Genomic DNA, 57,254 nt, shown 5'->3' with positions numbered 1-57,254 from the left:
CTCCTCCGGCGAGAGGCTCTCCCACGCCGGCAGGCCTTCGGGACGCTCGGTCAGCACGGTGTCCGCAGGCGCCACCCCCGCCGCGATCTGGCCCGCCAGCAGCTTCTGCCGGATCGCGTCCCAGCCCTCGTCGAAGACGCCGCGATACTTCTCGATCCAGGCGTCCTCCACATGCAGTGGGGCGTGTGCCGCCCCCGGCGCGAGGTAGGCGAAGAAGGGTTGGTCGGGCTTCATGGCGGTCTGCAGCCGGATCCAATCGGACGCCTGGGTGACCATGTCCTCGGTGAAGTGGTACGGCCCGTCCGGCAGTGGGATCGGGGTCGTCCCGCGATAAAGGTTCGGCTCGTAGTGATCCGATTCCCCGCCGAGGAACCCGTAGAAGGTGTCGAAGCCCCGGCCGATGGGCCAGCGGTCGAAGGGCCCCAGCTCCGATGTTTCCCAGGCCGGTGTCAGGTGCCATTTGCCGAAGGCCCCGGTGGCGTAGCCCGCGTCCTTGAGGATGCGAGCGATGGTGGCGGTTTCGTCCCGCAGTACCCCGTCATAGCCCGGCTCGTTGCTCGCCACGTTCAGTACCGTCCCGACGCCGGTGGCATGGGCGTCGCAGCCGGTCAGCAGGCTCGCTCGAGTCGGTGAGCAGATGGCGGTGGTGTGGAAGCGGTTGTAGAGCAGCCCCGCCTCGGCGAGACGTTCCGCGGTTGGCATCCGGATCGGGCCGCCGACCACCGAGCTCGCCCCGAACCCCACATCGTCCAGCAGGACGAGCACCACGTTGGGCCGATCCTGGTGCGAACTGGTGATGTCTGGTCCCGCTGACGTGGGTCCCCCTGGCTGATGTCGGTGTCTGGGTCCGGTGGGTGACGAACACTCAAGTAACTAGCAAAATGTCTAGTAAGGGATTGCTCACATTGTCCAGCAACCATCCTGGACCGTGAGACTACTGGGTTGACATAGTGTTAGTCAGAATGAACCATTCCGTCGGGGACCAAGTTCTAGGAGGACCATGACACCCACGGTCGCAATCATCGGAGCCGGTTGCTCCGGATTCAGCACGGCGAAGAAACTGCAGGACGCCGGGATCTCGTTCGACTGCTTCGAGATGTCGGACAACGTCGGCGGCAACTGGTACTTCAAGAATCCGAACGGCATGTCGGCGTGCTACGAGAGCCTGCACATCGACACGTCCACCACCCGGATGGAGTTCGCCGACTACCCGGCGCCGGCCGACTGGCCGCATTTCCCGCACCACTCGCTGATCTTCGACTACTTCAACGACTACGTCGATCACTTCGGGTTGCGCGACAAGATCACCTTCAACACCGCGGTCACCAAGGCCCGCCGGGTTGCCGAAGGCTGGGAGCTCACCCTCAGCGACGGCACCACCCGCACCTACGAGAATCTGGTGGTGGCCAACGGGCACCACTGGAAGCCGCGCCTGCCCGAGTACCCCGGTGAGTTCAACGGGCAGATCATTCACTCCCACGAGTACATCAGCCCCTTCGAGCCGATCGACATGCGCGGCAAGACCGTGATGGTGGTCGGGATGGGCAACTCCGGCATGGACCTGGGTTCGGAACTGTCGCACCGCTCGATCACCAAGAAGCTCTACCAGTCGGCCCGTCGCGGGGTCTGGGTGCTGCCGAAGTACCGCAACGGGGTGCCGGCCGACAAGCTGATGCGTCCGCCGTGGATGCCGAAGAAGCTCGGCCTGGCCCTGTCGCGTCGGGTGATCAAGAAGACCGTCGGCAAGATGTCGAACTACGGCCTGCCCGATCCCGATCACGAGCCCTTGGCGGCACACCCGTCGGTGAGCGTCGACTTCCTGGAGCGGGCCGGTTCGGGCGACATCACCGTCGTGCCCGCGATCGAGAGGCTCGACGGTGACGCGGTGATTCTGACCGACGGCCGCCGGATCGAAGTGGATGTGATCGTCTGCGCCACCGGCTACGACCTGGACTTCCCGTTCTTCGACGATCCCGAACTGCTGCCCCGGGAGGACAACTCCTTCCCGCTGTTCAAGCGCATGATCAAGCCGGGCATCGACAACCTGTTCTTCATCGGCTGCGCCCAGGCGTCCCCGTCGATCATTCCGCTGGCCGAGCAGCAGTCGAAGCTGCTCATCGGGGTGCTCACCGGGGAATACGAACTGCCCGAGGTGGCCGAGATGGAACGGATCATCGTCGAGGACGAGAAGGACCACACCGGCCAGTACTACTCCGCCCGTCGCCACACCATTCAGGTGGATTACGGTCGTTACGTGGTGGATCTGAACAAGGAACTCGAAGCCGGTCGGAAGCGGGCCCAGGAGAAGGTGCCGGCATGAGCGAGGTACAGGGCACCGCGGCCGACGGGTTCGGCGCGGTCACCGACCTATTGGCGGCCAACCTCGCCGACGGCACCGATGTGGGCGCCTCGCTGTGTGTGATCCGCGACGGTGAGATCGTCGTCGACCTGTGGGGCGGGGTGGCCGACGTCGAATCCGGACGGGCCTGGGAGCGCGACACCATCGTGCACACCTGGTCGGTCACCAAGACGATGGCCACCCTGGTGGTGATGCATCTGGTCGACCAGGGTGTGCTCGACCTGCGCGCCCCGGTCGCCACCTACTGGCCGGAGTTCGCCGCCAACGGCAAGGAACTGATCACCGTCGAACAAATCCTGGCACACACCGCCGGAGTGCCGGGCTGGGACGAACCGATGGACGTCGACGCCGTATGCGACGTGCCCGCGGCCTCGGCCAAGCTGGCCGAACAAGCACCCTGGTGGACCCCGGGGGAGGGCTCCGGGTACGCCGCGCTCGCCTTCGGGCACCTGCTCAGTGAACTGGTGCTGCGGGCGTCCGGGCGCACCCTCTCCGAGGTCTTCCGCACCGAGGTGGCCGGGCCGATCGGGGCCGATTACCACATCGGCACCACCGCGGAGGTGGAACCGCGGATCGCCACCCTGATCGCCCCGGAGGGCCGGGTCGCCGACATGTCGAAGCTCGGCGCCGACCATCCGGCGGTGCGAGTGCTCGGCAACCCGGTGATGCGGGTGCCGGCCACCGCCACCGAACAGTGGCGGCGCGCCGAACTGGCCGGGGTGAACGGGCACGGTAATGCCCGCTCGATGGCCCAGTTGCAATCGGCGCTGTCGCATCAGGGAATCGCCCACGGCGGCCACCGGCTGCTCAGCGAGGAGGCGGTGCGCGAGATCCACACCGAGCGCGCGCACGGCCCCGACCGGGTGCTGTTCCTGCCGATCCGCTTCGGTCTGGGCGTGGGGCTGTCGGCCCCGGACGCGCCCGGTTGGCTGCCCGAGAACGCCAGTTGGTGGCCGGGCTGGGGTGGCGCGATCGTGGTCAACGACATCGATCGTCGGGTCACCATGGCCTACGCGATGAACAAAATGACGGTCGATCTGGTCGGGGCCCAGCGCACCACCGACTACGTCCGCACGGTCTGGGAAGCGCTCGGCTGAGGCCCATCGGGGCATGCACCTCGACGTTCAACTCGACGCCCCGCCGTGGGAAACCGCCGGCCGCGCCCGGGAACTGGTGGCGGCCGGCGTCGGCGGGCTGTTCACCTTCGAGGGCCCGCACGATGTGTTCCTGCCGCTGGCGATCGCCTCGCAGGTGGTCGAAACCGACCTGATGACCAACGTGGCGATCGCCATGCCGCGGTCACCGATGCACCTGGCCCATGCGGCCTGGGACCTGCACCGCCTCAGTGGCGGCCGGTTCCGGCTCGGCCTGGGCTCGCAGATCAAGGTGCACATCGAGAAGCGCTACGGCGCGACCTGGTCGGCACCGGCGGCCCGGATGAAGGAGATCGTCCGGGCCGTGATCGCGATTCTGGAGTCCTGGCAGCACGGCGCACCGCTGCGCTTCGAGGGGGAGCACACCAGGCACACCCTGATGCCACCGATGTTCAACCCCGGCCCGAATCCCTTCGGACGCCCGCCGGTGTGGCTCGGGGCACTCGGCCCGGTGATGACCCGCACCGCCGCCGAGGTCGCCGACGGGCTACTGGTGATGCCCTTCCACAGCCACCGCCACCTGGCCCGGGTGACCCTGCCCGCGGTGGCCGAGGGTCTGCGCCGCAGCGGGCGGGAGCAGATACCGATCGAACCGCAGGCGATCGTGGCGATGGCCAATACCCCGGCCGAACGCGAGGCCGCCGACCGGGGCGTGAAAGCCCTGCTCGCCTTCTACGCCTCCACACCGGCCTACCGTTCGGTGCTCGAGGTCGAAGGCTGGGCCGAGCTGCAACCGGAACTGAACCGACTGTCGAAGATCGGCGAGGTGGCCACGATGACCTCGCTGATCACCGACGAGATGCTGGCAACGCTGGCCGTGCGAGGCACCCCGGCCGAATGTGCCGCCGAGATCCGGCACCGTTTCGGGGCCTTCGCCGAGCGGGTGTGCTGCTACTTCCCCGGCTACGACCCCGGTATCGACAGCATCAGTGAGCTGGCCAGTGCATTGCGTGACTGATTCTGTTGCGTGGATGGCTGCGTGGATGAAAACGCATCCGAATCCGGGTGTCACGGCACTTTTCGGGGCTATCGGCCGGTCTAGGGTGCGTTTATATCCATCAGGCCCACCGGTGGGTGCCATCGAGCAGCTTGCGCAACAGCTTGTGATGCAACACCAGTTCATCGAGGTTCTCGACCGGTTCGCGGTCACCGAGCAGGATCGATCGGCGCGCGATCCGGCTCATGATCACGCCGTGGCGCACCGCCGCGTAGGTCAGGTGGAAGTCCATGTGCGCCGGGGTGTGCCCCGAAGCCGCGGCATAGTCCTCCTCGATCCGGGCCCGTTGCAGGAACCCCGGCATCCCGGGGTGGCCGTGGGTTTCGGCGAGGTCCTGGAACATCGCATGGAAACAGATCAGCCAGGCCAGGTCGGCCTCCCGCGGCCCGTACCGGGCGTACTCCCAGTCCAGCACCCCGGTGGGGGTGAAGTCGGTGTAGAGGATGTTGCCGATCCGGGAGTCTCCCCACAGGAAGACCGGTTCCCGGTCGTCGTCGGGGAAGTTCTCCTCCAACCAGGTGAAGCCGTCCTCCAGCACCGGTATCGGTTCTCCGCCGTCGAGCATCCACCGGTAGTAGTCGATCGACTCGTCCAGATGGGCCCGCAGGGCGCTGCGGGTGTCACCGAATGCGGGGCGCAGCACCTCGGGTGCCGGCGCGGCGTGCACCCGGGCCAGCACATCGACCGTGCTGGTCTCCAGGCGGCGTTGCTCCTCGGCGGTGGCCGAGGCCAGCCAACCCCCGAACAGGTAGGGCGGATTGTCGGGTGGTGCCGAGCCCGGTACCGCTTCCACGATCATGAAGGGCATGCCGATCACCTGCCCGGATGGCTCGGTCCAGAACACCTCCGGTACCGGCAGCCCGGTACCGACCCGGGCGGCGGTCATCACCGCCGCCTCACGTTCCACATCGGAGATCGGGAACACGGGCAGGTCGTCGGGGTGTGGCATCACCCGGGCCACCAGGCGGCGCGACGTCCGCTCGCCGGTCTCCGGCTGATCGGGGTCAGCCCAAGTGGCGGTGAACAGCAGGGAGATGCCCGACATGCCCGATCCGCTCGGGCTGGACACCTCGGTCAGTTCCACCGGTCCACCGACCTGTTCGGCGATGAACGCGGCCAGGGGTTCGGGCCAACTGGTGACGTCGGAACGGGTGGTGCTGGTGACCAACCGAGGGCCGGTGTTGCTCATCCCCACTCCTCGATCAGTGCCGAACCGGGCACGTGCCGTAGCTCACCTCGAAGGATTTGAGGCTGTTCAACCAGCCCGATCGCACCCGTACCGGATCACCCAGCAAGGTGATGTCGGGCATCACATCGGCGATCGCGTTGAACATCAGCTCGACCTGCAGCCGGGCCAGGTTGGCGCCGATGCAGTAGTGCGGGCCGGTGCCGCCGAAGGCCACGTGCGGGTTGGGGCTGCGCATGATGTCGAAGGTGGCGGGGTTGTCGAAGACGTCCTCGTCGAAATTGGCCGAGGCGTACAGCATCACCACCCGCTGACCCTTCTTGATCTCCTGGCCGCCGAGCACGGTGTCCTCGGTGGCGGTGCGCTGGAAGGACATCACCGGGGAAGCCCAGCGGATGATCTCGTCGGCGGCGGTTTCGGGTCGTTCGGCCTTGAACTTCTCCCACTGGTCGGGGTTCTCCAACATCGCGATCATGCCCAGGCCGATCGAGTTGCGGGTGGTCTCCGAGCCGGCGACCACCAAAAGGATCATGAAGTAGCCGAACTCCTCGGGGGTGAGCCGGCCGTCGGTGTTCGCCTCCACCAGCTTGGTGATGATGTCGTCCTGGGGCTCCTGTTGCCGCTCGGCGGCCAGCCCGTAGGAGTAGCCGACCAACTCGGTCATCGCCTCCACCGGATCGTGGCCCTCATCGGCACCGGTCATCCGGTCCGACCAGTCGAGCAACTTCATCCGGTCTTCCTGCGGCACCCCGAGCAGGTCGGCGATCGCCTGTACCGGCAGTTCGTTGGCCACCTCGGCGACGAAGTTGCCCTGTTCCCCGGCTTGGGCACGGTCAGCGATATCGCGGGCCCGCTCCCGCAGCGCATCGCGCAACCCCTCCACCGCACGCGGGGTGAAACCACGGGAAATGATCCGGCGGATCTCGGCATGTTCGGGGCCGTCCATGTTCAGCAACAGCGCACGCTGCATCGGCACCTGCACCTCGGCGGAGTGGTCCTGCAGCCGCGACATCGCGGTGTTCTCCCAACTCGACCAGAGCTTGCCGTTGCGCGAGACCTCCCGCACCAGTTCGTGGGTGGTCACCAGCCAGTAGCCGTCGTCGGGGTAGCCGCCGATGCCGGGTTCCTGGGGCACCCACACCACCGGCGAGTTGCGGCGCAACTCGGCCAGTTCCTCGTGGGGTATGCCGTTGACGAAGGTGTCGGGATGGGTGAAGTCGATGTCGCTGACGATGGTCACGGGATCCTCCTCGAACCAGTGGGTGTGGGCCACTGTAAGGAGCAGGAAAGGTTTTCGACAGAGCCGGTCCCGTCATGGGTGGATGGCTGAAAACGCACCCGAAACGCCCTCAGTCGACGCTTTCGGGCGCTATCGGGTCAGATCGGGTGCGTTTGTATCCACGGGGCCCGCAGTACGACTAGCGGAGCTGGTCGAAGGTGGCGTTGGGGCCGACCAGGGTCAGCACCAGGATCACGACCCCGGCCAGGAACACCGCCGCGGCCAGAAAGGCCGGTAACAGGCCATCGGCGAGCTTCACCCGACCCATGGAGAGGCTGCGATGGGTGTACCCGTAGCGTTTGCGCGATTCCACGGCCACGACGACCGCGACGGCCAGGCCGGCTCCGGCCAGCGCCCAGGCCCACAGCCCGATGGTCACCACCGCGATCCGGGCGTAGACCAGCGATCCGACCGCGAGCGCCAGCACGGTGCGCGACCAGGCGAGCATCGTCCGCTCGGGCTGCAGGCCCGGATCGAAGGGTGTGTTCATCATCGGAAGATGAACCCCAGCAGGACGATCACCCCGGTGATGCCGACCACGATGCCCACCGGCAGTGCGAGCGGGGAATGGGGCAGGGGAGTGTTCTGCCGCAGGGCCCGTTCGAAGCGCGCCCAGTTGAACCAGGCCATCGGTGCGGCCGCCGAACCGGTCAGCAACAGAATCACCGAGGCAAGAATCCGGAAGCCCTCGTGCAGCCCCAGGCCCAACACCTCCAGGGCGATCCCGGCGGCCAGCAGCGCCAGGGAGGTGCGGATCCAGGCCAGATAGGTGCGCTCATTGGCCAGGGTGAACCTGGGGTCGGGTTCGGTACCGGTGTCATACACCGACTTCGGAAAGCGCCGACGTGCCATGTCGGGCAGCCTAATGCGATCCCGGTGGGGCTTTCGAACTGTGCCGCCGAGTGGTTCCGTTGGGCGGCAGGCATCGTTGACACCGGCCGGGTGGCTTCTTAGGTTCGGCCGGGATGCCGACCGAGGAGCCCGGATGGATTTCGACCTGAACCCCGATCAACGTGAATGGTTGGCCGAGGTTCGAACATTTCTGGCCGAGAACGTCACCGATGCCTTGCGCGCCGAGTTGGCCGAACACGATCTGGAGTACCCCGACGGTGAACTCGCCGCCTTCCGCCGCAAGGTCGGCGAACTGGGCTGGTTCGGACTGAACTGGCCGGTCGAATACGGCGGCCTCGGGCTGAGTCCGATCCATCAGCACCTGCTGGTCAGCGAGTTCGAGTACTGGGGTGTGCCCGGCCCCGACCTGACCGTCACCTCGGTGGCGCCGATGATCATGCGCCACGGCACCGAACAGAACAAGGCCGAGTTCCTGCCGCCGATCGCCCGCGGCGAGATGATCTGTGCGGTCGGCTACTCCGAACCCGATGCCGGCACCGACCTGGCCTCACTGCGCACCAAGGCGGTGCGCGACGGGGACGAGTGGGTGATCACCGGGCAGAAGATCTGGAACAGCGGAGCGCAGCGTTCCACCCATGAATGGTTGTGCGTCCGCACCGATCCCGAGGCCCCGAAACACAAGGGCATCTCGGTGATCATCGTGCCGATCGACGCGCCGGGGGTGGAGATCCGTCCGATCTGGGCCTGGTCGGATTACCGCACCAACGCCGCCTTCTTCGATCAGGTGCGGGTGCCGGTGACCAACCTGATCGGTGAGGAGAACAAGGGCTGGCAGTACATCACCGGAGCCCTCGATCTCGAGCGCGGCGCCCTCACCAATGCCGGTGACCTGCGCCGGGCGGTGGACGACCTGCTCGCCCTGGCCCGGCAGCCCCGCACCGACGGACGGGTGCCGACCGACGACCCGGTACTGCGCCGCAAGCTGATGGAACTCGAGGCCGACGTCGAAGTCGCCCGGGTGATGGGTTACGAGGCCGCCTCCCTGCTGGATGACGGCATCATCCCCAGCGTCGAGGTGAGCGCGGAGAAGATCTTCACCTCCGAACTGCGCCAACGCATCGCCGATGTGGCGATGCAGGTACTCGGCTCCGACGGGCTGCTGTCCGGTCGCGGCGAGCAGGCCCCACCCCAGGCCCGGTTCGAGCGGCTCTACCGCATCTCCCCACTGCTGCGCTTCGGCGCCGGCACCAACGAAGTACTGCGTGATGTGATCGCCCAACGCGGCCACGGACTGGCCAGGAGCGGACGATGAAACTGGTCGAAAGCACCGAGGAACGTGACCTGCGCGGTGTGCTGCGCAGCCTCTTCACCACCCACTGCCCACCGGAGTTGGTGCGCGAGCAACGCAGCGCCGACGCCCCCAGGCCCGAAGCGCTGTGGCGCGAACTGCACAAGGTCGGAGTCTTCGAACTGGCCGCCGACGACCAACCCCTGGACGGCATCGGCAGCTCCCTGGATGCCCTCGGCCTGCTCGCCGAGGAAGCCGGCCGTGCCCTGTGCCCCGACATCGTGCTCAGCACGGTCGTGTTCGGGCTCGCCGCCCAACACCTGGTCGGCCCCGACGACCTCCTGGACGCCCTGGCCGAGGGAGAACTGGCCGCCACCTACGCGCTGTGGCAACCCGGCGACGCCCACCGTCCGGCCCACCTGAGGGCCGAACCGACCCCGGACGGCGGCTGGGTGCTCAGCGGGGAACTGCACCATGTGCCGGCCGCGACCCAGGCCGAACTGGTGCTGGTGGCCGGTCACACCGACACCGACACCGACCCGGCCCGCACCCTGATCACCGCCCTGCCGCTGTCGGAAGCTCAGATCACCTCCCACGAGGCGATGGGTGGGTCGACCAGCACGGTGCGGTTCGACCGGATTCCGGTGAGCGAGGCCCAGGTGTGGGCCCATGCCGACATCGAGCGGGTGCGCTGGGTGGCTCATGCCGCCCTGGCCCTGCAGGCCCGCGAGATCGCCGGCGGTTGCCAAGCGGTGATCGAACGCACCGTCGCCTATGTGGGCGAACGCGAGCAATTCGGACGGGCGATCGGCACCTTCCAGGCGGTACAGCACCACATCGCCGATATGCACATCGCCACCGCCGCCGCCCGGCTGGCCGCGGCCCGGGCCACCTTCTGGGTGGGACGCGGGGAACAGGCCGGCCACGAGGTCGCCACCGCCACGATGAAGAGCTCCGACGCCTACCCCTTCGTCACCCTCACCGCCCACCAACTGCACGGTGGCATGGGCTACGTCCGCGAATCCGATCTGCACCTGTGGTCGGAACGGGCGGTGGTGCTGCGGGCCCGCGGCGGGGACGCCGATGTGGCCGCCACCTGGCTCGCCGAGGAGGTCGGTCTGTGAACCGGGCAACCGACCAGGTGCTCAGTGGCCTGCGGATCATCGACCTGAGCCGCTGGGCCGCGGGCGAGTACGCCACCAAGCTTTTCGCCGATCTGGGCGCCGAGGTGATCAAGGTCGAAAAGCCCGGGGAAGGATCACTGACCCGGCACTGGGGCCCCTTCCCCGAAGACCGTCCGCATCCGGAACGCAGCGCACTGTTCCTGCACCTGAACACCAACAAGCAGTCGATCGCCCTGGACCTGACCGACGAGGCCGACCGGCAGGTACTGCTCGACCTGGTGCGCGGAGCCGATGCCCTGGTCGAATCCTTCCGCCCCGGGCATCTGGAGGCTCTCGGCCTCGGCCCCGAGGTGTTGCGCGAGATCAACCCGTCCCTGGTGATCACCCGGATCAGCCCCTTCGGCCAGACCGGCCCGCATCGCGACCGGGTCGCGTCCGGCATCACCCTGCAGGCGGCCGGCGGCCCGATGAACGCCACCGGTGCGGCCGACCGTCCACCGCTTCGCAAGCCCGGGTTGTTGGAGCACTACACGATCGGACGCTCCGCCGGCGCGGCCACCCTCGCCGCGGTGCTGCGTACCGAACGTGCCGGCACCGGCGCGGTGATCGACATCTCCGGGCAGGAGGTTCTGCTCGCCGGGGCCGACCGGCGCGCGTCCTATCTGGTCTCGGCGGCCTACTCGGGCATGGTGGCCCCGCGCGGTGTGCGCAGCCCGCATCGCCATGGCGCCACCTTCACCGGGCCGTTCCGCACCACCGACGGTTTCGTGATGGTGTACGTCACCAACCAGGCCTTCTGGAACCGCTTCGTCGAGGTGATGACCGCCGACAACACCGGCGAGGACATTGCCTTCCGGGAGCGCTACCTGAACATGCGCACCGTCGCCGGGCAGGACCGCGAGGACTTCATGGCCAAGGTCGTCGCATGGATCGGCGCCCGGCCCAAGATCGAGGTGATGGAGATCTGCGAGGGCGCCCGGATTCCGGTCACCGCCTACCTGACCGTCTCCGAAGTACTCGCCCACCCGCATTTCCGCGACCGCGGCGCCTTCACCGAACTCGACCATCCCGAGGTCGGTGTCCTCGAATACGCCGCCACCCCCTGGCAGATGGAGGGCGGCTTCACCCTGCGCCGACCCGCCCCACTGCTGGATCAGGACGGCGCCCGGATCCGCTCCGAGGGCTGGAAGCCCCGCGACGAGACGAACGCAGCCTCCGATACCCCGAGCCAGGACCTGCCTTCGGAGGTCGGGCCGCTGGACGGCGTCCGGGTCGTCGACCTCACCGTGGTCTGGTCGGGGCCCGGCGGCACCACCCTGCTCGGCGACCTGGGCGCGGAGGTGATTCGCGCCGAGGGCAACAACCGCACCCCGCGGCAGGTGTCGGCGGCCACCTCGAAGGAATCGATCGCGGCCACCGGTTATCACGGCGGCACCTACCCCGACAAGGATCCCGGCGACCGGGCCTACGACCGCACCGCCCTGTTCAACTGGCACGCCCGCAACAAACTCTCGGCCTGCATGAACCTGGAAACCCCCGAGGGCCGGGAGGCTTTCCTGAAGCTGATCGAGATCAGCGATGTGCTGGTGGAGAACAACTCCAACGGGGTGCTGGAGAAACTCGGCATCGGCAATGACGAACTGTTGCGGGTCAATCCGCGGCTGATCATCGCCCGAATGCCACCGATGGGCGCCTCGGGGTCGATGAGCACCTACCTGGGCTACGGCCCGAACTTCAACTCCCTGGTCGGCATCGCGGCGATGGACGGCTATGCCGGCGACGACGCCGGCTCGGCCGGTGAGAACTACCACATGGACGAGGCCGCCCCGGCCGGTGTCACCTTCGCGGTGCTCGCCGCGCTGCGGCACCGGCGGCGCACCGGGCGCGGGCAGGTGATCGAGTTCGCCCAGGCCGAGAATGTGATGGCCGAGTTGGGCGAGTTCTTCCTCGACAGCCAGCTCAACCACCGCGATCCCGAGATTCTGGGCAACCGCGACCCGCACAGCTTCCAGGACGTCCTGCCCACCGCCGAGGACGATGTCTGGGTTGCCTGCACCGTGGTCGGTGACCAAGCCTGGCACCGGCTGGCCGACCTGCTCGGCGACGACGAACTGCGGGTGCTCGGGCCGGAGGTCCAGCAGCACCGGATCGGCCACGAGAGTTTGGTCGAACGGCTGGCCGGGTGGTCACGGGGCCACACCGCCGCCGAGGTGGTCGAGGCCCTGCAGAGCATCGGGGTGGCCGCCGGGGAAGTGATGAGCGAGACCCGCCTGTTGGACGACGAGCATCTGGCGGCCCGCGGTTTCTTCGTCGAGAAGCACCATCCCCATGTCGGCACGCATCGTTATCCGGGCCACCAGTGGCGGGTGGACGGCTTCGACCTGGCCTTCGGCCGGGTGACCTGCGGGTTCGGTGAGGACAACGACTACGTGTACCGCACCCTGCTGGGCTATTCGGCCGACGAGTTGGCCGAGTTGGCCGAGCGCAACCTGGTCACCGACCGGCAGTTGGCCTGACGCCTCAACCGGCGCTCACCACAGGAAGACGAAGATCGGCAACTGCTCGGGGTAACGCGCCCCGACGATCGACAGGAACACGATCACGTCGAACAGCAGGTGCACGCACAGCACGAACAGCAACGAGCGGGTCTTGACGAACAGATAGGCCTGCAGCAGTGCGAAGGGGGTGGTCAGCAGCGGCCCCCAGGACTGGTAGCCCAACTCCCACAGGAACGACACGAAGATGATCGCCTGCAGGACGTTGGCGAACTTGAACGAGAAGTGCCGGCTCAACAGCACGAAGATCGTGCAGATGAAGAAGAACTCGTCCCAACTGCCGACGAAGTTCACCCCGACGAAGAACCGGGCCACCTCCGTCCAGTCGGCCAGGGCCGGCCAGTTCAGATAGGTACCCGAGCGGACGAAGTAGGTCGGCAGGATCAGCCAGCCGATCACCGGCACCGCGATCAGGTAGGCGATCATCGGCTTGTTCCAGCGCTCCCCGGACAGCCATTGGAATCGCACCGCATGGTCGCCGTAGCCGAACCGCGACAGCAGATAGGGCACCGCCACCGCCATCGTCAGCACGGTGCCCATCAACACCACATTCAGCCAGCTCACGTCCGCGCGCACCGAGATCGTCGACACGATGATCAGCCCGACACAGATCAGCAGCAGATCGCGCAACAACACCCGGTCCAGCCAGGTGCACAGGGCGATGCCGGCGGCCATCACCAGATAACCGACCGGACGCCATTCCAGGGCGAACAGGAAGAAGGCCGACAACGAGACCAACAGGGCCGGAATCAACGACACCGACCAGCCCGGCAGTCGGGCCTCGATGCTGTGGATGTAGTCCACGCGCTCGGCGCGGGCTGTGGTGTTCACCTGGGTCCTCCGTGGTCTGCGGCTCGCCCTCACCCTATCGGCGCGCCACCGTGCGATGGCGGCAACGGACCCTGGCCGGTTCGGCCGGAAACCGATTCGACACAATGGTGCCCATGACCGAGACCGCTGCTGCCCCTGTAGACCTCGACTTCATCCGCTCGCTGCCCAAGGCCGAGCTGCACCTGCACCTCGAAGGCACCCTCGAACCCGACCTGAAGCTGCGGTTGGCCGAACGCAATGGCATCGACATCGGCCAGCGGACGGTCGAAGAGGTGGAGGCGACCTACCAGTTCGACTCCCTGGCCAGCTTCCTCGCGGTGTACTACCCGGCGATGAATGTGCTGCAGACCGCCGACGACTTCTACGAACTGGCCTGGGCCTACCTGCGCCGGGCGGCCGACGACGGAGTGCGCCGGGCCGAGATGTTCTTCGACCCGCAGGCCCACACCTCCCGCGGGGTGCCCTTCGAAGCGGTGATCGAGGGGTATTACCGCGCGGTCGAGCAGGCCAACACCGAAGGGGTGGACGGCCGGCCGATGTCTGCCGCGTTGATCATGTGCTTCCTGCGCGACATGTCGGCCGAGAGCGCCGCCGAGACCCTGCAGCAGTCGCTGCCCCACCGCGACAAGATCATCGGCGTCGGCCTGGACTCCGATGAGCGCGGTAATCCGCCCAGCAAGTTCGCCGAGGTTTTCGCCGCCGCCCGGGAGGCCGGCTACCTGCTGACCATGCACTGCGATATCGACCAGGAGGGCAGCATCGACCACATCGGTCAGGTACTGCACGACATCAAGGTCGACCGCATCGACCACGGCACGAACATCGTCGAGAATCCCGAGCTGGTCGAGTTGGCCAAACAACGTGAGATGGCGCTGACCTGCTGCCCGGTCTCGAACTCTTTCGTCACCGACGACATGAAGGCCCGCGAGATCGTCGACCTGCTGCGCGACGGGGTGCGGGTGACGATCAACTCCGACGACCCGGCCTACTTCGGCGCCTATGTGGCCGAGTGCTACCAGCGGTTGGCCGAACAGATCGACCTGACCGCCGACGATCTGCGCCGGCTCGCGGCGAACTCGATCGAGGCCTCCTGGATGTCGCGCGAGGAGAAGGACGCCCTGCTGGCCGAGATGCCCTGAGCCGCACCGACCACCGGGACTGCCAAGCACCCCTGCCCACCACCTGGGCACTGCTGACCAGCGGACACCACCAACCAGCGGGTAACTACCGATCACCGGGTTCGACGCTGGGGCGGAAATGGCTTGCTCGCTACTGTCGAGGTCAGTGACGAGGTGAAAGGCAACGATGGAGTCGTTGATTCCCGAAGAAGCGCTGGCCACGGTCGGCGAAGTGGTCTCCCGCACCACCGGTGAGGTGCGTCGACGCGACTGGCAACGCTGGGCGGTGTCGGTGGGGGAGACCAACCCGATCTACTTCGATGCCGAGGCCGCCCGTGCGGCCGGCCTGCGCGAGGACTGCGCCCCACCGCTGTACCTGCAGTACGCGATCTTGGGCGTGACCAGGTTGGAAGACCTGCGCGCCGACGGCTCGTCGGGGGCGGCGTCGGGCAACCTGCAGTTCCCGGACGCCCCGAAGCGGATGGCCGGCGGCGAGTCCTGGGAGTTCCATCGTCCCGCGTACCACGGCGACGAAATCACCAGCGAACGCACCGTGCAATCGATCGTGCAGAAGCAGGGCCGCTCCGGCCCCTTCGTGCTGGTCACCTGGCGGGCCACCTACGTCAACCAGGACGGGGAACTGCTGGCCACCGCCGACACGTCGATGATCGCCCGGCCCTGAGGAGTGGAGATGACCCAGTTGTACTTCGAGGACGTCTCGGTCGGCGACGAGATCACCCCGCTCGTGGTGACCTGCGACCAGACCCAACTGTTCCTGTTCAGTGCGGCCACCTACAACGCCCACCGCATCCACTACGACAAGAGCTGGGCCGCCGACGAGGGCTACCCCGAGGTGCTGGTGCAGGGGCCCCTGCAGGCCGGGCTGCTCAGCCGGGCGGTCACCGACTGGATCGGACCCGAGGGTCGGCTGGTGAAGTTCGGCACCCAGAACCGGGCGGTCGCCCACCCGGGTGAGGAACTCACCTTCGGCGGCACCGTCACCGAGATCGACGACAGCACCGGCGAGGTACGCCTCGATTTGGCCGGACGCCGCGGCGAGGCCCTGCTGATGCCGGGCAGTGCCACCGTCCGGTTGCCGAGGCGGGACGCCTGATGGCCGGCCTGCGCGGACGGGCCGCGATCCTGGGCATCGCGGAGCTCCCCGCCGAACGCAAGCAGACCCGTCCGCCGCAGTTCACCCTCGACCAGTGGGCGCACCTGTCCAAGATGGTGCTCGACGATGCCGGCGTGCCGGCCTCGGCGGTCAACGGTCTGGTCACCCACGGGGTCGCCGAATCGGACATGTTCGCCCCGGCCACTCTGGCCGAATACCTCGGTATCGCCGTGGACTACGGCGAACGGGTCGACCTGGGTGGGGCCACCGCCGCCGGGATGGTCTGGCGGGCCGCGGCCGCGGTCGAACTGGGGCTGTGCGATCTGGTGCTGGTGGTGGTACCCGGTTCGATGATCCTGCCCACCTCACAACGCACCCCACCGAAGCCACCGAGCTGGGTCGGGGCGTCCAGTGACAAGTTCGGCTCCCCGCAGGCCGAGTTCGAGATCCCTTACGGCAACCTCGGTCAGAACGGGCCCTACGCCCAGATCGCGCAACGCTACGCCCACGAGTACGGCTACGACCCGCGGGCCACGGCGAAGATCGCGGTCGACCAGCGCACCAACGCCTGCGCCCACCCCGGCGCGATCTTCCACGGCAAGCCGATCACCGTCGACGACGTGCTGGCCTCGCCGATGATCGCCGACCCGATCCGGATGCTGGACGTGGTGATGCGGGTACAGGGCGGGGCCGCGGTGTTGGTCGGCGGGGTCGAATGGACCCGTAGGTCGAAACATCGCCCGGTGTGGGTCACCGGTCTGGGTGAGCACATCGCCTTCAAGACCCCGACCTATGCCGAGCACCTGTTGCAGACCCCGATCAAGCGTGCCGCCGACAAGGCCTTCGAGATGAGCGGGGTGACCCGCGACGACATCGACATCGCCTCGATCTACGACTGCTACACGATCACGGTGCTGATGACCCTGGAGGACGCCGGCTTCGCCCCCAAGGGCGAGGGCATGCAGTGGGTGCTGGAACACGACCTGACCCACCGCGGCGACTTCCCGCTGAACACCGCCGGGGGGCAACTGTCCTTCGGGCAGGCGGGGATGGCCGGCGGCATGCACCACGTCGTGGACGCCGCCCGTCAGATCATGCGCCGGGCCGATCAGGCCCAGGTGCCCAAGTGCGACACCGGTTTCGTCACCGGCAACGGCGGCATCATGAGCGAACAGGTCGCCCTGATCCTGAGGGGGGACTGAGATGTCCGAAACACCGGCCAAGCCGCTGCCCGAACCGACCCCGGTCTCGCAACCGTTCTGGGACGGGCTGGCCGAACACAAGATCCGGATCCAGTACTCCCCGTCGTCCGAGCAATGGGTGTTCTACCCGCGCACCCTGGCGCCGGGCACCCTGGCCGACGACCTGGAATGGCGTGAGATCAGCGGCGCCGGAACCCTCTACACCTTCACCGTGGCCGAACGTCCGGTCGCCCCACCCTGGGCCGAGTCGGTGCCGCAACTGTTGGCGGTCGTCGAATGGGACGAGGGTCCGCGCTTCAGCACCGAACTGGTCGACGTCGACCCGGCCGATATCCGGATCGGGATGCGCGTGGAACCCGTGTTCTGCCCCGAGGGGGACGTCACCCTGCTGCGCTATCGCCCGGCGAGCTGAGCTGAACCAATCGAACTGAGGTAATCCCGATGAGCGAATATGACCTGATCATCCGCGCCGGCACCGTGGTGGACGGCAGCGGCGGTGCACCGTTCACCGCCGACGTCGCGATCCGCGACGGGCTGATCGCTGAAGTGGGTGCGGTCTCCGGTACCGCCGCCCGCGAGATCGACGCCGACGGGGCGATCGTGGCCCCCGGGTTCGTCGATATCCACACCCACTACGACGGTCAGGTGACCTGGGACGAACGACTCCAGCCCTCGTCCTGGCACGGCGTGACCACCGTGGTGATGGGCAACTGCGGGGTCGGGTTCGCGCCCGCCCTGCCGCACGACCGGGATCGGCTGATCGAGCTGATGGAGGGGGTCGAGGACATCCCCGGGATCGCGCTCAGCGAGGGCCTGCCGTGGAACTGGGAGACCTTCGGCGAGTACCTCGATTCGCTGGACGGGAAGGCCCGCGATCTCGACTTCGCCACCCAGGTGCCGCATGCCGCGGTACGGGTGCGGGCGATGGGCGACCGGGCCCTGGCCCACGAACAGGCCACCGCCGCCGAAATCGCCGAGATGGCCGAGATCACCGCCGAGGCGATCCGGGCCGGGGCTTTGGGTTTCACCACCTCACGCACCCTGAACCACAAGTCGATCAACGGTGAACTGATCACCTCCTACGGCGCCGGACGTGACGAACTGGTCGCGATCGCGGAGGCGATCGGCGAGACCGGCACCGGCGTCCTGCAGATGGTCACCGACTTCGACGATGTCGACGTCGACATGGACCTGATGGCGGCGATGACCGGGGCCTCGCGGCGTCCGATGTCGGTGTCGGTGGTGCACTCGGTGAACCGGCCCGATCGGCACCACGAGATCATGGCCGGCTTCGACCGGCTGCGGGCCGCCGGCCACGACGTGCAGGGACAGGTGTCGGCACGCGGGATCGGCCTGATCCTGGGCCACGAACTCACCCTGAATCCGTTCCGGCACAACCCGAGCTACCTCAAGATCGCCGACCTGCCGTTGCCCGAACGGGTCGCGGCGATGCGCACCCGTGAGGTGCGCGAGGCGATCCTGGCCGACGGTGTGGTCACCGACGTGCCGGTGCTCGGGGCCCGGTTCCTGAACATGTTCAACGAGATGTTCGAACTGGCCGATCCGCCGAACTACGAACCCGACCCGAGCGAGAACATCATCGCCCGGGCCGCGGCCCTCGGCGTCACCCCCGAGGAACTCGCCTACGACATCATGCTCGCCGATGAGGGCCACGGCATGTTGTACCTGACCTTCGCCAACTACGTGGACGGCTCCCTGGACGGGCTGAAGGAACTGCTGGAACACCCCGCGATCATTCCGGGACTGTCCGACGGCGGTGCCCATGTCGGGACGATCTGCGACGGGTCCTTCCCGACCACCCTGTTGCAGCACTGGGTGCGCGACCGGGAACGCGGCCGCCTGCCGTTGGAGTACATCGTGCGCGCCCAGGCCCGCCGTACCGCCGAGGCGGTCGGGCTGTTCGACCGGGGTCTGCTGAAGCCCGGCTACCGGGCCGACGTGAACGTGATCGACCTCGACGGGATGCACCTGCACCGTCCCGAGGTGCACCACGACCTGCCGGCCGGTGGCCGCCGCCTGCTGCAGCGGGCCGACGGATACCGACACACCATCGTCGCCGGGCAGGAGACCTACCGGGACGGGGAACCGACCGGGGCCCTGCCGGGACGGTTGGTGCGCGGCGCGAAACCGAATCCGGCCGCCTGAACGGCCGAGCCGAATCCGGCCTGAACGGCCGGACCACGGCGCTTGCTCAGCTGATTCGGAAACCCTCGTAGCCGTTGGCGGCGACCGCGTCACACTTGGCGCGGAAGTTGCCGACCCCACCGATGTAGGGCAGGAAGACCCGGGGCTTGCCCGGAATGTTGGCCCCCATCAGCCAGGAATCGGTCTGCGGGTACAGGGTGTACCCGGCCACCTGCTGAACGTGGTCACTCCACTCGGTCTCGGCCTCGGGGGTTGCCTCGACGACCTCGGCACCCTGCTCGCGCAGGTGAGCCAGCAGGTCGGCGATGAACTCCACATGCTGTTCGATCGAGACCACCACATTCGACAGCACCGAGGGGCTGCCCGGGCCGGTGACGGTGAACAGGTTCGGGAAGCCGGCCGACTGCAGGCCCAGGTAACCGACCGGGCCGTCGGCCCACTTCTCGGCCATCGTGGTCTCCCGACCGTGGATGTCGATCGACAGCACCGGGCCGGTCATCGCGTCGAAACCGGTGGCGAACACGATCGCGTCGAACTCCCGCTCGGTTTCCTCGGTGCGGATGCCGGTGGCGGTCACCTCGACGATCGGGTCGCGGCGCACGTTCACCAACTCGACGTTCTCGCGGTTGAAGGTGTCGAAGTAGTTCGTGTCCAGGCAGGGTCGCTTGGTGCCGAAGTGGTACCCACTGGGAACCAGGTCCTCGGCCACCTGCGGGTCGTGCACGATCTCGCGGATCTTGTCGCGGACGTAATCGGCGGCGATCTGGTTCGACTCGGGATTGCGCACGATGTCGTTGTAGGCCTGCAGGATCGAGGTCAGCGTGCCCTCCTGCCACTTCTCGTCGAAGGTGGCCCGGGCCTCCTCGACCGGCACCTCCAGCAGTGACTGGGTGGGCGGTTCCACGTCCAGCCCGTAGGAGGACTGGCGCATCCGCTGCCGCACCCCGGCCCAATCCTCGACCACCTCGGCATGCTGCTCGGGGTCGGCGGGGGTGTTGTGGGCCGGCATCGTGAAGTTCGCGGTGCGCTGGAAGACCGTCATCGACGCAGCTTGTTCGGCGATCTTCGGAATGACCTGAATGCCGGACGAGCCGGTGCCGATCACCCCCACCTTCAGGCCGCTGAAATCGACACCCTCGTGGGGCCACTGTCCGGTGTGGTAAATCGCGCCGGTGTAGTTGGCCAGCCCCGGCATGTCGGGGATGTTCGCCGCCGACAGGGCGCCCACGCCCAGCACCACGAATCGGGCCGACCAGGTCTCACCGTCGGAGGTGCGCACCGTCCAGCGGCGAGCCTCGTCGTCCCATTCGGCGGCCTCGACCCTGGTGTTGAAGATGAAGGACGAGCGCAGGTCGTGCTTGTCGGCCACCCGGTTGGCGTAGGCCAGGATCTCGGGCTGGGCGGCATAGCGTTCCGACCACTGCCATTCCCGGGCGAGTTCCTCGTCCCAGGAGTAGCAGTAGTAGATCGACTCGATATCGCAGCGGGCTCCGGGGTAGCGGTTCCAGTACCAGGTACCGCCGACGTCGTCCCCGGCCTCGAAGCCCTGAATGCTCAGGCCCTGCTTGCGCAGCAGGTGCACCGCATAGAGACCGCTGAAGCCGGCCCCGACGACCACCACGTCCACCTCATGTGACGTACCCATCTCAGCGGCCGTCCAGAATCGTGCGGACCTGCTGTCCGACCCACTCGATCGCCTCGGCACTGGACGGCAGCACCCCGGTCATCTGGAAGAAGCCGTGCATCTGCCCGTCGAAGCGACGATGTTCCACCGGTACCCCGGCCCCGCGCAGGGCCTCGGCATAGGCCTCGCCCTCGTCGCGCAGCAGGTCGTGCTCGGCGGTCAGAATCACCGCCGGCGGCAGGTCGGTGAGGTCATCGGCCCGGGCGGGGGAGACATCGGGGTGGTCGCGGTCGGCCGGGTCGGCATAGCAATCCCAGAACCACTTCATGGTGTCGATGTTGAAGGCCAACTGGTTCGCCGGGTCGGTATAGGAGGCGTTCTCGAAATCGTGGTCGACCACCGGGTAGACCAGTACCTGGGCCGCGATCGGCAGATTGAACTCGCGGGCGTGCCGGGCCACCACCGCGGCCAGGTTTCCGCCGGCGGAGTCCCCGGCCAGGAACAGCGGGGCGTCATCGGCACCGGCCAACTCCGAACGTCGGGCATTCACCCAGCCCAGGGTGTCCAGGGCATCCTCCAGGGCGGCCGGGAACCGGTTCTCCGGGGCCAGCCGGTAGCCGGCCAGCACCACGGTGCAGCCGGTGGCCTCGGCCAGATGCCGGCCCAGGGTTTCGTGCTCGTCCGGAGAACCGATCACCCAGCCACCGCCGTGCCACCACAGGAAGACCCCGCGCGGAGTCTCGGGCGCCAGCACGATCACCGATTGGCCCGAGGACTCCACGGTGTGTCGCTCCACCCGGGCCATCTCCGGCCCCGGCGGGGAGATCCGGGCCAGACCGGCCATCTTCTGCCGGGCCTCCTCGGGGGTCGATTCGTGCATCGGCTTGCCCCCGGCCTGGGCCAGTTGGGCAAGCAATGCCTGGGTTGCTTGGTCGAGTGCCACGGATACTCCTGGGTGCTGTGGGCTGTTCAGTGGGACGAGGTGCTCATTCGCCGGGCGGTTGGATCGACTTGATCTCCAGGAACTCCCGCAGACCCAGCTCGCCGTACTCGCGGCCGTAGCCCGACTGGCCCATACCGCCGAAGGGCGCCAACGGATTGGTGTTGACCCCGTTGACGTGCACGCTGCCGGAACGGATCTTGCGCGCGATCCGGAAGGCCTCCTCCTGGTCGGCACCGAACACGCCGGCGCTGAGGCCGTAGATGGTCGAGTTCGCCAACCGCACCGCCTCGTCCCGATCGGTGTAGGTCTGCACCACCAGCACCGGGCCGAAGGTCTCCTGCTGGGCGATCTCGGCCTGCGGGTCAACCCGGCCGAAGACCTTCGGTGACATCCAGTACCCCTCACCGGGGGCGTCCTCGACCTCGCCGATCTCCAGGGTGGCACCCTCGTCCAAAGCCAGCTTCAGCTTGTCGTGCACCCGGTTCCACTGGGTCTGCGAGACCAGTGGGCCGAGGGTGGGGGCGACGTTGGCGGCCGACTCGCGCAGAATCTCCAGGGTCTGCTGGTAACGGTCCTCGGGCACGATCAGCCGGGTCCAGGAGGCGCAGGTCTGCCCGCAGTTGAACAGCGAGAAGCCGTGCGCCCGCAGCACCGCGGCCTTGAAGCCCTCGTCGTCCAGGTCGTCCAGCAACAGGGCGGGCGACTTGCCGCCCAGCTCAAGGGTGACCCGCTTGATCGTGGCCGCGGCCAGCGCGGCGATCTCGCGGCCGACCGCGGTCGAACCGGTGAAGGTGACCATGTCGACGTCCGGGTGCTTGGCCAGCGCCGCACCGGCGACCGGGCCGCGACCCTGCACCAGGTTGAACCAACCGGCCGGCACCCCGGCCTCGTCCATCACCTCGGCGAACATCACCGCGCTCAGGGCGGTCAGCTCGGCGGGCTTGAGCACCACCGGGCAGCCGGCCGCCAGGGCCGGGGCGACCTTGGCAACCACCTGATGCAGGGGGAAGTTCCACGGGGTGATCGCCGCGACCACACCCACCGGCTCGTGGGCCAGGGTGGACGGGCCGAGCGGCTGGTCGAAGTCGAACTTCTCGGCGATGTCGACGGTGGTGGTGAGAACCCGCAGCGGGAACTGCACCTGCACGGCACGGCTGAAGGCCTCCGGGGCGCCCATCTCCTGCGAGATCAGGTCGGCGAATTCCTCGGTGCGTTCGGTGATCAGCTCGGCCACCTTGCGCAAGGTGGCCACCCGTTCGGCCAGTGGCCACTCCTCACCCTCGAAGGCGGCTCGGGCCGCGGCCACCGCGGCGTCGACGTCCTGCTCGTCGCCGAGCACGATCGTGTCGACACCGGTGGCGGTGCGCGGATCGATGATCTCGAAGGTTTCGGTTCCGTGTGGGGTGACCCATTCGCCGTTGATGTACAGCTTCTGCCGGTTGCTCATTCCCGTCCTCTGCTCGCTGGTTCGCCCAACTTGTTCGGAAAGCGGTCTCTGCGCAAGGACAGCTACCGCCCAGCGGTAGTGGGAAGGCGATCAGGCCAACAGGCCGAGCACGCTGGCCACCAGAATCTTGGTGATCATCGCGGTCGGATAGGCGGTGGTGTAGCCGGTGGACACGCGGAAATCGTGGTTCATCCGGTCGTTGGCATAGGCCAGCAGGGCCGGCTGGGTCTGGGTGCCGGCCAGGAAACCCGACAGCACGGTGCCACCCGAGCCCATCACCCGGCGTTGGAAGAAGAACACCGACAGGGCTGTGGTGGAGGTGATCAACACGCCGAGCGCCAGGATCGCCAACCATTCACCGGAGGCGAAGGCGGTCAGGATCTGCCCACCGGCGCGGGTGCCGGCCTGGGCGATGAACAGCAGCAGGCCGAGTTCACTGATCACCGCGGTGGCGGTGAACGGCAGGGTGGTCGAGACCGGGCCGATCCGGCCCAGTCGGCCCATCACCAGGCCGAGAATCAGACAGCCCAGCCCCGCCCCGAGGGTGAAGGTGCTGCCGCCCGGCAGCGGAATCGGAATCGCTCCCAGGCCGAAGCCGAGCGCCATCCCGGTGCCCAGCCCGATCGGGTTGATGATCGTCATCCCGCGCGAGGAGTCACCGAAGTAGGCGGTGACCTTGCGGATCGCGGTGCGCGGGGCGACCACCCGCACCCGGTCACCCAACTGCAGGACGTAACCGGGGTGGGCGACCACATCGATATCGGCCCGGCGCACCCGCGACACGGTGGCCCCGAACCTGGCCTCCAGGTCGAGTTCGTCGATGGTGCGGCCGGCCAGTTTCGGGTCCGACACAGTGATCCGCCGGAAGTCCAGGGACGCCCGGTCGTAGGCCAGGTAGTCCTTCGACTCGCGGCCGAGTTCGCGCACCACCTCGTCGACCACATCGCGCGGGCCGACCACGGTCAGCACGTCGCCGACCTCGAGTACGACCTCATCGCGGGCCAGCTCGATCGGGCCGTCCTTCTTGGCCCGCACCCGGGTGAGCGAAATGCGGTGGCCGTGCAATTCCTCGAAGTCGACCACGGTGGTGCCGGGGTTGATCCGCTCGACCGCGACGTGTTTCTGCACCAGCGGGGCCGGGGCGTCGGCGTCCTCGGAGGCATGCCGCAGGGCCAGTTGCTGGACCACCAGCATGCCGATCACACCGAACAGGTAGGCAACCGAATAGCCGACGGTGTTCGCACCGGTGCCGCCCGCGGCGGCCAGGGCCGGGGTGTTGTTCAGCGCGCCGGCGAAGGTGCCGGCCGCCACGTCCCGCGGCAGCCCCAGCAGTGGTGCGGCCAGGAAGGTGACCACACCCCCCAGCACGATCGCCACGGCCACCCCGAGCATCGCCACCGACTGGGTGCGCAGGCTGTTGAAGAAGGCGGCTCCCGAGGAGATACCGACCGAGAAGGTGAACAGTCCCAGACCGAGGTGTCCGATGCTGGGCGGGATCTCCAATTCCACCCCGGACGAGGTGCCCAGGGCCGATACCGCGATCGCCAGGAACAGCACCATCGCCGCGCCGAGGGAGATCCGGCGCACCGAGATCCGGCCGATCGCCGAGCCCACCCCCACCAGCGCGAACAGCAGAGCTTCGGGGTGGTTGGCAAGCCAGGTGAGAACCGGGACCATCATCCTCCTCGCCGCTGTGGCCGCGAATTGACGTTGGTCGGGCCCATGGGATCAAGTCGGGAGCCTAGCACCACCGCTCACCCGACCGACCTCATCCCGAAGGCACCCGCAGGGTCACCTTCAACTGGCCGGTTCTGGGGATGCTGGCGGTGTCGAAGGCCGGCTGCACGTCGTGCACGTCGAAGCTGTGGGTGACGTAATGCTCGACGAGTTCGGGGTGCTCGGCCAGGTACTCCGCGGCATCCTGCAGGGCCCGGGAGCGGTTGCGGGTGGTGCCCGACCAGACGGTCAGATTGCGCCGCAACCACGTCTTCATCGGCAAGGGGTAGTAGTCATCGTCCGGCACCCCGAAGAGCACCACCCGGCCACCGAAGGCAGTCGCCAGCAGGGCGTCGTTGGCGGTTCCGGGGTTGTGTCCGACGGCGTCGACCACGACCTCGGAGAGTTCGTCGGGGCCGAGCCGGGCCGCCCAGCGGCCACTGTGGGCCTGAATCACCTCGTCCAGCCCGAAGATGTCGGCCACATCGCTGCGGTCGACCGGGTCGACACCGGTGACCTTCGCCGCGCTCAAGGTCTTGGCCGCGTGGGCGAACAACAGTCCGATCGGCCCGAGACCGATCACCGTGACGCTCTTGCCGGCCACCTCGGCGGCCCGCATCGGCTGCAGGGCACAGGCCAGAGGCTGGATCATGACCGCGGTCTCAGGCGCCAGATCGGTGGGGCAGTCGGCCAGTTCGTCACCGTGGGAGATGCAGTACTGCGCCAGCGCGTCCAGGCGAGTTGCCCAGCCCACCAGCCGATCACCCACCGCATGATCGGGGTGATTCGAGTATTCGACCACACCGACCACCTCGTGCAACGGATGCCCGGGCACATTCGGGGCGATTCCGGAGCCGTCGTCATCGGCATGCATCACATTGCGGCCGGCGAAGAAGGGGAAGTCGCTGCCGCAGATACCTCCCGCCAGCACCCGTAACAGGACATGCCGGTCGGGGACGTCCGCGGCGGAGGGTGCCGGCACCTCGACCCGTTCGAAGGTGCGCGGACGCACCAGACGGTAAGCCCACATCGGCGTCAGTCGACCAACTCGATGGCTGCCTTCGGGCAGGCCTGGGCGACCCGCTCGGCGGCGTCGGTCTGGTCGGGCGTGGGGTTCTCGTTGAGCACCTCCAAGAAGTCGTTGTCGTCCAAGCGGAACAACTCGGGGGCTTGTTCGCAGCACAGGCCATTGCTGTCGCACTGTTCGAAATCAACAACGATCTTCATCGTCATCCCTCTCCTCGTGGTGTTCGGTCGATCTTCCCACCCGGCGCGGGCCGGCGGGAGGGCGAGTGGGACAACACCTGTGGAATTCCGGAATGAAACCCCCAATTTCATTGTTGAGCGTATGTGACTCAACTTTGGTTGCCGATCCGGCCTCCGCGAGACTGTGCTGGTACAAGACTGGGCTGGTACAGGATTGTTTGTGCTCGAGCCGTGTTGGGTCCTTGCCACCAATCGCCACGAGGCTGAGAGAGGAACCTGATGGATACGAATTCGCTCACCACCAAGAGCCGGGATGCTGTCTCGGCCGCCCTGCGCAATGCCCTGACCGCCGGCAACCCCAACTGCGAACCGCAGCACCTGCTGCATGCGCTGTTGATGGTGCCGGACAACACCGTCGGCTCCCTGTTGACCGCGATCGGCGCCTCGCCCGAGGTCGTCGACGCCGCGGCCCAGGGGGCGATCAAGAAACTGCCCAGTGCGCAGGGAAGCTCGGTGACCCAGCCGGTGCTTTCGGGCGGTTTCGCCCGGGTTCTGGCCGAGGCCGAGAACCTGGCCGACCGGCTCGGCGACCAGTTCGTCGCCACCGAGCACCTGCTGATCGCCCTGGCCACCGTCGACTCGGACGCCAAGAAGCTGCTGGCGGATCTGAACGTCACCGCCGAAGCGTTGACCAACGCCTTCAACGAGGCCCGTGGTGACAAGCGGGTCACCTCGGCCGAGGCCGAGGGTGGGTCCTCGGCGCTGGATCAGTACTCGGTGGATCTGACCGAACGGGCCCGCGAAGGCAAGCTCGACCCGGTGATCGGACGCGACGCCGAGGTGCGTCGGGTGGTGCAGGTGCTGGCTCGGCGCACCAAGAACAACCCGGTGCTGATCGGTGAACCCGGCGTGGGCAAGACCGCCGTGGTGGAGGGCCTGGCCCAGCGGATCGTGGCCGGGGACGTGCCCGATTCGCTGAAGGGCCGCCGTCTGGTGTCGCTCGACCTGGCCGCGATGGTGGCCGGGGCGAAGTACCGCGGCGAGTTCGAGGAGCGCCTCAAGGCGGTGCTCACCGAGATCAAGGAGGCCGAGGGTCAGGTCGTCACCTTCATCGACGAGCTGCACACCGTGGTCGGTGCGGGTGCCTCCGGTGAAGGCGCGATGGACGCCGGCAACATGCTGAAGCCGATGCTGGCCCGAGGCGAGCTGCGGATGATCGGTGCCACCACCCTGGACGAGTACCGCGAGCGGATCGAGAAGGACCCGGCCCTGGAGCGACGCTTCCAGCAGGTCTTCGTCGGTGAGCCCAGCGTGGAGGACACCATTGCGATCCTGCGTGGTCTGCGCGAACGCTACGAGGCCCACCACAAGGTGAAGATCACCGACGGCGCCCTGGTGTCGGCGGCGAGCCTGTCGAACCGCTACATCACCGCCCGCCAACTGCCCGACAAGGCGATCGACCTGATCGACGAGGCAGCCTCGCGGCTGCGGATGGAGATCGACTCCTCACCGGAGGAGATCGATCAGCTCCGCCGAACGCTGGACCGGATGCTGATGCAGCAACTCGCCCTGGAGAAGGAGGAGGACATTGCCTCCCGGGAGCGGCTGCAGCGCCTCGAGGGTGAGATCGCCGATGCCCAGGAGGAACTGCGTGGCCTGGAGGCCCGCTGGGAGGCCGAGAAGACCGGCCTGAACCGGGTGGGTGAGCTCAAGGAGCAGATCGACGCCCTGCGTACCGAGTCCGACCGGGCCCAGCGTGAGGGTGACTTCGCCAAGGCCTCGGAGATTCTCTACGGCCGGATTCCGGAACTGGAGAAGGAACTCGAGGCCGCCGACGAGGCCGAGCGCAATACCAAGCCGATGGTGTCCGACGAGGTGAGCTCCCACGACGTGGCCGAGGTGGTCGCGTCCTGGACCGGGATCCCGGTCGGCCGGATGCTGGAGGGTGAATCGGAGAAGCTGCTGCAGATGGAGAGCCGAATCGGCGAACGCCTGATCGGCCAGAAGTCTGCGGTGGTCTCGGTGGCCGACGCGGTGCGCCGCGCCCGGGCCGGCATCTCCGACCCCAACCGGCCCACCGGCTCCTTCCTCTTCCTGGGGCCCACCGGTGTCGGTAAGACCGAACTGGCCAAGGCCCTGGCGGAGTTCCTCTTCGACGACGAGCACTCGATGGTGCGGATCGACATGAGCGAGTACTCCGAGAAGCACACCGTCTCGCGCCTGGTCGGTGCTCCGCCCGGGTACGTCGGTTACGAGGAAGGTGGCCAGCTCACCGAGGCGGTGCGTCGTCGCCCCTACTCGGTGATCCTGCTGGACGAGGTGGAGAAGGCCCACGCCGAGGTCTTCGACATCCTGCTGCAGGTGCTCGACGACGGTCGACTGACCGACGGACAGGGCCGCACGGTCGACTTCCGCAACGTGATCCTGATCCTGACCTCGAACCTGGGTTCGCAGTTCCTGGCCGATCAGAATCTGGACGCGAAGATGAAGAACGAGGCGGTGATGGGCGTGGTGCGCCAGTCCTTCAAGCCGGAGTTCCTGAACCGACTCGACGACATCGTGATGTTCGATCCGCTGACCGTGGACGATCTGTCGCACATCGTGGAGATCAACCTGCGCCGGTTGAACCAGCGGCTGGCCGATCGCCGGATCGAGGTCGAGGCCACCGACGCGGCCAAGGACTGGCTGGCCCGCACCGGGTACGACCCGGTCTACGGTGCCCGTCCGTTGCGCCGCCTGGTGCAGACCACGATCGAGGACGAGTTGGCTCGCAAGGTGCTGGCCGGTGATCTGCCCGAAGGGGGCCGGGTGGTGTTCGATCTGGACGCCGAAACCGACTCGCTGGTGGCCGGCTGATCGCCGAAAAGCTGCCGACATGAAAAGCGGGCGGTCCGGGGATCATTCCTCGGGCCGCCCGTTCATCGGTATGCGGCTTTCAGCCGCCGCGGGAAAGACGCACCCGTTCCTGGGCCGAGGAAACCGACATATCGGTTTCACTGATCCGCTCGAGGAGTTTGTCGACAACCTCGGTGAACTTGACCAAGGTGTCATCGTCGAAACTGCCGAAGAGTTCACCGGCGGCGTCCTGGCGCAAGGTGTCGATGACGCTGGCCAGCGTCCAACCATCGGTGGTCAGGGAGATATTGGTCGCCCGGCCATCCTTCGGATCGGGATTGCGGACGATGTATCCGCGCGCTTCCAGGGCTTCGAGAATGCCGTTCATCTGCTGGGGCGAACATCCGGCGATCGCACTCAGCGCGTGCTGACGCTGGGGGCCTTGGGCATACAGTCCGTAGAGGGCGCGGGCCCGCACCGGGGTCAGGCCCACTTCCCGGAGTCCCTCTGCATGCCAACTGTGGAATTCGTAGGTGAGTGCCGAAAGGGCCGCCATAGCCTTGTGACGGTTCGTCATTATTGAAGATCCCTCGGTAGTACGACGCGTCGGACGTTAGCGACCGTCTCACTTGCTGTCAATAAGTTGAACAGTCGCACTTAATGCGACCGGACTCTGCCCGCACCACCACGGTTTGCCGGTCATGCCGAGGCTATACCCTTTCCTGTCGGCAATCCCCGTCCTGAGGGGTGTTTCGCGGTCGAGTTTTTCGCTGGGTCGAAGAGCCCTGATGAACCCCTTGTGGGAGCTCGCGTTCTGGGAAACTCGCGTTCACGCGAAGCGGTTATGGTGCGCCCGTGACGCAGCCCACCCTAATACGTCGACTAGGTGTAGTCGATGCCACCTTGCTCGGTGTCGGTTCGATGCTCGGCGCCGGGGTGTTCGCGGTTTTCGCACCCGCCGCCGCGGCAGCCGGCACCGGCCTGTTGATCGGTTTGGCCCTGGCCGCGCTGGTGGCCTACTGCAATGCCACCTCCTCGGCACAGTTGGCTGCGCAATTCCCCACCTCCGGCGGTACCTACTCCTACGGCCGCGAGATGCTCGGCCCCTGGCCGGGATTCCTGGCCGGCTGGGGTTTCATGATCGGCAAGACCGCGTCCGCGGCCGCGATGGCGCTGACCTTCGCCGCCTACCTCGTGCCGCCGGCCTGGCAGCGTCCGGTGGGCATCGCGGCGGTGATCGTCCTGGTCGGGGTGAACTACTTCGGCATCACCCGTACCGCGCAGCTCACCCGCATCATCGTCACCGCGGTGCTGGCGGTACTGGTGCTGGTGGTCCTCAGCAACGTGTCGGCCTTCGAGGCGCTGCCCCCGGTCGGGGCGAACGGCCCCGGTGGCATCTACGGCACCGTACAATCGACCGGTCTGCTTTTCTTCGCCTTCGCCGGCTATGCCCGAATCGCGACGATGGGCGAGGAGGTACGCGACCCGCAGCGCACCATCCCCCGGGCGATCGGACTCGCCCTGGGCATCGTCGCGGTGATCTATGCCGTGCTCGGATTCACCCTGCTGGCGGTGCTGGATCTCGACGCCCTGGCCACCAGCCGGGCGCCGCTGGTCGACGCGGTGTCGGCCGGGCCGTGGGCGGGATGGCTCACCCCGATCGTGCGAGTCGGCGCCGCCCTGGCCGCTCTGGGTGCGCTGCTGGCACTGTTCGGGGGGCTGGGCCGCACCGGGCTGGCGATGGCCCGCAACCGCGATCTGCCCGCCCCGCTGGCCGCGGTGCACCCGGTTCATCGGGTGCCGCACCGGGCCGAACTCACCGTCGCGGCGGTGGTGATCGTCCTGGTGGCGCTGTTCGACCTGCGGGGCGTGATCGGCTTCTCGTCCTTCGGGGTACTGCTGTATTACTTCGTCGCCAACCTCTCGGCCCACCGTCAACGGGGCGAACACCGCCGCTACCCGCGCGCCCTGCAAGTGCTCGGCGCGGTGCTGTGCCCGCTGCTGGTGATCACCCTGCCGTGGCAGTCGGTGCTGGCCGGGGTCGGCGTTTTCGTCGTGGGAGTGGGGTTTCGGCTTATCAGACTGCGCTCGGCCGCGTAGGGTTGTTGACCGTGAGCACGTCTGACACCGAGTCCCTGCATCGCTTGGAAGTTGATCTGGCCATCCTGGGGGGTGACATTGCGTGCCTCACCACTGCATTGGTGGCCGCCCGAGCGGGTCTGCGGGTGGTGGTCTGTAGCCCCACCGACCTGACCGGACGGGGCTGGGCCGAGGTCAGCCTGCTTCAGGGCGACCGCCTGCACCCGACCCGCGACTTGTTGGGTGACGATGTGCTGACCGGGTACCTGCAGATCGCGATGGACGCCCGATTGTGGCTCGACGATTTCCTCGCCGGCCCCGGCTCCGAGGTGTTGCGTCGTCCGGTGACCGCCGGCGCCTGGGTGGCCGATGGCCACCAAGCGGTGCTGCTGCACCAGGAGGCCCAAGCCCTGCGGTTGGCCGACATCACCGCCCAGTTCGACGACGAATCGGAACTGCCCTTCCCGGTGCGTCCGGTGCTGACCCTGCCCGACCAGTTGCTGATCGAACGCGACAGCTACCTCACCGCCATGGTCGACGCGGTCACCGCGGCCGGGGCCGAAGTGCTCACCGAGGCCCGGCTGGTGTCGGGCACGACCCATGAGTTCGTGGTGCAGCACGGTGAACACGAGGTGGAGATCCTGGCCTCCCGGGTGGTGGTCGGTGACGGCGTCCCGGCCCCGACCCGCTCACCCCTGCCGCGCGGCTCGGTGATTCGGGAGTATGCGGTCGAGCTCGAATCCGATCACCCGATCGAGAACCTCTGGTACGGCCTGGAGGACTCCTTCACCGTGACCCCCGGGTTCAACCCCGGCACCATCATCGTCAGCGGTGCGGCCCATCCCGGCAGCGTGCCGCGGGAATCCGAACTCGCCTTCAGCACACTCATCGAGTTCGGCCGGCAGCGGTTCGGCACCCAGGATGCGTTGGGCCGCTGGTCGCGGCTCTACAGCACCTCGACCGACCGGCTGCCGCTGGTCGGCCCGGCGGGGGTACTCGCACCGTTCATCTTCGTGCTCGGCGGGATCGACCGCTGGGATCTGCTCACCGGCACCGCGGCGGGTCTGCAACTGGGGCGCTACCTCAACGGCACCGACACCGAACTGCCGTGGAGCCCGGTGCATGCCCGGGGCGGCTCGCCCAAGGCGATCGTGGCCCGGTTGCGGGCCTGGCTGCCCGGCCCCAAATAAGACCTCAGCGGTCGTCGGTGAAGCCCACCTCGGGCCACACCGGGGTGCCCAGGCCGAAGGCCCCGTAGTTGGCCAGATTGCGTTTGGTGGCCACCGACTCGGGCAACTGGTACAGCGGGACGGCCGGGGCGGCCTCCCACAGCAGGGCATCGGCCTTGCGGCCCAGTTCGACGCGCTTGTCGGGGTCGGCCTCGGTGGCGAGTTCGGTGGACACCGCGGTGAACTCCTCCGACGTCCAGCCCGACCAGTTGGACGGGGTGTCGGGGGTGTAGCGGCGGCTGATCGACAGCAGTGGTGAGGGGTGCCCGGTTTCGGTCACCGCCAGCATCTGGAACTTGCCCGAGGTCATCAGTTCCTCGGTGGAGTACTGGTTGAGTTCCACCTCGGTGAACTTCACCTCGATGCCGACATCGGCCAGCATCTTCTGAATCTGCTGTCCCTCCGATTCGGAGGCCTTCAGGCCCTTGATCGTGGTGAAGGTGAGGGTGAGCCGGTTGCCGTCCTTGGCGCGAATGCCGTCCTCACCGCCGACCCAGCCGGCCTCGTCCAGAATCTCGCGGGCCCGGTCGGGGTCGTACTTCAGGCCGGTCTTGTCGGCCACGTCCTCGAAGTCGGGATGGTTCTCGACCCAGACGTGGCTGTTCAGGGCCCGCGGGGTCCACTCGATGCCCTCCAGGTCGGTGCGGGCGATCTGGTCGCGGTCGAGGGCGGCCACGATGGCCTGTCGTACCTTCACATCGGCCAGGGGACCGGAGCGGGTGTTGAACACCAACTGTCGGGTATCGCCGCTGGCTGCGGTGCGCACATCGCCGTCGGCGGCACCCTGGGCGCGGCGCTGGCCGTCCGGATCGATGCCGATGATGAAGGTGTCGACGTCGTTGTTCAGGTACGCCGCAGCGGTCGCGTCCGGGGCGATCTGCTTGTAGGTCAGCCGCTGCAGCAGCGGGGCCTTGCCCCACCACTTGTCACTGGGCACCCAGGTGAGCCGCTTGTTCTCGCGGTCGTAACGGTCGAAGGTGAACGGACCGGACAGCCATTCGGGCTTCGGCTCGGCCCAGCCGTTGTTGAACTGCTCGGCCGACGACACGCTCGACGCACGCAGCGTGCTCACCCCGCGAAAGACGTGCTCCCACTCGGGCTGGACGCCGGTGAAGGTCACCACCGCCTGCTGGTCGTTGGCTCCGCGCTCGACCTTCTCAACGGCGGCGAAGCGGTTCTCGGCGCACTGGAAGCCCGGCGAGGCGCCCTTGCAGGCCTGCACGGTGGCCGCGATGTCCTGCCAGGTCAGCGGGCTGCCGTCACCCCAGACCGCTTTGGGGTTCAGCGTGATGGTGGCCACGGTCGGGCTGCCGGAGGCCTCGGCCGATTCGACGTAGTCGGGGTTCGGGGTGGCGACCCCGGCCTGGTCGTAGGAGAAGAAGCTCGGCAGATACGGCAGGGTGTGGGTGCCCGGAATCGACGAGCGGGTGTGCAGGGGGTTGAAGGTCTGCGGCAGGGAGGCGACCGCGATCCGCAGCTCGCCACCCTCGGACATCTCCTCCCGCGGCTTGGCGTTGATCGCCTGGTGCACCAGCGGCGTGCGTTCCTCCGGATCGTCCCCGTTCCCGGAGGTGCAGGCGGTGAGCGCCAATGCCGTCATCAGCACCGGCACCAGCCAACGTCGAAGCCTCACGAATTGACCCCTCCCGTAGTCGTTCACCCAGGAACGAACTCTAGTGGACGGGTGCTGTGCGGTCGGTGTCAGATCCAGGATCGCAACCACATACGTTGCAACCAGGCCTCCCGCGGAAGCACCTCATCGGTGTAAACGGGATAGAAGAACGCAAAGTTCAACACGATCAGCGCGACGATCACCCCGACCGCGATCGCGCCCACCTGGCGGCGCAGGCCGGGCTCGGGTGGGCCGAGCACCTGGGCGAGTACCAGCGACAGTCCGATCACCAGGAACGGCACCAGACAGATCGCATAGAAGTAGAACAGCGGACGGTCGGTGTACTGGAACCACGGCAGCCAGGTACTGGCCACCCCGACCACCGGAATCCCGAACCGCCAGTCGCGGGCCCCGACCCACCACACCACGGCCAGCACCAGGGCGGCGGCGGCCAACCACCACAGCAGCGGGGTACCCAGGCCGGTGACCACCGACAGACACTTCTCCGCCTCGGCCGGACAACCGTTGGTGCCGGGCTTGATGTCGTTGACCGCATCGATGCCGATCGGCCGGGCCAGCACCAGCCAGCCGGCGGGATGGGCGGAATAGGTGTGGGTGGCCTGGTTGATGAAATCGCCGGTGTGGAAGCCGTAGATCTCGCGGTGGTATTCGAGCCAGGACGCGATCGGGTCGGGTAACCACCGGGCGAGGGGTTTGTCGGGGTTCTCCGCGGCCCACTGCCGCTTCCACCCCCCGGAGGTGGCGAACCAGGCCGACCAGGACGCGATGTAGACCCCGACCGCCACCACGACGGTCTGGATGAAGGCCGGCACCCCGTCCAACACCACCCGCAGGATCGGGTTCGAGGTGCTGCCGGCCATCCGGCGCATGCCGTGATCCCAGGCCAGGCTGAGCACGGCGAAGGCGGCCAGCACGTACAGCGAGTTCCACTTCGTGCCGATCGCCAGCCCGAACATCAGCCCGGCGACCAGCCGCCAGGGCCGCCACCACCGTACCGGCCCCGGGAGCGGGCCCAGGGTGGTGCGTCCCAGCCCCTCCAAATGGTCGGCCAATTTGGCCCGGGCATAGTCACGGTCAACCACCAGGGCCGCCACCGCCGCGAGCAGGAAGAAGGCCTGGAAGATGTCCAGCAGCGCGACTCGGCTCATCACGAAGGACAGCCCGTCCACGGTGATCAGCACCCCCGCCAGGGCACCGATCAGGTTCGATCGCGACAGTCGGATGGTCAACCGGATCACCATGAACACCAGCAGACTGCCGAACACCAGGGGCATGAACCGCCAGCCGAAGGGGGCCATCCCGAACATCGCCTCACCGGCACCGATCAGCCACTTGCCGATCGGTGGGTGCACCACGAAGGCGGCGGTTTCCTGCCAGATATCGGTCTCGCCGGCGATGATCCGGTCGTTGGCACCTTCCGGCCAGGCCCGCTCGTAGCCGAAGTGGATCAGCGCCCAGGCGTCCTTGGCGTAGTAGGTCTCGTCGAACACCAGTTTGTTGGGGGTGCTCAGCTTCACCAGGCGCAGCACGAAGGCCGCCCAGGTCAGCGCGATCGTGATCACCCAGCCGGTCAGCGCCGGGGGCAATTGCGGGCGCAGCCTGCTGATCGCATCCTCGGTGCCCCCGCGCAGATAACTGTGCGGTTGACGGGCATGCCGCGCGATCGAGCGGGTCGCCGCCGATCCCAGCATCCCGGTCACGGGGGACAACAGGGATCGCCGGTTCGGCGCTGAGGACGATGTCACGGGGCACATCGTAGGCGCTGGGCGGCTACCGTGGGTCGGGTGAATGACGGAGTGCTGGTGCTGGCGGGCACCCCGATCGGTGACGTGGCCGATGCCACCCCCGCGCTGGCCCGCGAATTGGCCGACGCCGATGTGATCGCGGCCGAGGACACCCGGCGGCTGCACCGGCTGGTGCAACGCCTCGGCGTGGAACTCGACGCCCGGGTGGTGTCCTATTTCGAAGGCAACGAGGCGGCCCGCACCGAAGCACTGGCTGCCGATCTGGCCGCCGGCGCGCGGGTGCTGGTGATCACCGACGCTGGGATGCCCTCGGTGTCCGACCCCGGCTACCGGCTGGTGCGCGCCGCCATCGAACAGGGGACGCGGGTGACCGCGGTGCCCGGGCCGTCGGCGGTGTTGACCGCCCTGGCGGTATCGGGGCTGCCGGTGGATCGGTTCTGTTTCGAGGGCTTCCTGCCGCGCAAGGGAGGGGAGCGGCGCCGCCGCCTGGCCGCGTTGAGCACCGAGGAACGCACCATGGTCTTCTTCGAGGCGCCGCACCGGCTGGCCGATTTTCTGGACGATGCCGCCGGTGCCCTCGGTGCCGACCGGCTCGCGGCCGTCTGCCGCGAACTCACCAAGACCTACGAGGAAGTTCGCCGCGGATCGTTGGCCGAACTGCGCCAGTGGGCCGACGACGGGGTCCGCGGGGAGATCACCGTGGTGATCGCCGGGGCCGCCGCGGTCACCGTCGACCGGGAGGTCGCCGTTGCCCAGGTGCGCGCCCTGGTCGCCGAGGGTGCCCGGTTGAAGGAAGCCGTCGCCGAGGTGTCGGCCGCCACCGGCATCGCCCGCAACACCCTCTACCGCGATTCGCTGTAGCCACTACCGTGGCAGGGGTGAAGGACACTCTGCCCACCGAACTGCCCGCCGCCCTGCCGGTCGAGGTGGTGGATTCGCACACCCACCTCGACACCGTCGAGGCCTACACTGGATGCACCCCGGACGAGGCGATCAGTGCCGCGGCCGCCGTGGGCGTCACCCGGCTGGCCCAGATCGGCTGTGATGTGGACGGGTCGCGTTGGGCGGTGGAACTGGCCCACCGCCACCCGGGCGTGATCGCCACCGTCGCCCTGCACCCCAACGAAGCCGCCCGTACCGCAGCCCGCTCCGCCGAGGCGCTGCGGGATGGCCTGGCCGCGATCGAGGCCCTGCTCGCCGACCCGAACAATGACGAGGTGCTGCGCGGGGTGGGGGAGACCGGCCTGGACTACTACCGCACCACCGACCCGACCCTGCAGGCCGCCCAGCAGGAATCCTTCGCCGCCCACATCGAGTTGGCGCACCGCTTCGGCCGCACCCTGGTGATCCACAACCGCGACTCCCACGACGACCTGCTCGCGGTGCTGGACGAGGCCACGGTGCCCGACCGGGTGATCATGCACTGCTTCAGCGGCGACGCCGCCTTCGCCGAACAGTGTCTGGATCGGGGAGCTTGGCTGTCCTTCCCTGGCACGGTCACCTACAAGGCCAATCATGAACTGCGCGAAGCCCTGAAGATCGTCCCGCTGGATCGGCTGTTGGTGGAAACCGACGCCCCCTTCCTCACCCCGGTGCCGCACCGCGGCTGGCCGAATGCCCCGGTGCTGATTCCGCACACCGTCGAATACCTCGCCGAACAACGCGGGGAACCCCTCGAGCAGGTGGCCGCCGCGCTCACCGAGAACGCCTTCGCCGCCTACGGCGGACAGTGGTCGGCGAACCCGGACTGAGAACCCGCTGAGAAGGCGGTGAGGAAGGATTTGGTTTCGGTAACTTTCGGGCGTTACCATTCCGTGACCGATCCAACCAACACTTCGGGAGCCGGACTGTGCGTCGGAAGATCATCACCGCGATTGTCGCCACCGTGACGGCCTTGGCCGTCGGCGGCACCATCGGTGTCTACCAAGCTCTGGACAAGACCGTCACCCTGACCATCGACGGTCAACCCCAGCAGGTCAACACCATGTCGCGCTCGGTCGGCTCCCTGTTGGCCGAACAGGGCATCGAACCCGGGGAGCACGACCAGGTCGCCCCCGCCCTCGACACCCCGCTGAACGACGGCACCCGCATCTCGGTGCGCTACGGCCGGCCGGTGACCATCACCCTGGACGGGCGTACCGCGACGCACTGGACCACCGGCACCTCGGTGGGCGAGGTGCTCGACATCCTGAAGATCAAGTCCGCCGGCGCGGACATGTCCGCCTCCCGCTCCCGCGCGGTGGGCCGGGAAGGCTTCGAGCTGACCGTGGACACCGCCAAGACGATCACTGTGATCGTGGGCGGCAAGCCCCAGCAGAAGGAGACCACCGCCACCACCGTCGGTGCGGCGATCACCGACCTCAGTCTGAAGGTCGACGCCGACGACATCGTCCAGCCCAGCACCGTCACCGCACTGGCCGACGGCGCCACCATCAAGGTGATCAAGGTCGACAACCTCACCGAGAAGAAGACCGAGAAGGTTGCCTTCAAGACCATCGAGAAGAAGGACTCCGGTCTCGATCGGGGCACCACCAAGGTGGAGCAGGCCGGCAAGAGCGGTGAGCGGACCATCACCTACAAGGTCGTCAAGCACGACGGCAAGCTCTACGCCCGCAGCGTCGCCAAGGACGCCGTCACCACCGAACCGGTGACCAAGGTCGTCCGGGTCGGCACCCGCAAGCCCGCGCCGCCCCCGGCTCCCAAGAAGAAGTCGACCTCCCGCTCCGGTGGTTCGTCCGACTCCGGCTCGTCCGATTCCGGTTCCGGCGGCGGCAGCGACGCACCCCCGGTCTCCAGCGGCTCGGTCTGGGATCGCCTGGCGCAGTGCGAATCGGGTGGTAACTGGTCGATCAACACCGGCAACGGCTACTACGGCGGCCTGCAGTTCAGCGCCTCCTCGTGGCGCGCGGTGGGTGGTTCCGGTCTGCCGCACCAGCACTCCCGTGAAGAGCAGATTCGCCGCGCCGAGATCCTGAAGTCCAAGCAGGGCTGGGGCGCGTGGCCGGCTTGCACCCGCAAGCTCGGGATCCGCTGACCGGTTCGGCCGGCGGCGGACTGCTGGACCCCAGCACGGTCCGGCGACTCGCCGCCGAACTGGATCTGCGTCCCACCAAACAGCGCGGCCAGAACTTCGTCACCGACGCCAACACGGTGCGCCGGCTGGTCGGCTTGGCCGCGCTGACACCTCAGGACGTGGTGCTGGAGATCGGCCCCGGCCTGGGGTCGCTCACCCTGGGGCTGCTGGAGGCCGCCGCCCACGTCACCTGTGTCGAGATCGAACCGGCCCTGGCCCGGCGACTGCCACGCACCGTGGCCGAACGCATGCCCGGCGCCGAAGACCGACTCACCGTGGTCGAGGCAGATGCGCTGCGGGTCGACCGGATCCCCGATCCCGCCCCCACCGCGATCGTGGCGAACCTGCCCTACAACGTGGCCGTGCCGGTGCTGTTGCACCTGTTCTCGATCGTCGACACCTGGCGCACCGGCCTGGTGATGGTGCAATCGGAGGTCGCCGATCGGCTGGTTGCCGGCCCGGGTTCGCGCACCTACGGTGTGCCCTCGGTGAAAACCGCCTGGTACGCCGAGGCGACCCGATCGGGTCAGGTCGGCCCGAATGTGTTCTGGCCGGTACCCCGGGTCGACTCCGGCCTGGTGCGGTTGCGCAAACAGGAACCGCCGGCCACCACCGCCACCCGGGCCCGAGTCTTCACCGTGATCGACGCAGCCTTCGCCCAACGCCGCAAGATGTTGCGGTCGGCCCTTTCCGGTCTCGCCGGTTCCTCGGCAGCGGCGGTCGAAGCCCTCACCGCGGCCGGAATAGACCCGCAGAGCCGGGGTGAATCACTCACCGTCGCCGACTTCGCCCGCATCGCCGAACACCTCCCCGGCGGGGGCGGGTCCGGGGGCCACGAGTCGCTGGCCTAGCCTTCCTTTCTGTGGAGACAGATGGCAACGGGGAAGCAATCCGGGTACGAGTTCCGGCCAAACTGAACGTTGCCCTGCACGTGGGCCCGTTGGACGCCAACGGCTACCACCAACTCAACACGGTCTTCCAAGCGGTCTCGCTCTACGACGAGATCACCGCCACCCCGGTGCTCGGCACCGAGATTCGGGTGCACACCCCCCATGCCGAATGGCTGGACGACACCGACAACCTCGCGGTGCGTGCCGCCCGACTGCTGCAGGAGCGCTACCAGGTCGGCGAGGGATGCTTGTTGACGGTGCGCAAGACGATCCCGGTCGCCGGCGGCATGGCCGGTGGTTCCGCCGACGCAGCCGGAGCACTGGTGGCCTGCGCCCGGTTGTGGGGGCTCGACCTGACCGGGGAGGAACTCTCCGACCTGGCCGCCGAGTTGGGCAGCGACGTGCCCTTCAGCCTGCTGGGCGGGGTGGCGATCGGTACCGGACGCGGCGACCAACTGGTGCCGCTGCTGGTGCGCGGCACCCTGTGGTGGGTGCTGGTCTTCGACGACACCGGCCTGTCCACCCCCGGGGTTTACCGGCGCTTCGACGAACTGCACGAACGCAACGGTGGCCGCCACGAACTGGTCGACATCAACCCGGAGTTGCTGCGCGCCCTGGCCGCTGGGGACGCCGCGGCGCTGGCCCCGTTGCTGGTCAACGACCTCGCCCGGGCCGCGGTGGACCTGCATCCGGCCCTGGCCGACACCCTCGAAGCCGGACGGGAGGCCGGGGCCCTGGCCGGCCTGGTCAGCGGCTCGGGACCCACCTGCGCCTTCCTGGCCCGCGACGAGAGCGATGCGATCGACATCTCGAACCGGCTCGCGGCCACCGGACGTTCGGTGCGCAGGGTGGCCGGCCCGGTCTCCGGGGCCAGACCGCTGAGCTGAGCGCCCGGGTCTCAGTCGAAGGCCGTACCGAGCCGACGCAGCAGGTCGGCCAGGTGTTGCCGGTCCTCAGGGCTCAGATCGGCGAGCATCTCGTCCTCGACGGCCAACAACTCGCCCAGGGCACCGTCCACCACCTGCCGGCCCTTGTCGGTCATCGCCACCAGCACGCCGCGGCGGTCGGACGGGTCGGGCAACCGTTCCACCAGACCACGTTCGGTGAGCCGGTCGACCCGGGTGGTCATCGTGCCGCTGGTGACCATGGTCTCGCGCAGCAACTGACCCGGGGTGAGCCGGTAGGGGGCGCCGCTGCGGCGCAGGGCGGCCAGTACGTCGAACTCCCAGCCGCTCAGCCCGTGATCGGCGAAGGACGACTGCCGGGCCCGGTCGAGCAGTACCGCGATGCGGGTGATCCGGCTGAACACCAGCAGCGGGGTGGTGTCGAGGTCGGGGCGTTCCCGCGCCCAATCGGCAACGAGCGCGTCAACCTCGTCCGTGTGCGCACTCGAAGTCATGGGCGGCATCTTATCGAGCCGTCAGATTGTCGTTTTCCGGGGGCAGCAGCCCGGGATCGTGTTCCAGATGGCTCAGCCCGTTCCAGGCCAGGTTCACCAACTGCGCGGCCACCTCGTCCTGCTTCGGCTGTTTCTCACCGAGCCACCACTGGGCGGTGTAGGCCACCATGCCGACCAGCATCTGGGAGTACATCCGGGCCAGCTTGGGGTCGTACTTGTGTTTCTTGAAGGCCGCGACCAGCAGGTCTTCGACGCGGGAGGCGACGTCACCCAGGATCGTGGTCAGCGAGGTGCCGGTGGTGCCCGGGGCGGTGTCGCGGGCCAGAATCGCGAACCCGTCCGGAGTCGTGGCCACGTAGTCCAGCATCGCCAGGGTGCCGGCCTGCACCAACCCGCGCATCGTGGTGCGCCGGGTCAGGGCCGCGCGGATCGACTCCAGGAGGGTGCGCACCTCGCGGTCGACGATCACCGCGTAGAGACCCTCCTTGCCACCGAAGTGCTCGTAGACCACCGGTTTGCTGACCTTCGCGGCCGCGGCGATCTCTTCGACGGTGGCACCCTCGAAACCCCGCTCGGCGAAGACCCGACGGCCCACGGTGATCAACTGTTCGCGGCGTTGTGCCCCCGACATCCGGGTGCGTCGACTTTTCTCGCTGGCCATGGGTTCAGTGTGCCCGATGGTGATCGAGTCGAGTCCGCGGCCGGTTCGCGATAAGCTTTCTCGGTGGGGCGTTCGCCGCCCCGATCCCCGGTTGGTCTGTCGGCAGGGCCCGCCTGACTTTGAATCAGGATAAGCGACGTAGGTTCGACTCCTACCCGGGGAGCGCAGACATAGGTCTGACAACGGCTAATGCCGGTCCCCCGTTCCGGGAGGGACCGGCATTAGCTCTTGTTGGTCACAATGGGTGGTCACAGAGCGCCGAAAACTTGCCCTGCTGCCTTGGCTGCGCTGGCGGCGGCATCGTCGTCGCTGAGGACGTAGAACGTCCGGTAGGTCTGTACGTCGTGACCGAGTAGGGCCGCGCCCTGGTTGTCCGGCATGCCAGCTTCCAGCAGGGCCGTGGCGATGGTGTGCCGGACGTTGTGGATCGACCCCGGGTAGGGCACCGATGCTTCCGCGCACAGCGTCTTGAATCGTCGACTGTAGGCATCGGGGTGCACCGGCTCGCCCACGGCGTTCCGGATCACCAGACCGGATTCCGGCCGACCCTGGGCCAGCCAAAGCGCCCGCAACGCCCGGACAGTGCCGGAGTGCAGTTGCTCGGTGTGGACGATCCGACGTGAGTTGACGGTCTTTTCCTCACCGAGGGCCGTGGCGTTGCCCTTGCCGGTCTTGACCCTGCTGGCAGCAACCGTGACGGTTCCGGCGTCACGGTCCACGTTCGTCCAGTCCAGTCCGAGCACTTCACTGCGGCGCAGTCCGCTAAGGGTAAGGCGCATGCCCACCTCGATCCACGGTTCCGCCGCAAACACGGGGCCGTCGCTGTAGGTGTCCAGATAAGCCCGGAATGCCTGCAACTGCGCGACCGTCCAGCGCTGAGCCCGACGGCTGCCCCCGTCCTGCTGACCGTGGCGGCGGGGTGCCTTGGCCAAGGCTGCCGCGTTGGTCTGCAACCAGCCTTGGCGGATGCCGTAGTTGAACACCTGGCGCAGCGAGATCAGCGCGTAGGTGACAGTGCGGTGCGAGAGACTCCGGCCACCCCGGCCGCCGGTGGTAGCCAGTACCCGCAATGCCGACTCCACGTCATCGGTTGAGACGTCCCGGGCCACCCGGGCACCGAGGTGAGCGAGAAGACTGTGCAGCGCCGACCGGTAGCCGTTCAGGGTGACCTCACGGATACCTCCCGGGGTGCCGATCTCCTCAGCCCTGCGGTCAAGCCACTGGTCGGCCATGTCCTGCACCGTCATCCGACTGCGGTCCCGGTAGCTGCGCCCACGCTTCACGGCATCGGTCACGCCGGAGCGGATCTCAGCGACCCATGCCCGCGCGTCGTCCAGCTGGTCAAAGCGGCGCTTGGCTTGCTTGCGCTTAGCGGCCCCCGCCGGGGTCACGTCCACGACGGCCAGCCAGCGCACGCGGTCGCCGTTAGCCTCGCGGCGGATCGGCTCGGCCGTGGTGGGGCAGGCCGGGCACGTCCACCCGATGGTCTGGCCGTCGCGGTCGGCAATGCGGTGCCAGTCGCGGGTTCGGTTGCCCCGCTCGACTAGACACGATGCGCACCGGCGCAGCGCATCGCTCGGCAGCTTGATCCTGCTGCCCGTCCTGGTGGTGGTCACTTCTGTTCCTCCTGCTGGTGGTTGATTGTTCGTTGTGATGGTGGGATCAGTCCGAGGTCTCGCGCCTCACGTAGCCACTTATCAACGGCGTACTCGGTCACGCCCCAGTCCTTAGCTGCGCGCCACCTACGCCCGCGCTTCCTCTCGTCCACCCATACAAACTCCGGGCTGTTCTGCCAGTAGTGAGCGAACAACTGGGGCGACGGTGGCGCGTTCTTGACCCGGACGAATCCCCGCGGGGTGGCTGCTGCTTCCAGCGCCTCGGGGATGGGGGCACCGTCGTCTATGTCATCGTCCAGGCCTTGCAGCACCTCGCGGGCAACCTCGCGCAGGTGCTGAAGCGGGACCGTCCTGGTGGCCGACTGATCGACCTCCGCTGTGCCGACGCTCTCGACAGTCAACGTCGTGATGCGGTCGCCGTCCATGGTCACGTGCCACGCCCATCCCCTCGGATCGAAGACCACGGCCACCGGCTCGGAGTATCCGGCAGGCACCCGCTCCCCGTCCTTGGTCCAGATGTGCACCTGGCGCATGTAAACCGACGTACTCCACGCCCGGTAATCCATCCCCATCCCTCTTCTCTTCTGTAATCAAGTTGATCTATCTATACAAGAATACCCCTGTTTTATAAGAAGCAAAAGCTTAGAATGGGTATCGGCAGAGACACAAAGAGGTCAACCCGTCCGAAGGAATCTCGGACGGTGCTGGGAGGAGGAGAGGCCTTGAGTACAGCAACTGTGGAGCCCGTTTTGAAGGTGGCCGACGTGGCGCAGCACCTGAACTGTGACCGGAACACGGTCTATCGCCTGATCGAAGCCGGGGACCTGCGAGCTATCCGAGTCGGCCAGAAGCTGTTGCGCGTGCCCGAGTCGGCGTTGGCCGAGTTCATCGCAGGCAACGCCCGCTAAGCCACCCGGTGGGCGGGTGAGCGTCCCCGTCCGCCGGGTGTCCACAACTGAATGCAAGGCCGCCGACTGGCAGAAGGGCCGGGCACCTCAAAAGGTGGCCCGGCCCTGCCTCGTTCCGGAGGGGAACGAGATGCCCTAGCGATGAAAGGGAATCCGATGAACACTTTACAGCCCGATCACACCGGCCCCGCGTGCCCTGATTGGGTGCCCCGGGACGTGTGGACGGCATACGGCGAGAACTACCCCGGCGGCGGTGTGCGCTGGTGGAAGCGGTACAGCGAGTATCGCGGCAGCTCCCTGGACCCGGCCCGCGAACGTCCCGCACCGCCGTCCCCGCCCATCCCCTTGGTGAACTACGCCACCGAGCGGAAGCGGCGCGCGAAGGCGCTGCGCGCCCGCGTGGACGCCATGGTGCTCGACCGGGCGGCATCGTGATCGACACCCTGCCCGCCACGCAAGACCAACTGGCCGAGCGGCACGCCGATGCTGAGTGCTGGCTACGGGAGATGATCCCCACGGGAGCCGTCCGTGTCAGCCTGCTGGAGCCTGGCGGCACCTGGTGGGACCTACGGCCCATCGTTGCCGGTAAGGAGTGCCTGCGGGGTCGCGATCACGAAGACCTGTTGTCGTCGCTGCCGGTCAGCTTGGTTGCCGAGGCCGACGCCGGGAGTGATGTTTTCGTCACCCCCTACCCGCACCCTTACCGATCCAGCCGAGCCGGTTCGGTGGCGCTCACGCGCCGCCACGTCCACGCCGACATTGACGGCCCGCTCGACCTGGAGCAGGTGGAGCTGCTGGGGGCGATGGTGGTGGCGTCCGGTTCGCTGGCCGAGGATGGCCGCCCGCGTGGACACGCCTACGTCCGCCTTGACCGTGAGGTCACCCCCGAGCAGCACCAGCGGTTGTGCCGTGACGTGGGGCGCTTCGTCGGTGGCGACGCGGCCGACATGTCGAAGCACAAGGACAACGACGTACTCCGGGTGCCCGGGACGTGGAACTACAAGGACCCGAGCAACCCCCGCCCCGTCCGGTGGCTGGTGTGTCCCGACCATCCTTCAGTGCGCAGCTGGGCACCCGACGAGCTGGCCGAGGTGCTGGGCGTCGAACTGAGCACCGGGGCGGTTCCGCCCACCGCACCCGCAGCGGGACTCCGAGCGCCTGCGGCGGTCACCGCGGACCGGGGCCACTCGTACGCCGAGCGGACTGCTGCGGGCATCGTCGCTGACCTGACCGATGCCCGTGGCTGGGGTCCGGAGCAGCGCGACGACCGTGAACGGGGCTGGGAGCGGCTGAGTGCCGATGCCGCCTACCGGCTGGCCCGGCTGGCCCTGGCCGACTGGTCCGGTCTGGACATGGCCGAGGCGGAACGGATCTTCACCGAGCACGCGCCCACCGACACCAGCTGGACTGCGCGCGACGTGGCGGCCAAGTGGCGCAGCCAGTACCAGCGCGCCCGCCGTGCGGGGCCGCTGGAGCTGCCCGCCGATGACCTGGCGGGCATTGAGATCGACTTCACTCGACCGGAGGACCGCGGCAAGGTGACCGAGCAGGACGCCCTGGGCGGCCAGATCACGACGACGGACGCGGCCGCGGAGGATCTGCACGCCTACGAGGTTCAACGCCGGTTGCACTGGCTACGCGCTGACCGTGAAGCCCGCGAGCTGTTGGCCGCTGAGCAGGCCGAAGCCACCGGGGACCGGGACGTGAACATGGCGGGGTTGCTGCGGCCTGGCGGGTCGCTGATCCTCGACACCCCCGATGACCCGGTGCCGGTGTGGGGTGCCGGTGATCGGGTGCTCATGGCCGAAGGTGAATCCCTGGTGCTGGTCGGTTCAGCCGGGATCGGCAAGACCACCTTGGCCCAACAGTGGGCCTTGGGCCGCTGCGGCCTGCCCGAGTTCGCCGAACTGTTGAACTTGCCAGTGGTGCCGGGTGCGGGCCGGGTGCTGTACCTGGCGATGGACCGGCCCCGTCAGGCATTGCGGTCCATGCGCCGGATGGTCACCGAAGCACACCGGAGCGTGTTGGATGACCGGTTGGTGTTCTGGGAGGGGCCACCACCGGTGAACTTCACCGACGACCCCGACCAGCTGGCCCGAATGTGCGGTGACGCCGGGGCCGACTCGGTGGTGGTCGACTCGCTGAAGGACATCGGCAGTGTGCTGGAGGACGAGGGCGGCACCGCCTGGAACCGTGCTCGACAGAAAGCGCTGGTGGCCGGGGTGCAGGTGCTGGAGTTGCACCACAACCGCAAGGTCACCAGCGGCGGAAGCACCGCGACGACCCTTGACAACGTGTACGGGTCCACCTGGATCACGGCAGGGGCGGGGTCGGTGGTGCTGCTGGCCGGTAAGCCCGGTGACCCGGTGGTGAAGCTGCACCACCTGAAACAACCCGCCGCCGAGGTTGGCCCGCTTGACGTGATCCACGATCACCACGGAGGTCGGTCGTTCATCTTCGACGAAGTCGACCTGATCGGCCTGGCCCGCGCCGGTGCCGATGGGGTGACCGCGGTGGAGGTGGCCCGGGCACTGTTCGACACCGACCGGCCCAGCGCGGCCCAACGGGAGAAAGCACGCCGACGCCTCAACGCCGAGGTGAAGGCCGGGCGGCTGGTGCTGGTCGATGCGGGAGACAAGGGCCTAAATCGGCCCGCTCGATGGGGCGTGAAGTGATGACCTTCACGGCCTCGCAGACCTTCACGCACCCCTTCACGCAGGGCGAAATCCCGGAACCCTTCACGACCCCTTCACGGGCATCACGAAACGGACCTGCTTTCGCTTGGTATCAGCTTCACGGCACCCTTCACGGGGTTCACGCGCCTACCCCCTTCACGCCACCCACCCCCTTTAGAGGGGTGGCAGGGCGTGTGGAGCGTGAAGGTTCGGGAGGTGGACGGCCGGCCGTCACCGGCCGCGACCAACTGGTTAATACCACCCGCGCGCACGCGCAAGCGGCGGCTGTGCGGTCGGTCGGGCACCGAGCACCGGCAGCCCGTGGCGTGGCCGAGGTGACGCAATGACGGCCATAAGACGCAAGTTCCCGACCCTCGCCGTCAACCAGCAGCTCGGGCCGCTGGCGGCGCGCCTGGCGGATCTGGTGGACGCCGGTGGCGGCACCCCGTGCACCCGTCAGGCGGGCACCGCTGGCTCTGGTCCCGGGCTGTGGCTGTCCGACTCGGTGGCCGACCGGCGGCAGGCTGCCGAGCTGTGCCGTGGCTGCCCGATCCTCACCCCGTGCCGTGAGGCCGGGCAGTCCGAGCGCTGGGGTGTGTGGGGCGGTCGGGACCGGACGCCGACCACGAACCAAGGGGCTGCTGACACGTCTGACGAACCGGCCTCACCTGATCTGCAATCAAGCGGCCCGGCGGCGTTCCCCGTTGTCAGCGCGATATCCGCGCCCGGTGGTCACAAACACGGTCACAGCGGGGTCGGAATACCCCCGAAACGTCGCGTTCTCGGGGGCCAGACGAAAGGGAAGACACCATGACCACGACAGCCCGAGGCCGGGCCGAGAACACACCCCAGATGGCCCGCCTACTGGCCGAGCCGTGCCCGGTCCACGACGTACCGGTCGGGGTGCCCTGCTGGTTCATCGGCGACCGCGCCGGGGGTAGCAGTGGGGTATGCGGTGCTCGGATTCACGAAGCCATTGCCGCCCCCAACCGCCTGGCAGCGGACGCCGCCCTCGTCCGCTTCGAGCGCGACGCCGAGCAGGTGGCCGAGGCGCACCGCCGCCGAAAGGAGATCGAGCGGCAGTTGGCCATGACCCAACACCGCCACCGCCACCCGAATCGCAAGAAGTGACCGACCCTACGAAAGGCATGACCATGACGAACACGACCAGCACGACGACTACGACCACTGCCACCACGTCGGCGATCCCCTGCGGCGTCTGTGGCGTCGGGGTGATCGAGCCCACCCAGACCACCGAGAGGAAGGTGCCTGCGCCGAACAGTGCCTTCGAGTTGACCCGACCCGTGGACCACCCGGTTGCACCGGTGCGGTTCGTCCACACGGGGACGTTTGCCACGTGTGCCGAGTGCAGCGCCCGGCACAAGGTGGCCGAGGAGATCGTGCACCGGCACCCGGTCCTGATCAACCAGTTGGGCAACGTCGCCGTGAAGGCGGTGGCCGGTGCCCTGGACGCGCTGGCGGCAGCCGGGCATCCGGACGCCTACCAACAGCACGTCGATACGCCGGGGTCGGTCATCCAACTGATCCGCCGGTTCGAGCCGGTGCGGCAGGCGGTCCGGTTCGACAGCCGGGACGCCGACGCCGACGCGGTGACCGCCAGCACCACCCAGACGCCCACTCCACGGGGCTCTGCGACGGCATGGGAGCACTTGAAGACCGGGGAGGAGGCCGACACCCGCACCACGCTCCGCAAGGCCTATGCGGGCCTGTTGGACCGTGCCGTTGCCCGGTCCCGGCCCGCCGCCCGGATCGCGCCGCCGGACGGTGGCGGGTGCCTGTTCTGCGGTATCGGCGCTGTCGAGATGGCCGCGGTCACCGTGTCGGATCTGGGCGGCGTGGCCGAGGTTCGCTCCAAGGTGTGGCGGTCGGTGTCGGCCCCGCCGCTGCTCATCGGCGGGCGGGTCACCGCACCGAAGATCAAGGGGCACACCTGCCCGGAGTGCTCGAAGGCGCTGGACAGCGCCGGGGCGATGGGTCACGGGGCGATGCAGCGCAGCTTCGTGAAGGCCATGCAGAAGGCGGGGCGAGCCGACGACCTGCCCGCTCTGGTGGCCAGCGGATATCAGGATCTTGAAGGGCTGGTCGCCTGGGCTGTGAGTGGCAACAGGAAGCCGAACCGCAAGCCGTGGGCGCACCTCCGATTGGACGGGGCGAAGTGACATCCCCGGCCAACGGCCCCGGGCATGGCGGCCCGGCCAGCGGAGCACCGCCACGCCCGCCCTGGCCGACGACACACGGGGCGAAGTCGAAACGGGTCTATCAGCCGCTCGCCGAGCAACTGGCTGCCGGGGTGCTGGCTGACCGCCCCGACCTGGCCCCGTACCCCGACGCGGTGAGCGCGTGGGCCGAGGCCGAAGCGTCGTGTGTGCTGCTGCGGCGCTTTCACGCCGAGCACGGGTTGATCGACGACAAGGGGCACCCGCGACCCTCGACCAAGCTGGCGAACGTCCTGGAGACGCGCGCGGCCAACCTGCGCTCGCGGCTGGGGCTGGACCCCATCGCCGAGGTGCAGTTGGCCCAGGCACGTGCCGAGGTGACTTCCCTCGGTGTGCACACCGGGCTAGCCATGCTCGCCGCCCAAGGCCGCGAGGCGCTGGCGGCCCGCGACGCTGCCGGGATCGAGCCGCCGCGGGACCTGGCCGGGGAACTGCTAGCAGCGGTTCAGGACGCGGACCGGGGCGAGTGGGGGAGCGGTGCCCTGGACCAGCAGGCAGCCCACCGCCTGGAGGCGATGCAGCCCGCACCACCGCACGACGATGACAGCACCGACCCCGGAAGGTCTGACGATGACGATGACACCCAACACTGACCCGCTCGACCTGCTGGCCGGGCTGTTGATGGACGACGGCAAGGCGTGGGGACACGTCGCCACCGAGTGGCAGCGCGCCGACGCGGCGGCGATCCTCACCACCGACCCGGCAGCGCCGCGGCTGCACTTCCTCACCCGTCCCCGTGGCGGCTCGAAGACAACCGACCTGGCAGGCATCGGCCTGGTGGTGCTGCTGAGCCAAGCACCGGCCAACTCGGTCAGCCACGCCTACGCCCGCGACCGAGACCAAGCGGGGTTGCTGCTGGACGCCTTGCGCGGCCTGGCGAACCGTTCCGGGCTGGCCCCGCTGCTGGATATCGGCGCATGGTCGGTAACCGTCCGATCCACGGGTGCCCGGCTGATGATCGAGCCTGCCGACGCAGCCAGCGCACATGGACACCTGCCCTATCTGGTGATCGTGGACGAGCTGGCCCAGTGGCCCGGCACCCGTGGCTCACAGTCGTTGTGGCAGGGCATCGTGTCCGGCCTGCCCAAGCGCTCGGACAGTCGGCTTGTCTGCCTCACCACCGCGGGCGACCCAGCGCACTTCGCCCACAAGATCGCCGCCACCGCCCGCACGTCGGACCGCTGGCGGGTGTCCGAGGTGCCCGGCCCGTTGCCGTGGGCCGACCCCGACGACCTGGCCGAGCAGCGTCGGCTACTCCCGGCGTCGGTCTATGCCCGGCTGCACCTGAACCGCTGGACCGCTGGCGAGGATCGGTTGGTCGCACCCGACGACCTGGCGGCGTGCGTCACGCTGGACGGCCCGCTGAGCCCCGACCCGAGCCGGGATTACGTGATCGGCCTGGACCTTGGCCTGAAGGGTGACCGCACCGTGTTGACGGTCTGCCACCTGGACCGCGCCGACCCCACCGCGCCGGTGGTGGTGCTCGACCGTATCCACGTCATGGCGGGCACCCGAGCGGCCCCGGTCCAGCTGGCCGACGTGGAGCGCGTCGCCATGCAGGCCGCCACCGACTACCGGGCACCGATCCGCCTCGACCCCTGGCAGGCCGTGGGGCTGGCGCAGCGGCTGCGGGTCAGGGGTGTGACGGTGCAGGAATGGAACTTCACTCCCGGCTCGGTCGGTCGGCTCGCAATGAACCTCCACATGCTGCTGCGTGAGCACCGCATGGCCCTGCCCGACGACGCCGACCTACTGGACGAGCTGGCCAACGTCCGGCTGAGGGAGACCACGCCGGGAGTGTTCCGCCTGGACCACGACTCGGGCCACCACGATGACCGGGCGGTCAGCCTCGGCCTGGCGGCCCTGGCCCTGATTGAGCGGGCTACTGGCGGGGCGCGGATCACCAACCCCGGCCGGTCGGGGCGGAAGGTCGCTCAAACGATCCGCGACGACCGCGCACGGCTGCCGATCCGGCAGCGGCTGCGGCAGGCCCAACGCAGCGGGCCGCGTGGGCTGTCGGCGATCCTGATACCCGGGTCGGCCAACGATCCCAGCACCATGCGTAGGGAATAGGTCCGAGATGTGGGTGCTGAGGCGTACTCTCGAAGGAAGGTGATCGGAGGGTCACGAAATGGTCGACCAACTACGACAAACCCCAGCACATCGGCATAATGACGGGCATGATCCCACCTCTCGGCCCGCATGGGCGCTTGCCAAGAGGGAGACACCGCGGGGAACTTGGTGAGGTTGCCGCCATGTTCGTAAGTGATCCACGGTATGCCCACAGCACCACTCGTCAGGGGATTTGGGACGATTTCGTCATTCTCCTAGAGGCCTTGGAGCCGTACGCAATCATGGAGGAGGTCTGGATCAGCGGAAGCTTCCTGACCGAGAAGGAGAATCCTGGTGACTTGGATCTGACGTTCCTGATGAACGTCGAGAAGTATCAGGGAGATGTGGCTGCTCAGGTAGCCCATTTCTTGGATGCGGGGCGAAGGCTCGGCACTTTAGACGTGTACGTAATCCCGTGGGTGTCGGAGGGGCAGGCTACCTTCTCGGCAGTCGAGGAATACCGAAGAGCGCGAGGGTACTGGGACGACTGGTGGCAGCGAGATCGTGACGCTTGTGGTCGCGCGGAGGCGCACCACAATGCACTTCCGAAGCGCGGCTATGTTGAGGTGAAGCTCAATGACTATCTCTGACGCTCAACGACGGCTGTTGGAACGCGCTGGGATGCAGGATGTGGCCCCTGGGCAGGTGCCCAGCGCCTCCGACTTAGCCCGAGACTCTGTGGAGCGGATGGTTTCGCAGGTTCACGGTACTGCGCGTGTGTTGGGGTCCAAAGGCTGGCTTCATCTCACTGGCACCGGAGTGCAGCGACATGAAGCGCGTATCGCTGCTGTGGGTGGGCTTTTCGCGTCACTGCAATCGGTTGTGGATTCAATCGGTGCCAATCTGATGAAGCTGACGAGCAAGACTCGCCTGCCCGCGACACTCACGGACCGCACCGCACTGAGGGTCGAGGCTCCGTCTCCCGGTTCCTTGGTTTTCCGGGTTCGTCCCGAGAAGGATGGCTTGGAAGAAACGCACCCTGGAGGTGAATCGCTATTCGGCTTTGAGGAAGCGACGTCACTTGCGGATCGTGCGATGGCTGAGCTAGTTGACCTCTTGAAGACGGTAGATGCGCAAGCGCCCGTGCAAGAGATGTCTCTCCAACGCTTGCGCCCCTTGGGGACCAGAGTGGCCACTTCGCTGCGGGGGTTCGCTGAACGCGTCGACAAGGGCGGATTCGATGTGGGGTTGCGGTGGGAGCCGCCGGGGTTCCCGACTGTCGAAACGCTGTTTACGGCCGACGAGGCGCGCTCTCTGGCAGCCTCTATCAGAGCACACGATCTTGAAACTACCGAGGATGTGATTGTCGGGACGGTTAAAACGTCCTCGGCCTCCAAGATGCTAGAAGTGGAGGGACAGTCCCAAGCTGAGGAGAGGGTTTTCAGTATCTCTCGTGGCGCGCTCTCCGACGCAGACATTCACAACGCTGCAGTGTTCAGCCGAGTGAGGGTCGTCGTTGAAGTCACGATGACGGAGTTGCCCGGAGGGGAAACCAAGGCGGAGTACGTGGCCAAGACTTTGGAAGTTCTCCCTGGTGGCGAGAATCCTTCGCTCTCAATCTAGGAAATGAGCACAGGTAGAAATGAGAATCTGGATCAGGTGAAGCTCTCCGACCTTCCGAGGTCAGGATTCTTCCGCGGGTGGTACTGGGGGTAGGAGTTATCCACAGGATGATGGATCGGTAATATCTGAGCATGGGACCTGAGAAGCCATCGCTGCAAGAGCGCTTGGCAGCGAAGCAAGCCAAACTGGAAGCGAAACGAGCCGACAGCGAGGCGAAGTATCAGGCCGCGAAGGCGAAGCGCGCCGAGGACGCGGCCGCGGCGAAGGCGAAGCGAGTCGAAGAGGCCGAAGCCCGGAAGGCCCAGGATCGCGCGAAAATGGCAGCGCTGCGTGCACAGCATGCTGAAGCCCGTGAGGCGAGGCGTCAGGCTGACCCGGCAGCCGACTTGAAGGCTGCAGCTAAGGCAGCTGCGAAGGCTGAACAGAAGGCTGATCGTCAGGCCCGCGCGAAACTACCGACTGGGACGTTCGACAAGCTGCGCCTCTCGGGTGGGGTGTTGCATCAGGGAATATTGAAGAGTTGGCCGGCTGCAGAGTGCAGCGCGTCGGTTGAGTCGGGGTCCGCATTGCAGGAGCGAATGACGGCGACCCGGGTTATTGCTGGCGCGGTGCTGGCAGGCGGACTGGGGGCGGTGATCGGTGCCATGGCGAAGAAGAAGAGTGGCGGGGAAATGTTCCTTGTCATCGAGGTTCCCGGGGATGCGATCGTCTTGGAAGTGGCGCCGAAGCAGTTGAAAGATGCGCATCGGTTTGTGGCTGCGGTGAATGCGTCGGTGTGAAGGGGCAATGGCCTCTCAGTACCCGATGGTCACGGCACTGGTCACAACGTGGTCACAAACCGCGACGGATCAAGCGAGATCAAGCGATACGAAGCGGGATCAATCCCACGCGTACCGCAGAGAATCAACCCACAACGGGACCAAGCTGCACACTTCCTACCCTCTTTGAATCAGGATAAGCGACGTAGGTTCGACTCCTACCCGGGGAGCTGGACTTCGGTCCGACTACGGCAAATGCCGGTCCCCCGTTCCGGGCGGGACCGGCATTTTGCATCTGCGGACTGGGTTGCCCCGGACCCTCGTTCCCGCTCGCGGGCCTGACCTTCGAGCCTGCCCCTGCTGTAACCGGCCTGGTTTTGGGTCGGCGCGATGCCCACGTGGATGGTGGCGCGAAATTGGGCTGGTTGCAGCAGGGGAGCGGCCGGAGTTGCAGCGCCGGCCCTGCCATTCTCGCCGCCTTGACCTACGAAGGCGCTGAGCTGGCCGGCGCGACCATATTGGTCATACCAACCCGCTCAGCGCCCTCTTGGGTCACGCGTGGTCAGCGTCCGGTGTCCGGCAGGGCGCTCGGCACCTTGCCGGCACCCGCCGGGGTCACCACCAGGTGAGCCTCGGCGGTGGCCGAGTCACCGGCAACACGCACCAGGTGGGTACCGGTGGCGAAGTCGGCCGGTACCCACCAGGTCACCGTGGCCACGCCGTTGGCGTCGGCGGTGACGGCCGGCAGCTCGACCGGATCGGAGTGCACCGAGAAGACCACCGATTCACCGGGGGCGAAGCCGCTCGCGGTGAAGGTGACCGACGCACCCTGGGCCACCCGGCCCGGCTTCACGGTCAGGGTCGGCGCCACGACCTCGTCACCCGGGGTGTCGGGATCGGTCGGCTGTTCGGGGTCACCGGGGTCACCCGGCTTCTCCGGATCAGACGGGTTCTCCGGGTCGCTCGGCTCCTCTGGGTCGCTCGGCTCCTCGGGATCGGTCGGGTCCTCCGGGTCGGTGGCCGAATCCACCGCCACCCGGACGTTGTCGATCGCCCAGAACCAGTTGTTGCCCGCATCGAAGTAACGGAACTCGAAGCGCACCGCGGCAGCACCCTCGGGGGCCTCGATCTCCTTCACCACGGTGGCGTCGGGCACATGCTCACCGGCATTGTCGGCACCCTGTGGTCCGTAATCGAGGATCACCTTCCGCGCGACCTCATTGCCCTCGGCATCGGTGTGCACCGCGCTCACCTGGGCCCGCTGGGGGCTCTCATCCTGGTAGTGGCTGTCGAAGGTCAGCTCGTGGACGTCCCCGGCCGCGGCCGGGATCTGCGGGGTGGTCAGGGTCGAGTCGAACTTGCTGTTCCGGGCCGGGGAGCCGGTGTCGTCCCACTCGTCGGAGTCGGCGACCGCGAAGACGTTGTGCGCCTTGGAGAAGCCGGAGCGGCCCTGATCCTCGGCGGCGACCCAGAAGTCGAGGTTGGTGAAGCTCCAGCCCTGCCATTCCTCGGTGCCCTGGGCCATCTCCTCGGCCAGGGTGCGTTCCCAGCCCTCCGGCGGCTGATGGGTGAACCCGAGCACGGAGATGTTCTCGTCCACGGCCGGACCCAACGTGGCGGCCAACCGGTCGAAGGACTCACCGTAGACGTAGCCCACATAGAGCAGGTTGGTCAGCGAGCCGAGATCCTCGTCCTGCTCGTTGGTGGCCGACGAGGTGATCGTGCTGGTCGTCTTCTCCGACCCGCCGGTCACGGTGAACTCGGCGGTCGCCCGACCGCCGGCCGGCACGGTGACGGTGGCAGTGGTTTCGGTGAAGGTGGCTCCGGTGCCGCTGTCCACGGTCACCACCACCTCGTGATCGACGTCGTCGGCGTTGGTCAGCGCCACCTTGTGGGTGGTCGTGCCACCCAGTTCGACAGCCTGCTGTTCGGTCCAGGCGTCGGCGATCTCCACCGGGTCGGTGCCATAGGTCGTGCGCAGCGGTTCGCTCTCGTTGAAGTACGCGTCCACCGCGACCACCTCAATGTCGTACTGCGCGCCGGGCAGCAGCCGGTCCAGCTCCCAGGTGTGGCTGGTCGGCACCGGACGCTTCCAGTACTCCGAGGAGACCTTGAGTTCCCGATCGACCTTGCCGGTCGCCCGGTTACGGGCCCGGAGGTAGTAGCCGTTGATGAAGTCGCTGTTGTCGGTGGCGATGTCCCAGGTCACCTCGACCGCGGTGCCCGAGGCACGCTGCACCGAGATCTCGGCGCCGGAATCGAAGACCGGCGCGACCTGGTCGCGATCGTCGGTGTAGGTGAAGGTGTTCTTGTCGATGGGCAGCGGAATGACCCACTCCTCACCGAACCACTCGTCGCGGGTGATGTCGCGTCGCTTGATCACGATCTTGTCGGCGAAGACCTCGACACCGAGGCCCTGGGCGAGGGTGTCGGTGCCGGGCGGGAACCCACCCTGGGCCCACATCTTCTCCATCTCCAGGTAGTACAGGCCGATGCCGGTGTTCAGCGCGGTGAAGTCGCCCTGCCAGATATTGCGCGGGTTCTCACCGGGGTAGTGGGAGTGCCCCGAGAAGGTGATCACCTGCGGGTACTCGGCCAGGGCCGCGTGGAAGGCGGGGTTGTTGGTGCCCCACTCGCCCTTCTCCGAGCCGTACACGGTGTCCTGCAGCGGATAGTGGAAGAACACGAAGATCGGCTTGTCGGGGGCATCGGCGGCCGCGGCGGCCAGTTCCCGCTTCAGGTAGCCGACCTCCGTCAGGCCCATGTCCCACCCGATGCCGATGAAATGGAAGCCGTTGTAGGTCTTGTGCATCAGTGGGCCGTCCTGGCCCATGTAGGTGTTGAACCGCTCCACCGCACCGGCGCGTCCCTGGTCGAACTCGTGGTTGCCCATGGTGAGGAACTGCGGAACGTCCTTGGCGGGGCTTTCGGCCATCACCCGCTGGTACTTCTCCATCTCGGACTGCCTGCCGTGGGTCAGGTCACCGACCCCGGCGACCACGTCCAGACGGGGCATCTCACGTTCGAACTGCACCATGGCTCGGGCCAGGTTGTTCGCGGTCTTGTCTCCGGAGTTGATGTGCACATCGGAGATCACGGGAAAACTCAGCAACGGTTCCGGCTCCGGTTCGGCGTGGGCAGCCCAAGAGCTGCCGAGCACCAAGGAGAGAGCCAGTCCCGCCACCGCGAGCGACAAGCGCTTCATGGGGTGGGCCTTTCGGTTGTCGGGGGTGGATGAAACCTTTGACAACCTAGGCAGGCTGCTGGCCGGACGGCGGGGAGTTCCGTGACGAGCGGGCAACGGTTGGGTGAACAGACGCCACAGCTGGTACACCCATTCGGGTGCGGGTGGCCGACCGGCCACCGAGCGGATGATTTACGCTACCCGGGAGGGCCACCGATCGTTTGAGGAGCCACACTCATGTCACAGGCACCTGTTGCCGCCGTTGTCGTTCTGGCCGCGGGTGGGGGAACCCGCATGAAATCGCGGCGTTCCAAGCTGCTCCACGAGGTGTGTGGGCATTCGATGCTGTCCTACGCCGTGGACGCGGCCCGGTCGGCCGAACCGCAGCATCTGGTGGTGGTGGTCGGGCACCAGCGGGAACAGGTGCTGGAACACCTGGAAGACATCGCCGGAGATTGCCGTACCGCGGTGCAGGAGGAGCAACTCGGCACCGGCC

At 67.6% G+C, this 57,254-nt stretch carries 52 protein-coding genes and 1 tRNA gene (2 of these 53 running past the window's edge); 33 read left to right on the top strand and 20 right to left on the bottom strand.

Translation table 11 applies throughout. The features are described 5' to 3' along the window. Positions 1-768, bottom strand: partial view of an arylsulfatase gene (locus ACR4XW_RS04715; RefSeq protein WP_434759346.1) — the beginning only. It extends 1,383 nt beyond the left edge of the window; only the first 768 of its 2,151 coding nucleotides appear in the window; the start codon lies at positions 766-768; its stop codon lies beyond the left edge, outside the window. A gap of 232 nt (positions 769-1,000) precedes the next feature. Here ACR4XW_RS04715 and ACR4XW_RS04710 point away from each other — a divergent pair, with 232 nt between their 5' ends. From ACR4XW_RS04710 to ACR4XW_RS04700, 3 genes are read left to right on the top strand one after another with little or no spacing between them, the layout of a single operon-like run. Then, the gene (locus ACR4XW_RS04710) at positions 1,001-2,320 is read left to right on the top strand and encodes a flavin-containing monooxygenase (protein WP_434759345.1); all 1,320 of its coding nucleotides are present in this window, start codon (positions 1,001-1,003) and stop codon (positions 2,318-2,320) included. Then, positions 2,317-3,456 carry a serine hydrolase domain-containing protein gene (locus ACR4XW_RS04705; RefSeq protein WP_434759344.1) on the top strand — a complete coding sequence of 380 codons (1,140 nt, stop codon included), beginning with the start codon at positions 2,317-2,319 and terminating at the stop codon, positions 3,454-3,456. Before ACR4XW_RS04710 ends, ACR4XW_RS04705 begins: the two co-directional genes overlap by 4 nt. A gap of 13 nt (positions 3,457-3,469) precedes the next feature. Further along, positions 3,470-4,471: a TIGR03617 family F420-dependent LLM class oxidoreductase gene (locus ACR4XW_RS04700; protein ID WP_434759343.1), complete on the top strand. Its 1,002-nt coding sequence runs from the start codon at positions 3,470-3,472 to the stop codon at positions 4,469-4,471. Between the two features lie 100 nt (positions 4,472-4,571). Here ACR4XW_RS04700 and ACR4XW_RS04695 read toward each other — a convergent pair whose 3' ends face one another. From ACR4XW_RS04695 to ACR4XW_RS04680, 4 genes are all read right to left on the bottom strand, one after another. Further along, positions 4,572-5,699, bottom strand: coding sequence for a phosphotransferase family protein (locus ACR4XW_RS04695; RefSeq protein ID WP_434759342.1), 1,128 nt, complete (start codon positions 5,697-5,699; stop codon positions 4,572-4,574). Positions 5,700-5,712: 13 nt separating this feature from the next. Further along, a complete protein-coding gene (locus ACR4XW_RS04690) occupies positions 5,713-6,936 on the bottom strand; it encodes a cytochrome P450 (protein WP_434759341.1) in 1,224 nt (407 codons plus the stop codon). 178 nt (positions 6,937-7,114) lie between these two features. Then, a complete protein-coding gene (locus ACR4XW_RS04685) occupies positions 7,115-7,465 on the bottom strand; it encodes a DUF202 domain-containing protein (protein WP_434759340.1) in 351 nt (116 codons plus the stop codon). Beyond that, positions 7,465-7,827 carry a YidH family protein gene (locus ACR4XW_RS04680; protein ID WP_434759339.1) on the bottom strand — a complete coding sequence of 121 codons (363 nt, stop codon included), beginning with the start codon at positions 7,825-7,827 and terminating at the stop codon, positions 7,465-7,467. Before ACR4XW_RS04680 ends, ACR4XW_RS04685 begins: the two co-directional genes overlap by 1 nt. 133 nt (positions 7,828-7,960) lie before the next feature. Between ACR4XW_RS04680 and ACR4XW_RS04675 the strand changes: the two genes are divergently transcribed. From ACR4XW_RS04675 to ACR4XW_RS04665, 3 genes are read left to right on the top strand one after another with little or no spacing between them, the layout of a single operon-like run. Further along, complete coding sequence (locus ACR4XW_RS04675) at positions 7,961-9,139, top strand: acyl-CoA dehydrogenase family protein (protein ID WP_434759338.1); 1,179 nt, start codon at positions 7,961-7,963, stop codon at positions 9,137-9,139. After that, complete coding sequence (locus ACR4XW_RS04670) at positions 9,136-10,239, top strand: acyl-CoA dehydrogenase family protein (protein ID WP_434759337.1); 1,104 nt, start codon at positions 9,136-9,138, stop codon at positions 10,237-10,239. The genes ACR4XW_RS04675 and ACR4XW_RS04670 overlap by 4 nt, the downstream gene beginning before the upstream one ends. Next, a complete protein-coding gene (locus tag ACR4XW_RS04665) occupies positions 10,236-12,755 on the top strand; it encodes a CaiB/BaiF CoA transferase family protein (protein ID WP_434759336.1) in 2,520 nt (839 codons plus the stop codon). The genes ACR4XW_RS04670 and ACR4XW_RS04665 overlap by 4 nt, the downstream gene beginning before the upstream one ends. 15 nt (positions 12,756-12,770) lie before the next feature. Here ACR4XW_RS04665 and ACR4XW_RS04660 read toward each other — a convergent pair whose 3' ends face one another. Then, a complete protein-coding gene (locus ACR4XW_RS04660) occupies positions 12,771-13,625 on the bottom strand; it encodes a CPBP family intramembrane glutamic endopeptidase (RefSeq protein ID WP_434759335.1) in 855 nt (284 codons plus the stop codon). 113 nt (positions 13,626-13,738) lie between these two features. Between ACR4XW_RS04660 and add the strand changes: the two genes are divergently transcribed. The 6 genes from add (at position 13,739) to ACR4XW_RS04630 (ending at position 19,225) form a co-directional block, all read left to right on the top strand. Then, complete coding sequence (gene add / locus ACR4XW_RS04655) at positions 13,739-14,764, top strand: adenosine deaminase (RefSeq protein ID WP_434759334.1); 1,026 nt, start codon at positions 13,739-13,741, stop codon at positions 14,762-14,764. Positions 14,765-14,930: 166 nt separating this feature from the next. Then, positions 14,931-15,425, top strand: a complete 495-nt coding sequence (locus ACR4XW_RS04650; protein WP_434759333.1) for an FAS1-like dehydratase domain-containing protein — start codon at positions 14,931-14,933, stop codon at positions 15,423-15,425. A 9-nt stretch (positions 15,426-15,434) separates the two neighbouring features. Next, positions 15,435-15,857 (top strand): hotdog family protein, encoded by a 423-nt coding sequence (locus ACR4XW_RS04645; RefSeq protein WP_434759332.1) that lies wholly within the window; start codon positions 15,435-15,437, stop codon positions 15,855-15,857. Then, a complete protein-coding gene (locus tag ACR4XW_RS04640; protein WP_434759331.1) occupies positions 15,857-17,059 on the top strand; it encodes a thiolase family protein in 1,203 nt (400 codons plus the stop codon). The genes ACR4XW_RS04645 and ACR4XW_RS04640 overlap by 1 nt, the downstream gene beginning before the upstream one ends. A 1-nt stretch (position 17,060) precedes the next feature. Beyond that, on the top strand, positions 17,061-17,471 hold the full coding sequence (locus tag ACR4XW_RS04635; RefSeq protein WP_434759330.1) for a Zn-ribbon domain-containing OB-fold protein: 411 nt from the start codon (positions 17,061-17,063) through the stop codon (positions 17,469-17,471). Positions 17,472-17,500: 29 nt separating this feature from the next. After that, positions 17,501-19,225 carry an N-acyl-D-amino-acid deacylase family protein gene (locus ACR4XW_RS04630; protein WP_434759329.1) on the top strand — a complete coding sequence of 575 codons (1,725 nt, stop codon included), beginning with the start codon at positions 17,501-17,503 and terminating at the stop codon, positions 19,223-19,225. 46 nt (positions 19,226-19,271) lie between these two features. Here ACR4XW_RS04630 and ACR4XW_RS04625 read toward each other — a convergent pair whose 3' ends face one another. From ACR4XW_RS04625 to ACR4XW_RS04600, 6 genes are all read right to left on the bottom strand, one after another. After that, positions 19,272-20,870: a flavin-containing monooxygenase gene (locus tag ACR4XW_RS04625; RefSeq protein ID WP_434759328.1), complete on the bottom strand. Its 1,599-nt coding sequence runs from the start codon at positions 20,868-20,870 to the stop codon at positions 19,272-19,274. A 1-nt stretch (position 20,871) separates the two neighbouring features. Continuing rightward, positions 20,872-21,792, bottom strand: coding sequence for an alpha/beta hydrolase (locus ACR4XW_RS04620; RefSeq protein WP_434759327.1), 921 nt, complete (start codon positions 21,790-21,792; stop codon positions 20,872-20,874). Positions 21,793-21,835: 43 nt separating this feature from the next. Beyond that, positions 21,836-23,239: an aldehyde dehydrogenase family protein gene (locus ACR4XW_RS04615; protein WP_434759326.1), complete on the bottom strand. Its 1,404-nt coding sequence runs from the start codon at positions 23,237-23,239 to the stop codon at positions 21,836-21,838. Positions 23,240-23,329: 90 nt separating this feature from the next. Then, the gene (locus ACR4XW_RS04610) at positions 23,330-24,916 is read right to left on the bottom strand and encodes an aspartate:alanine exchanger family transporter (RefSeq protein WP_434759325.1); all 1,587 of its coding nucleotides are present in this window, start codon (positions 24,914-24,916) and stop codon (positions 23,330-23,332) included. Positions 24,917-25,007: 91 nt separating this feature from the next. After that, positions 25,008-25,985, bottom strand: coding sequence for a zinc-binding dehydrogenase (locus ACR4XW_RS04605; protein WP_434759324.1), 978 nt, complete (start codon positions 25,983-25,985; stop codon positions 25,008-25,010). A 5-nt stretch (positions 25,986-25,990) separates the two neighbouring features. After that, a complete protein-coding gene (locus ACR4XW_RS04600) occupies positions 25,991-26,188 on the bottom strand; it encodes a ferredoxin (RefSeq protein WP_434759323.1) in 198 nt (65 codons plus the stop codon). A 252-nt stretch (positions 26,189-26,440) separates the two neighbouring features. On the opposite strand from ACR4XW_RS04600, the gene clpB reads away from it, so the two are divergent. Beyond that, positions 26,441-29,017 carry an ATP-dependent chaperone ClpB gene (clpB, locus tag ACR4XW_RS04595; protein ID WP_434759322.1) on the top strand — a complete coding sequence of 859 codons (2,577 nt, stop codon included), beginning with the start codon at positions 26,441-26,443 and terminating at the stop codon, positions 29,015-29,017. A gap of 79 nt (positions 29,018-29,096) precedes the next feature. Here the strand turns inward: clpB and ACR4XW_RS04590 are convergent, their stop codons facing one another. Further along, positions 29,097-29,489, bottom strand: coding sequence for a MarR family winged helix-turn-helix transcriptional regulator (locus ACR4XW_RS04590; RefSeq protein ID WP_434759321.1), 393 nt, complete (start codon positions 29,487-29,489; stop codon positions 29,097-29,099). A gap of 362 nt (positions 29,490-29,851) precedes the next feature. Between ACR4XW_RS04590 and ACR4XW_RS04585 the strand changes: the two genes are divergently transcribed. Together ACR4XW_RS04585 and ACR4XW_RS04580 are read left to right on the top strand one after the other, a co-directional pair. Continuing rightward, complete coding sequence (locus ACR4XW_RS04585) at positions 29,852-31,096, top strand: APC family permease (RefSeq protein WP_434759320.1); 1,245 nt, start codon at positions 29,852-29,854, stop codon at positions 31,094-31,096. Between the two features lie 11 nt (positions 31,097-31,107). Further along, entirely contained in the window at positions 31,108-32,265 is a 1,158-nt protein-coding gene (locus ACR4XW_RS04580) for an NAD(P)/FAD-dependent oxidoreductase (protein ID WP_434759319.1), read from the top strand. A gap of 4 nt (positions 32,266-32,269) precedes the next feature. Here the strand turns inward: ACR4XW_RS04580 and ACR4XW_RS04575 are convergent, their stop codons facing one another. Both ACR4XW_RS04575 and ACR4XW_RS04570 read right to left on the bottom strand, forming a co-directional pair. Then, a complete protein-coding gene (locus ACR4XW_RS04575) occupies positions 32,270-33,937 on the bottom strand; it encodes an ABC transporter family substrate-binding protein (protein WP_434759318.1) in 1,668 nt (555 codons plus the stop codon). Positions 33,938-34,005: 68 nt separating this feature from the next. Further along, complete coding sequence (locus ACR4XW_RS04570) at positions 34,006-35,523, bottom strand: dolichyl-phosphate-mannose--protein mannosyltransferase (protein WP_434759408.1); 1,518 nt, start codon at positions 35,521-35,523, stop codon at positions 34,006-34,008. Positions 35,524-35,712: 189 nt separating this feature from the next. On the opposite strand from ACR4XW_RS04570, the gene rsmI reads away from it, so the two are divergent. The 5 genes from rsmI to ACR4XW_RS04545 all read left to right on the top strand — a co-directional run bounded on the left by rsmI (position 35,713) and on the right by ACR4XW_RS04545 (position 40,532). Beyond that, positions 35,713-36,543 carry a 16S rRNA (cytidine(1402)-2'-O)-methyltransferase gene (gene rsmI / locus ACR4XW_RS04565; protein ID WP_434759317.1) on the top strand — a complete coding sequence of 277 codons (831 nt, stop codon included), beginning with the start codon at positions 35,713-35,715 and terminating at the stop codon, positions 36,541-36,543. Positions 36,544-36,560: 17 nt separating this feature from the next. Further along, positions 36,561-37,433 (top strand): TatD family hydrolase, encoded by an 873-nt coding sequence (locus tag ACR4XW_RS04560; RefSeq protein ID WP_434759316.1) that lies wholly within the window; start codon positions 36,561-36,563, stop codon positions 37,431-37,433. A 98-nt stretch (positions 37,434-37,531) separates the two neighbouring features. Beyond that, positions 37,532-38,716 (top strand): resuscitation-promoting factor, encoded by a 1,185-nt coding sequence (locus ACR4XW_RS04555; protein ID WP_434759315.1) that lies wholly within the window; start codon positions 37,532-37,534, stop codon positions 38,714-38,716. Then, positions 38,713-39,606, top strand: coding sequence for a 16S rRNA (adenine(1518)-N(6)/adenine(1519)-N(6))-dimethyltransferase RsmA (gene rsmA, locus ACR4XW_RS04550; protein ID WP_434759407.1), 894 nt, complete (start codon positions 38,713-38,715; stop codon positions 39,604-39,606). The genes ACR4XW_RS04555 and rsmA overlap by 4 nt, the downstream gene beginning before the upstream one ends. Positions 39,607-39,617: 11 nt before the next feature. Beyond that, on the top strand, positions 39,618-40,532 hold the full coding sequence (locus ACR4XW_RS04545; protein WP_434759314.1) for a 4-(cytidine 5'-diphospho)-2-C-methyl-D-erythritol kinase: 915 nt from the start codon (positions 39,618-39,620) through the stop codon (positions 40,530-40,532). A gap of 11 nt (positions 40,533-40,543) precedes the next feature. On the opposite strand, the gene ACR4XW_RS04540 is transcribed toward ACR4XW_RS04545, so the two are convergent. Both ACR4XW_RS04540 and ACR4XW_RS04535 read right to left on the bottom strand, forming a co-directional pair. Further along, entirely contained in the window at positions 40,544-41,044 is a 501-nt protein-coding gene (locus ACR4XW_RS04540; RefSeq protein ID WP_434759313.1) for a MarR family winged helix-turn-helix transcriptional regulator, read from the bottom strand. A gap of 10 nt (positions 41,045-41,054) precedes the next feature. Next, positions 41,055-41,705, bottom strand: a complete 651-nt coding sequence (locus tag ACR4XW_RS04535; protein ID WP_434759312.1) for a TetR/AcrR family transcriptional regulator — start codon at positions 41,703-41,705, stop codon at positions 41,055-41,057. Between the two features lie 84 nt (positions 41,706-41,789). On the opposite strand from ACR4XW_RS04535, the gene ACR4XW_RS04530 reads away from it, so the two are divergent. Next, positions 41,790-41,868 (top strand) — tRNA-Gln (locus tag ACR4XW_RS04530). Between the two features lie 85 nt (positions 41,869-41,953). Here the strand turns inward: ACR4XW_RS04530 and ACR4XW_RS04525 are convergent. After that, positions 41,954-43,321, bottom strand: coding sequence for a tyrosine-type recombinase/integrase (locus tag ACR4XW_RS04525; RefSeq protein WP_434759311.1), 1,368 nt, complete (start codon positions 43,319-43,321; stop codon positions 41,954-41,956). Continuing rightward, a complete protein-coding gene (locus ACR4XW_RS04520; protein ID WP_434759310.1) occupies positions 43,318-43,893 on the bottom strand; it encodes a hypothetical protein in 576 nt (191 codons plus the stop codon). Before ACR4XW_RS04520 ends, ACR4XW_RS04525 begins: the two co-directional genes overlap by 4 nt. A 150-nt stretch (positions 43,894-44,043) precedes the next feature. On the opposite strand from ACR4XW_RS04520, the gene ACR4XW_RS04515 reads away from it, so the two are divergent. The 11 genes from ACR4XW_RS04515 to ACR4XW_RS04465 all read left to right on the top strand — a co-directional run bounded on the left by ACR4XW_RS04515 (position 44,044) and on the right by ACR4XW_RS04465 (position 53,595). Then, positions 44,044-44,229 (top strand): helix-turn-helix domain-containing protein, encoded by a 186-nt coding sequence (locus ACR4XW_RS04515; RefSeq protein WP_434759309.1) that lies wholly within the window; start codon positions 44,044-44,046, stop codon positions 44,227-44,229. A 156-nt stretch (positions 44,230-44,385) separates the two neighbouring features. Next, positions 44,386-44,664 (top strand): hypothetical protein, encoded by a 279-nt coding sequence (locus ACR4XW_RS04510; RefSeq protein WP_434759308.1) that lies wholly within the window; start codon positions 44,386-44,388, stop codon positions 44,662-44,664. After that, positions 44,661-46,904: an AAA family ATPase gene (locus ACR4XW_RS04505; RefSeq protein ID WP_434759307.1), complete on the top strand. Its 2,244-nt coding sequence runs from the start codon at positions 44,661-44,663 to the stop codon at positions 46,902-46,904. The genes ACR4XW_RS04510 and ACR4XW_RS04505 overlap by 4 nt, the downstream gene beginning before the upstream one ends. 343 nt (positions 46,905-47,247) lie before the next feature. Next, a complete protein-coding gene (locus ACR4XW_RS04500) occupies positions 47,248-47,718 on the top strand; it encodes a WhiB family transcriptional regulator (RefSeq protein ID WP_434759306.1) in 471 nt (156 codons plus the stop codon). Further along, entirely contained in the window at positions 47,715-48,035 is a 321-nt protein-coding gene (locus ACR4XW_RS04495) for a hypothetical protein (RefSeq protein WP_434759305.1), read from the top strand. Before ACR4XW_RS04500 ends, ACR4XW_RS04495 begins: the two co-directional genes overlap by 4 nt. A gap of 23 nt (positions 48,036-48,058) precedes the next feature. Continuing rightward, positions 48,059-49,084 (top strand): hypothetical protein, encoded by a 1,026-nt coding sequence (locus ACR4XW_RS04490; RefSeq protein WP_434759304.1) that lies wholly within the window; start codon positions 48,059-48,061, stop codon positions 49,082-49,084. Further along, the gene (locus ACR4XW_RS04485) at positions 49,081-49,734 is read left to right on the top strand and encodes a hypothetical protein (RefSeq protein ID WP_434759303.1); all 654 of its coding nucleotides are present in this window, start codon (positions 49,081-49,083) and stop codon (positions 49,732-49,734) included. The genes ACR4XW_RS04490 and ACR4XW_RS04485 overlap by 4 nt, the downstream gene beginning before the upstream one ends. After that, complete coding sequence (locus tag ACR4XW_RS04480; RefSeq protein WP_434759302.1) at positions 49,718-51,214, top strand: terminase large subunit domain-containing protein; 1,497 nt, start codon at positions 49,718-49,720, stop codon at positions 51,212-51,214. Before ACR4XW_RS04485 ends, ACR4XW_RS04480 begins: the two co-directional genes overlap by 17 nt. A gap of 107 nt (positions 51,215-51,321) precedes the next feature. Then, positions 51,322-51,843: a DUF6932 family protein gene (locus ACR4XW_RS04475; RefSeq protein WP_434759301.1), complete on the top strand. Its 522-nt coding sequence runs from the start codon at positions 51,322-51,324 to the stop codon at positions 51,841-51,843. Positions 51,844-52,381: 538 nt separating this feature from the next. Then, on the top strand, positions 52,382-52,816 hold the full coding sequence (locus ACR4XW_RS04470) for a hypothetical protein (protein ID WP_434759300.1): 435 nt from the start codon (positions 52,382-52,384) through the stop codon (positions 52,814-52,816). Between the two features lie 131 nt (positions 52,817-52,947). Then, the gene (locus ACR4XW_RS04465) at positions 52,948-53,595 is read left to right on the top strand and encodes a hypothetical protein (protein ID WP_434759299.1); all 648 of its coding nucleotides are present in this window, start codon (positions 52,948-52,950) and stop codon (positions 53,593-53,595) included. Positions 53,596-54,136: 541 nt separating this feature from the next. On the opposite strand, the gene ACR4XW_RS04460 is transcribed toward ACR4XW_RS04465, so the two are convergent. Continuing rightward, complete coding sequence (locus tag ACR4XW_RS04460) at positions 54,137-56,779, bottom strand: metallophosphoesterase (RefSeq protein ID WP_434759298.1); 2,643 nt, start codon at positions 56,777-56,779, stop codon at positions 54,137-54,139. Between the two features lie 216 nt (positions 56,780-56,995). On the opposite strand from ACR4XW_RS04460, the gene glmU reads away from it, so the two are divergent. Further along, positions 56,996-57,254: the 5' end (the start) of a bifunctional UDP-N-acetylglucosamine diphosphorylase/glucosamine-1-phosphate N-acetyltransferase GlmU gene (glmU, locus tag ACR4XW_RS04455; protein ID WP_434759297.1), read on the top strand. The gene runs 1,184 nt beyond the window's last position; only the first 259 of its 1,443 coding nucleotides appear in the window; it begins with the start codon at positions 56,996-56,998; its stop codon lies beyond the right edge, outside the window.

It is taken from the genome of Pseudenemella bisphenolivorans (assembly GCF_051133435.1).
In the GTDB taxonomy this organism is placed as follows: domain Bacteria; phylum Actinomycetota; class Actinomycetes; order Propionibacteriales; family Propionibacteriaceae; genus JAAYAO01.
Note: the sequence above shows the minus strand (reverse complement) of the source record. Positions and strands in the feature narration are given on the sequence as shown.

Bases quoted from the DNA above. Each gene is read 5' to 3' on its own strand.
- ACR4XW_RS04710 (WP_434759345.1), top strand. From the start codon at position 1,001: ATGACACCCACGGTCGCAATCATCGGAGCCGGTTGCTCCGGATTCAGC.
- ACR4XW_RS04705 (WP_434759344.1), top strand. From the start codon at position 2,317: ATGAGCGAGGTACAGGGCACCGCGGCCGACGGGTTCGGCGCGGTCACC.
- ACR4XW_RS04700 (WP_434759343.1), top strand. From the start codon at position 3,470: ATGCACCTCGACGTTCAACTCGACGCCCCGCCGTGGGAAACCGCCGGC.
- ACR4XW_RS04695 (WP_434759342.1), bottom strand. From the start codon at position 5,699: ATGAGCAACACCGGCCCTCGGTTGGTCACCAGCACCACCCGTTCCGAC.
- ACR4XW_RS04685 (WP_434759340.1), bottom strand. From the start codon at position 7,465: ATGAACACACCCTTCGATCCGGGCCTGCAGCCCGAGCGGACGATGCTC.
- ACR4XW_RS04680 (WP_434759339.1), bottom strand. From the start codon at position 7,827: ATGGCACGTCGGCGCTTTCCGAAGTCGGTGTATGACACCGGTACCGAA.
- ACR4XW_RS04675 (WP_434759338.1), top strand. From the start codon at position 7,961: ATGGATTTCGACCTGAACCCCGATCAACGTGAATGGTTGGCCGAGGTT.
- ACR4XW_RS04670 (WP_434759337.1), top strand. From the start codon at position 9,136: ATGAAACTGGTCGAAAGCACCGAGGAACGTGACCTGCGCGGTGTGCTG.
- add (WP_434759334.1), top strand. From the start codon at position 13,739: ATGACCGAGACCGCTGCTGCCCCTGTAGACCTCGACTTCATCCGCTCG.
- ACR4XW_RS04650 (WP_434759333.1), top strand. From the start codon at position 14,931: ATGGAGTCGTTGATTCCCGAAGAAGCGCTGGCCACGGTCGGCGAAGTG.
- ACR4XW_RS04645 (WP_434759332.1), top strand. From the start codon at position 15,435: ATGACCCAGTTGTACTTCGAGGACGTCTCGGTCGGCGACGAGATCACC.
- ACR4XW_RS04640 (WP_434759331.1), top strand. From the start codon at position 15,857: ATGGCCGGCCTGCGCGGACGGGCCGCGATCCTGGGCATCGCGGAGCTC.
- ACR4XW_RS04635 (WP_434759330.1), top strand. From the start codon at position 17,061: ATGTCCGAAACACCGGCCAAGCCGCTGCCCGAACCGACCCCGGTCTCG.
- ACR4XW_RS04630 (WP_434759329.1), top strand. From the start codon at position 17,501: ATGAGCGAATATGACCTGATCATCCGCGCCGGCACCGTGGTGGACGGC.
- ACR4XW_RS04625 (WP_434759328.1), bottom strand. From the start codon at position 20,870: ATGGGTACGTCACATGAGGTGGACGTGGTGGTCGTCGGGGCCGGCTTC.
- ACR4XW_RS04615 (WP_434759326.1), bottom strand. From the start codon at position 23,239: ATGAGCAACCGGCAGAAGCTGTACATCAACGGCGAATGGGTCACCCCA.
- ACR4XW_RS04610 (WP_434759325.1), bottom strand. From the start codon at position 24,916: ATGGTCCCGGTTCTCACCTGGCTTGCCAACCACCCCGAAGCTCTGCTG.
- ACR4XW_RS04605 (WP_434759324.1), bottom strand. From the start codon at position 25,985: ATGTGGGCTTACCGTCTGGTGCGTCCGCGCACCTTCGAACGGGTCGAG.
- ACR4XW_RS04600 (WP_434759323.1), bottom strand. From the start codon at position 26,188: ATGACGATGAAGATCGTTGTTGATTTCGAACAGTGCGACAGCAATGGC.
- clpB (WP_434759322.1), top strand. From the start codon at position 26,441: ATGGATACGAATTCGCTCACCACCAAGAGCCGGGATGCTGTCTCGGCC.
- ACR4XW_RS04540 (WP_434759313.1), bottom strand. From the start codon at position 41,044: ATGACTTCGAGTGCGCACACGGACGAGGTTGACGCGCTCGTTGCCGAT.
- ACR4XW_RS04535 (WP_434759312.1), bottom strand. From the start codon at position 41,705: ATGGCCAGCGAGAAAAGTCGACGCACCCGGATGTCGGGGGCACAACGC.
- ACR4XW_RS04520 (WP_434759310.1), bottom strand. From the start codon at position 43,893: ATGGGGATGGATTACCGGGCGTGGAGTACGTCGGTTTACATGCGCCAG.
- ACR4XW_RS04510 (WP_434759308.1), top strand. From the start codon at position 44,386: ATGAACACTTTACAGCCCGATCACACCGGCCCCGCGTGCCCTGATTGG.
- ACR4XW_RS04500 (WP_434759306.1), top strand. From the start codon at position 47,248: ATGACGGCCATAAGACGCAAGTTCCCGACCCTCGCCGTCAACCAGCAG.
- ACR4XW_RS04495 (WP_434759305.1), top strand. From the start codon at position 47,715: ATGACCACGACAGCCCGAGGCCGGGCCGAGAACACACCCCAGATGGCC.
- ACR4XW_RS04490 (WP_434759304.1), top strand. From the start codon at position 48,059: ATGACGAACACGACCAGCACGACGACTACGACCACTGCCACCACGTCG.
- ACR4XW_RS04480 (WP_434759302.1), top strand. From the start codon at position 49,718: ATGACACCCAACACTGACCCGCTCGACCTGCTGGCCGGGCTGTTGATG.
- ACR4XW_RS04475 (WP_434759301.1), top strand. From the start codon at position 51,322: ATGATCCCACCTCTCGGCCCGCATGGGCGCTTGCCAAGAGGGAGACAC.
- ACR4XW_RS04465 (WP_434759299.1), top strand. From the start codon at position 52,948: ATGGGACCTGAGAAGCCATCGCTGCAAGAGCGCTTGGCAGCGAAGCAA.
- ACR4XW_RS04460 (WP_434759298.1), bottom strand. From the start codon at position 56,779: ATGAAGCGCTTGTCGCTCGCGGTGGCGGGACTGGCTCTCTCCTTGGTG.